The 56577-nt window shown below is 70.0% G+C and carries 53 protein-coding genes, 3 rRNA genes and 1 pseudogene (2 of these 57 cut by a window edge); 15 read left to right on the forward strand and 42 right to left on the reverse strand.

Annotated features, from left to right (window positions below; translation table 11 throughout):
• Positions 1 to 735: the 5' portion of a DUF4232 domain-containing protein gene (locus DBP14_RS14265; protein ID WP_129307593.1), read on the reverse strand. It extends 51 nt beyond the left edge of the window; the window shows 735 of its 786 coding nt (coding positions 1–735); it begins with the start codon at positions 733 to 735; the stop codon falls past the left edge of the window.
• 177 nt (positions 736 to 912) lie between these two features.
• Here DBP14_RS14265 and DBP14_RS14270 point away from each other — a divergent pair, with 177 nt between their 5' ends.
• Positions 913 to 2319, forward strand: a complete 1407-nt coding sequence (locus tag DBP14_RS14270; protein WP_129311855.1) for a helix-turn-helix transcriptional regulator — start codon at positions 913 to 915, stop codon at positions 2317 to 2319.
• On the opposite strand, the gene DBP14_RS14275 is transcribed toward DBP14_RS14270, so the two are convergent.
• From DBP14_RS14275 to DBP14_RS14290, 4 genes are all read right to left on the reverse strand, one after another.
• Complete coding sequence (locus tag DBP14_RS14275) at positions 2303 to 3523, reverse strand: PLP-dependent aminotransferase family protein (RefSeq protein WP_129307594.1); 1221 nt, start codon at positions 3521 to 3523, stop codon at positions 2303 to 2305. The two genes, DBP14_RS14270 and DBP14_RS14275, sit on opposite strands and share 17 nt — an antisense overlap.
• Positions 3524 to 3632: 109 nt before the next feature.
• A complete protein-coding gene (locus tag DBP14_RS14280; protein ID WP_129307595.1) occupies positions 3633 to 3989 on the reverse strand; it encodes a DUF805 domain-containing protein in 357 nt (118 codons plus the stop codon).
• 290 nt (positions 3990 to 4279) lie between these two features.
• Positions 4280 to 4582, reverse strand: coding sequence for a hypothetical protein (locus DBP14_RS14285; RefSeq protein WP_129307596.1), 303 nt, complete (start codon positions 4580 to 4582; stop codon positions 4280 to 4282).
• 80 nt (positions 4583 to 4662) lie between these two features.
• Positions 4663 to 5139, reverse strand: a complete 477-nt coding sequence (locus tag DBP14_RS14290) for a hypothetical protein (RefSeq protein WP_129307597.1) — start codon at positions 5137 to 5139, stop codon at positions 4663 to 4665.
• A gap of 345 nt (positions 5140 to 5484) precedes the next feature.
• Here DBP14_RS14290 and DBP14_RS14295 point away from each other — a divergent pair, with 345 nt between their 5' ends.
• Together DBP14_RS14295 and DBP14_RS14300 are read left to right on the forward strand one after the other, a co-directional pair.
• On the forward strand, positions 5485 to 6399 hold the full coding sequence (locus DBP14_RS14295; RefSeq protein WP_129307598.1) for an ATP-binding cassette domain-containing protein: 915 nt from the start codon (positions 5485 to 5487) through the stop codon (positions 6397 to 6399).
• On the forward strand, positions 6396 to 7220 hold the full coding sequence (locus DBP14_RS14300) for a hypothetical protein (protein ID WP_129307599.1): 825 nt from the start codon (positions 6396 to 6398) through the stop codon (positions 7218 to 7220). The genes DBP14_RS14295 and DBP14_RS14300 overlap by 4 nt, the downstream gene beginning before the upstream one ends.
• A gap of 64 nt (positions 7221 to 7284) precedes the next feature.
• On the opposite strand, the gene DBP14_RS14305 is transcribed toward DBP14_RS14300, so the two are convergent.
• The 3 genes from DBP14_RS14305 to DBP14_RS14315 form a co-directional block, all read right to left on the reverse strand.
• Entirely contained in the window at positions 7285 to 7608 is a 324-nt protein-coding gene (locus DBP14_RS14305) for a LuxR C-terminal-related transcriptional regulator (protein ID WP_241740910.1), read from the reverse strand.
• 285 nt (positions 7609 to 7893) lie between these two features.
• Positions 7894 to 8889 (reverse strand): porphobilinogen synthase, encoded by a 996-nt coding sequence (gene hemB / locus DBP14_RS14310; protein WP_129307600.1) that lies wholly within the window; start codon positions 8887 to 8889, stop codon positions 7894 to 7896.
• A 62-nt stretch (positions 8890 to 8951) separates the two neighbouring features.
• Positions 8952 to 10142: a hypothetical protein gene (locus tag DBP14_RS14315; RefSeq protein ID WP_129307601.1), complete on the reverse strand. Its 1191-nt coding sequence runs from the start codon at positions 10140 to 10142 to the stop codon at positions 8952 to 8954.
• 123 nt (positions 10143 to 10265) lie between these two features.
• Between DBP14_RS14315 and DBP14_RS14320 the strand changes: the two genes are divergently transcribed.
• The 4 genes from DBP14_RS14320 (at position 10266) to DBP14_RS14335 (ending at position 13021) form a co-directional block, all read left to right on the forward strand.
• Positions 10266 to 10655, forward strand: coding sequence for a VOC family protein (locus DBP14_RS14320; protein ID WP_129307602.1), 390 nt, complete (start codon positions 10266 to 10268; stop codon positions 10653 to 10655).
• Positions 10656 to 10727: 72 nt separating this feature from the next.
• The gene (locus DBP14_RS14325) at positions 10728 to 11216 is read left to right on the forward strand and encodes an N-acetyltransferase (protein ID WP_129311857.1); all 489 of its coding nucleotides are present in this window, start codon (positions 10728 to 10730) and stop codon (positions 11214 to 11216) included.
• A gap of 248 nt (positions 11217 to 11464) precedes the next feature.
• Complete coding sequence (locus DBP14_RS14330; protein ID WP_129307603.1) at positions 11465 to 11848, forward strand: hypothetical protein; 384 nt, start codon at positions 11465 to 11467, stop codon at positions 11846 to 11848.
• 171 nt (positions 11849 to 12019) lie between these two features.
• Entirely contained in the window at positions 12020 to 13021 is a 1002-nt protein-coding gene (locus DBP14_RS14335; protein WP_129307604.1) for a winged helix-turn-helix domain-containing protein, read from the forward strand.
• Positions 13022 to 13046: 25 nt separating this feature from the next.
• On the opposite strand, the gene DBP14_RS14340 is transcribed toward DBP14_RS14335, so the two are convergent.
• Positions 13047 to 13739, reverse strand: coding sequence for a class I SAM-dependent methyltransferase (locus DBP14_RS14340; RefSeq protein WP_129307605.1), 693 nt, complete (start codon positions 13737 to 13739; stop codon positions 13047 to 13049).
• Positions 13740 to 13790: 51 nt separating this feature from the next.
• On the reverse strand, positions 13791 to 14267 hold the full coding sequence (locus tag DBP14_RS14345) for an ATP-binding protein (RefSeq protein WP_129307606.1): 477 nt from the start codon (positions 14265 to 14267) through the stop codon (positions 13791 to 13793).
• A gap of 129 nt (positions 14268 to 14396) precedes the next feature.
• On the opposite strand from DBP14_RS14345, the gene DBP14_RS14350 reads away from it, so the two are divergent.
• On the forward strand, positions 14397 to 15230 hold the full coding sequence (locus DBP14_RS14350; RefSeq protein ID WP_129307607.1) for a helix-turn-helix transcriptional regulator: 834 nt from the start codon (positions 14397 to 14399) through the stop codon (positions 15228 to 15230).
• Complete coding sequence (locus DBP14_RS14355) at positions 15227 to 15406, forward strand: DUF397 domain-containing protein (RefSeq protein ID WP_129307608.1); 180 nt, start codon at positions 15227 to 15229, stop codon at positions 15404 to 15406. The genes DBP14_RS14350 and DBP14_RS14355 overlap by 4 nt, the downstream gene beginning before the upstream one ends.
• Positions 15407 to 15473: 67 nt before the next feature.
• Here DBP14_RS14355 and DBP14_RS14360 read toward each other — a convergent pair whose 3' ends face one another.
• The 5 genes from DBP14_RS14360 to DBP14_RS14380 all read right to left on the reverse strand — a co-directional run bounded on the left by DBP14_RS14360 (position 15474) and on the right by DBP14_RS14380 (position 21208).
• Positions 15474 to 17183, reverse strand: coding sequence for a bifunctional uroporphyrinogen-III C-methyltransferase/uroporphyrinogen-III synthase (locus DBP14_RS14360; RefSeq protein WP_129307609.1), 1710 nt, complete (start codon positions 17181 to 17183; stop codon positions 15474 to 15476).
• Positions 17180 to 18139, reverse strand: coding sequence for a hydroxymethylbilane synthase (gene hemC / locus DBP14_RS14365; protein WP_129307610.1), 960 nt, complete (start codon positions 18137 to 18139; stop codon positions 17180 to 17182). The genes DBP14_RS14360 and hemC overlap by 4 nt, the downstream gene beginning before the upstream one ends.
• Positions 18136 to 19887, reverse strand: a complete 1752-nt coding sequence (locus DBP14_RS14370) for a glutamyl-tRNA reductase (RefSeq protein WP_129307611.1) — start codon at positions 19885 to 19887, stop codon at positions 18136 to 18138. Before DBP14_RS14370 ends, hemC begins: the two co-directional genes overlap by 4 nt.
• Entirely contained in the window at positions 19884 to 20648 is a 765-nt protein-coding gene (locus DBP14_RS14375; protein ID WP_129307612.1) for a redox-sensing transcriptional repressor Rex, read from the reverse strand. The genes DBP14_RS14370 and DBP14_RS14375 overlap by 4 nt, the downstream gene beginning before the upstream one ends.
• 245 nt (positions 20649 to 20893) lie before the next feature.
• Positions 20894 to 21208 (reverse strand): glutaredoxin family protein, encoded by a 315-nt coding sequence (locus DBP14_RS14380; protein WP_206739267.1) that lies wholly within the window; start codon positions 21206 to 21208, stop codon positions 20894 to 20896.
• Positions 21209 to 21316: 108 nt separating this feature from the next.
• Here DBP14_RS14380 and DBP14_RS14385 point away from each other — a divergent pair, with 108 nt between their 5' ends.
• The 3 genes from DBP14_RS14385 (at position 21317) to DBP14_RS14395 (ending at position 25013) form a co-directional block, all read left to right on the forward strand.
• Positions 21317 to 22264, forward strand: coding sequence for an HAD-IB family hydrolase (locus DBP14_RS14385; RefSeq protein ID WP_129307614.1), 948 nt, complete (start codon positions 21317 to 21319; stop codon positions 22262 to 22264).
• 464 nt (positions 22265 to 22728) lie between these two features.
• On the forward strand, positions 22729 to 23511 hold the full coding sequence (locus DBP14_RS14390) for an ECF subfamily RNA polymerase sigma factor, BldN family (RefSeq protein WP_129307615.1): 783 nt from the start codon (positions 22729 to 22731) through the stop codon (positions 23509 to 23511).
• 275 nt (positions 23512 to 23786) lie between these two features.
• On the forward strand, positions 23787 to 25013 hold the full coding sequence (locus tag DBP14_RS14395) for a DUF5667 domain-containing protein (protein WP_129307616.1): 1227 nt from the start codon (positions 23787 to 23789) through the stop codon (positions 25011 to 25013).
• A 71-nt stretch (positions 25014 to 25084) separates the two neighbouring features.
• Here the strand turns inward: DBP14_RS14395 and DBP14_RS14400 are convergent, their stop codons facing one another.
• From DBP14_RS14400 to DBP14_RS14455, 12 genes are all read right to left on the reverse strand, one after another.
• Positions 25085 to 26191, reverse strand: a complete 1107-nt coding sequence (locus DBP14_RS14400) for a lysophospholipid acyltransferase family protein (RefSeq protein ID WP_129307617.1) — start codon at positions 26189 to 26191, stop codon at positions 25085 to 25087.
• Between the two features lie 28 nt (positions 26192 to 26219).
• Positions 26220 to 27317: an NAD-dependent epimerase/dehydratase family protein gene (locus tag DBP14_RS14405; protein ID WP_129307618.1), complete on the reverse strand. Its 1098-nt coding sequence runs from the start codon at positions 27315 to 27317 to the stop codon at positions 26220 to 26222.
• A gap of 257 nt (positions 27318 to 27574) precedes the next feature.
• Positions 27575 to 27673: an AURKAIP1/COX24 domain-containing protein gene (locus DBP14_RS14410; RefSeq protein ID WP_003948845.1), complete on the reverse strand. Its 99-nt coding sequence runs from the start codon at positions 27671 to 27673 to the stop codon at positions 27575 to 27577.
• Between the two features lie 114 nt (positions 27674 to 27787).
• The gene (locus DBP14_RS14415) at positions 27788 to 28000 is read right to left on the reverse strand and encodes a helix-turn-helix domain-containing protein (protein WP_004984898.1); all 213 of its coding nucleotides are present in this window, start codon (positions 27998 to 28000) and stop codon (positions 27788 to 27790) included.
• Positions 28001 to 28129: 129 nt separating this feature from the next.
• Positions 28130 to 28945 carry a phosphatase gene (locus DBP14_RS14420; RefSeq protein ID WP_129311858.1) on the reverse strand — a complete coding sequence of 272 codons (816 nt, stop codon included), beginning with the start codon at positions 28943 to 28945 and terminating at the stop codon, positions 28130 to 28132.
• 431 nt (positions 28946 to 29376) lie between these two features.
• Positions 29377 to 30549 carry an acetoin utilization protein AcuC gene (locus tag DBP14_RS14425; protein WP_129307619.1) on the reverse strand — a complete coding sequence of 391 codons (1173 nt, stop codon included), beginning with the start codon at positions 30547 to 30549 and terminating at the stop codon, positions 29377 to 29379.
• Positions 30500 to 31717 carry an MFS transporter gene (locus tag DBP14_RS14430; protein WP_129307620.1) on the reverse strand — a complete coding sequence of 406 codons (1218 nt, stop codon included), beginning with the start codon at positions 31715 to 31717 and terminating at the stop codon, positions 30500 to 30502. Before DBP14_RS14430 ends, DBP14_RS14425 begins: the two co-directional genes overlap by 50 nt.
• 90 nt (positions 31718 to 31807) lie before the next feature.
• Positions 31808 to 32578, reverse strand: coding sequence for a VC0807 family protein (locus DBP14_RS14435; protein ID WP_241740911.1), 771 nt, complete (start codon positions 32576 to 32578; stop codon positions 31808 to 31810).
• A 105-nt stretch (positions 32579 to 32683) separates the two neighbouring features.
• Positions 32684 to 33364 carry an HAD family hydrolase gene (locus tag DBP14_RS14440; RefSeq protein ID WP_129307621.1) on the reverse strand — a complete coding sequence of 227 codons (681 nt, stop codon included), beginning with the start codon at positions 33362 to 33364 and terminating at the stop codon, positions 32684 to 32686.
• Between the two features lie 59 nt (positions 33365 to 33423).
• Positions 33424 to 33540 (reverse strand): 5S ribosomal RNA (gene rrf, locus DBP14_RS14445).
• Between the two features lie 91 nt (positions 33541 to 33631).
• Positions 33632 to 36755 (reverse strand): 23S ribosomal RNA (locus tag DBP14_RS14450).
• Between the two features lie 282 nt (positions 36756 to 37037).
• A 16S ribosomal RNA gene (locus DBP14_RS14455) occupies positions 37038 to 38565 on the reverse strand.
• The 16S, 23S and 5S rRNA genes sit together here, the layout of an rRNA operon.
• Positions 38566 to 39333: 768 nt before the next feature.
• Here DBP14_RS14455 and trpS point away from each other — a divergent pair.
• Positions 39334 to 40377, forward strand: a complete 1044-nt coding sequence (gene trpS / locus DBP14_RS14465; protein WP_129307622.1) for a tryptophan--tRNA ligase — start codon at positions 39334 to 39336, stop codon at positions 40375 to 40377.
• On the opposite strand, the pseudogene DBP14_RS36855 reads toward trpS, so the two are convergent.
• The 8 genes and pseudogenes from DBP14_RS36855 to DBP14_RS14505 form a co-directional block, all read right to left on the reverse strand.
• Positions 40338 to 40424, reverse strand: a pseudogene (locus DBP14_RS36855) (AraC family transcriptional regulator); the annotation flags it as partial. The gene trpS and the pseudogene DBP14_RS36855 sit on opposite strands and share 40 nt — an antisense overlap.
• A 28-nt stretch (positions 40425 to 40452) precedes the next feature.
• Positions 40453 to 41658: an RNA-guided endonuclease TnpB family protein gene (locus DBP14_RS14475; RefSeq protein WP_129307623.1), complete on the reverse strand. Its 1206-nt coding sequence runs from the start codon at positions 41656 to 41658 to the stop codon at positions 40453 to 40455.
• Between the two features lie 144 nt (positions 41659 to 41802).
• Entirely contained in the window at positions 41803 to 42615 is an 813-nt protein-coding gene (proC, locus tag DBP14_RS14480; RefSeq protein WP_129307624.1) for a pyrroline-5-carboxylate reductase, read from the reverse strand.
• Positions 42616 to 42694: 79 nt separating this feature from the next.
• Positions 42695 to 43489 (reverse strand): ABC transporter permease, encoded by a 795-nt coding sequence (locus tag DBP14_RS14485; protein ID WP_129307625.1) that lies wholly within the window; start codon positions 43487 to 43489, stop codon positions 42695 to 42697.
• Positions 43486 to 44340: an ABC transporter ATP-binding protein gene (locus DBP14_RS14490; protein ID WP_129307626.1), complete on the reverse strand. Its 855-nt coding sequence runs from the start codon at positions 44338 to 44340 to the stop codon at positions 43486 to 43488. The genes DBP14_RS14485 and DBP14_RS14490 overlap by 4 nt, the downstream gene beginning before the upstream one ends.
• A 102-nt stretch (positions 44341 to 44442) precedes the next feature.
• Positions 44443 to 45210, reverse strand: a complete 768-nt coding sequence (locus tag DBP14_RS14495; protein WP_129307627.1) for a class I SAM-dependent methyltransferase — start codon at positions 45208 to 45210, stop codon at positions 44443 to 44445.
• Positions 45211 to 45296: 86 nt separating this feature from the next.
• Positions 45297 to 45812 carry an EamA/RhaT family transporter gene (locus tag DBP14_RS14500; RefSeq protein ID WP_129307628.1) on the reverse strand — a complete coding sequence of 172 codons (516 nt, stop codon included), beginning with the start codon at positions 45810 to 45812 and terminating at the stop codon, positions 45297 to 45299.
• A gap of 378 nt (positions 45813 to 46190) precedes the next feature.
• Positions 46191 to 46511: an SH3 domain-containing protein gene (locus DBP14_RS14505; RefSeq protein ID WP_129307629.1), complete on the reverse strand. Its 321-nt coding sequence runs from the start codon at positions 46509 to 46511 to the stop codon at positions 46191 to 46193.
• Between the two features lie 237 nt (positions 46512 to 46748).
• Here DBP14_RS14505 and DBP14_RS14510 point away from each other — a divergent pair, with 237 nt between their 5' ends.
• Positions 46749 to 48908: a serine/threonine-protein kinase gene (locus DBP14_RS14510; protein ID WP_129307630.1), complete on the forward strand. Its 2160-nt coding sequence runs from the start codon at positions 46749 to 46751 to the stop codon at positions 48906 to 48908.
• 262 nt (positions 48909 to 49170) lie between these two features.
• Here DBP14_RS14510 and ilvD read toward each other — a convergent pair whose 3' ends face one another.
• The 4 genes from ilvD to DBP14_RS14530 form a co-directional block, all read right to left on the reverse strand.
• Complete coding sequence (gene ilvD, locus DBP14_RS14515; protein WP_129307631.1) at positions 49171 to 51024, reverse strand: dihydroxy-acid dehydratase; 1854 nt, start codon at positions 51022 to 51024, stop codon at positions 49171 to 49173.
• 134 nt (positions 51025 to 51158) lie between these two features.
• Positions 51159 to 51791 carry a TetR family transcriptional regulator gene (locus tag DBP14_RS14520; protein WP_129307632.1) on the reverse strand — a complete coding sequence of 211 codons (633 nt, stop codon included), beginning with the start codon at positions 51789 to 51791 and terminating at the stop codon, positions 51159 to 51161.
• The gene (locus DBP14_RS14525; RefSeq protein ID WP_129307633.1) at positions 51788 to 52600 is read right to left on the reverse strand and encodes a sugar phosphate isomerase/epimerase; all 813 of its coding nucleotides are present in this window, start codon (positions 52598 to 52600) and stop codon (positions 51788 to 51790) included. The genes DBP14_RS14520 and DBP14_RS14525 overlap by 4 nt, the downstream gene beginning before the upstream one ends.
• A 156-nt stretch (positions 52601 to 52756) precedes the next feature.
• Positions 52757 to 53692 carry a Ppx/GppA phosphatase family protein gene (locus DBP14_RS14530; protein ID WP_129307634.1) on the reverse strand — a complete coding sequence of 312 codons (936 nt, stop codon included), beginning with the start codon at positions 53690 to 53692 and terminating at the stop codon, positions 52757 to 52759.
• Positions 53693 to 53763: 71 nt separating this feature from the next.
• Between DBP14_RS14530 and DBP14_RS14535 the strand changes: the two genes are divergently transcribed.
• Positions 53764 to 54600: a hypothetical protein gene (locus DBP14_RS14535; RefSeq protein WP_129307635.1), complete on the forward strand. Its 837-nt coding sequence runs from the start codon at positions 53764 to 53766 to the stop codon at positions 54598 to 54600.
• Between the two features lie 123 nt (positions 54601 to 54723).
• On the opposite strand, the gene DBP14_RS14540 is transcribed toward DBP14_RS14535, so the two are convergent.
• From DBP14_RS14540 to DBP14_RS14550, 3 genes are all read right to left on the reverse strand, one after another.
• Positions 54724 to 55317, reverse strand: coding sequence for a cupin domain-containing protein (locus DBP14_RS14540; protein ID WP_241740912.1), 594 nt, complete (start codon positions 55315 to 55317; stop codon positions 54724 to 54726).
• The gene (locus DBP14_RS14545) at positions 55314 to 55511 is read right to left on the reverse strand and encodes a hypothetical protein (protein ID WP_129307636.1); all 198 of its coding nucleotides are present in this window, start codon (positions 55509 to 55511) and stop codon (positions 55314 to 55316) included. Before DBP14_RS14545 ends, DBP14_RS14540 begins: the two co-directional genes overlap by 4 nt.
• Before the next feature lie 120 nt (positions 55512 to 55631).
• On the reverse strand, positions 55632 to 56577 hold the 3' portion of the coding sequence (locus tag DBP14_RS14550; RefSeq protein WP_129307637.1) for a helix-turn-helix transcriptional regulator. 305 nt of this gene lie beyond the right edge of the window; 946 of the gene's 1251 nt are visible here — the last part of the coding sequence; the start codon falls outside the window, past its right edge; its stop codon occupies positions 55632 to 55634.

Below are 56577 nucleotides of genomic sequence, written 5' to 3' on the forward strand. Positions count from 1 at the left end.
CGTGTCGTCGATGTAGACACCCTTCGCGGGCAGCGCGGGGTGCGCGGCCTTGCCGGCGTTCCAGTCACCGGAGCGGCCCTGGAAGTACACGGTGAGGGACTTCACGGTGTGGCCGTAGGAGCCGCTGCCGTCGGCGGAGGACAGGTTCACGGAGGCGTACCCGGACTCCCCGGGGTCGAGCGTGACGACGGCCTGGGGGTGCGAGTCGTCGATGACCGGCGGCACGGCCTGCGCCCCGGTGAAGCGGAGGGCCGGGTAGCCGTACAGGTAGCAGGTCCTGCTGCCGGTGTTGGTGACGGTCAGCAGCATGTGGTTGACGGGCCGGTTGAGCGGGGCGGCGACCATCTTGGTGGTCGAGCCCTCACAGGTCACCGGCTTGTTCGATCCCGTGCTGCCGCCCGTTCCGCCGCCTGTGCCGCCCGTGTGCCGCGCGGGGGCCGGGGTCGGCTTGGCACCGGCGCCCGAGGAGCCCTTGGCGCCGGAGGACGTGGAGGAGCCGGACGTGCCCGCGGCGGCCGTGCCCTTCGATGCAGAGGCCGGCGTCGAGGCTGACGTCGACGTCGGCGGAGTGGCCTGGGAGTCGCCCCCGGTGGACGCGGACGCGGAGGCCGCCGTGGACGAGCCCTCGTCGACCGTGCCCGTTCCGTCGTTGCAGGCGGTCAGGGAGAGCGCGGCGAGTGCGACGGTCGCCGCGGCGGTCAGGACACGGGTGCGGGAGTTCCGGATACCGGCCATGGTGGTGGTGCCCCTTCGGTGTTCGGGTCGGGTTGGTGCTTGGATGATCCGAAGCCTGTGGGGTGATCCGTCCCAGCCGGTACCCGTGGCCGGCACTTGGGGACACTGGAACACTCGAACGGCGTTTGACCAGGGGGAATACAGCGCGCCTGGAACGCGCGAATGGGACACCGGGGGATGGAGGAACGGGTGCCGGAGACCACAGGACCCGAGGAGACGGAGGCGTTCGCCCGGCTGCTGCGGGAGCTGAAGGACCGCTCGGGACTCAGTTACGGAACGCTGGCCAAGCGGCTCCACATGAGTACGTCGACGCTGCACCGCTACTGCAACGGCGCTGCCGTACCGGCCGATTACGCCCCTGTGGAGCGCCTCGCGCGGGTCTGCCGGGCCACGCCGCAGGAGCTGGTGGAGCTGCACCGCAACTGGATCCTCGCGGACGCGGCACGGGGCCGCACCCCGGAGCGGCCGGCGGCGCCGAGGAGCGGCGAGACGACCACCACCGCCGCCGGAACCGACGTGGAAGTGGACGCCGAAGCCGGGGCCGGCCCACAGCCAGAGGCCCCGAACGCGTCCCCGCACCCGACCGAGGGCCCGCACCCGAGCGTGGCCCCGCTCCCCGACGTAGGCCCCCTTTCCGGTGACGTACCGCCCCCGCCCCCGCCCTCATCCCCGGCCCGCCGTCGGCGCCGTACCGCGCTGATCGCCTCCGCCGCGCTGGCCACGGTGGCGGCGGTCGTCGGTGCCGTCGTCCTGGCCGTGAATCCGCCGGGCGGTGGGCACCGGAGTACCGCGGACGGCCGGGTGGCCGTCGGAGCCACCGCGGCAGGGGTGGGCCACCCGAAGGCGTCCCCCTCCGCCTCGCGGTCCGCGAGCCCCTCTCCGAGCGGGGCGGACCGGAGCCGCGAGCCGTCCGCGCCGGCGTCGGCGTCCGCTCCCGGCTCACGCGGATCGGCTCCCCACACCCGCGGGCACGGCACCGGCACGGGTGCCGTACCGCTGACGGTGGGCGTCCGCCCCTACGTCTACGACAGTCCGTGCAGCCAGCACTTCCTGGTGGACAGCGAGCCCGCGCAGGTCGGCCCGCCGGCGGGCGAGCAGGACGCCCGGCGCTGGGCCGGCGCGTACGGCGCCGTCTCGTCCGGGGAGCAGCGGATCGCCCTGACCGTGCAGGGCACGGGCGCGGACACGGTCGTCCTGGAGGCGCTGCACGTGCGCTTCCTCTCCAAGGGCGCGCCGCTGGCCTGGAACGACTACTCGATGGGCGTGGGCTGCGGGGGCGGTGTCGACAGCGAGTCGTTCGACGTCGACCTGGACGACGGCAGTCCCGCGGTCACCGTGAAGAACGGCCAGCGGGACTTCCCGTACAAGGTCAGCGAGTCGGATCCGGAGGTCTTCTACGTCACCGCGCACAGCAAGGCGCACGACGTCCGCTGGGACCTCTCGTTGGAGTGGTCCAGCGGGAGCAGGCACGGCACGGTGCACATCGACAACGACGGCGTCCCGTTCCGTACGAGCGCCGATGTGGACCGGCCGGGCTACGACTACCCGCTGGGCGGCGGCGAGTGGATCAAGCGGGAGGAGTGACGGCGGCGAGTCCCCGGCGCAGCCGGCGCAGTCCCTCGGTGATCTCGTCGGGGGTCTGGGTGACGAAGCAGAGGCGGAGGGTGGAGCGGTCGGGGTCGCCGGCGTAGAAGGGCGCGCCGGGGACGTAGGCGACGTCCTCCTTCACGACCCGGGGCAGCAGGTCCGTCGTGTCGTACGACCGCGGCAGGCGGGCCCAGAGGAACATGCCGCCCTCGGGGCGGGTCCAGGTCGCCCCCTCGGGGAGGGCGCCGGGCAGCCCGGCGAGCATGGCGTCGCGGCGTTCGCCGTAGACGGCGCGCACGCGGGCGACGTGGGCGTCCAGGCCGCTCAAGTAGCGGGCGGCGGCGAGTTGGTTGAGTGTGGGGGTGTGCAGGTCGACGGCCTGCTTGGCGACGGCGCAGGCCCGCCGTAGTGCGGCGGGTGCCCGCATCCAGCCGAGGCGCAGGCCGGGGGCCATGATCTTGGAGAAGGAGCCGAGGAGGACCACCCGGTCCTCGGCGCCGGGGAGGGTGGCGATCCAGGGGACGCGGTCGCCGTCGTAGCGTAGGTCGCCGTAGGGGTCGTCCTCGACGATCCACAGTCCCTCGCGGGCGGCGACGGCGGCGACGGCCTCGCGGCGCGCCGCGGGCATCGTGCGTCCGGTGGGGTTCTGGAAGGTGGGGACGAGGTAGAGCAGCTTGGGCCGCTCGCGCCGGACCAGTTCGGCGAGGGCGGCCGGATCGACGCCGTCCTCGTCCCCCGGCACGGCGACGACGCGGGCCCCCGCCAGGCCGAACACCTGAAGTGCCGCCAGATAGCAGGGGCTTTCGACGAGCACGGTGTCGCCGGGTTCGAGGAGGGCGGTGGCGAGCAGGGACAGCGCCTGCTGTGAGCCGGTGGTGACGAGGAGGTCGTCGGCGGAGGTGGACAGTCCCTGCGCGGTGACGCGTGCGGCGAGTCCGGCCCGCAGTACGGGTTCGCCCTCGGTGGTGGAGTACTGCAGCGCCCGCTCCGGCGTCTCCTCCAGCACGCCCCGGAAGGCGGCGGCTATCCCCTCGCGGTCGAACAACTCGGGCGCGGGCAGCCCGCCGGCGAAGTTGATCACCTCGGGCCGCGCGGTCACCGCGAGGATGTCCCGCACGGGCGAGCCCCCCACCGCCCGGGCACGGGCGGCGAGGGGCGGAAGCGGCACGCGGGTCGTCGGCGCGTTCTCGGCAACGGTCATGGCGCGGCTCTCCTCGTGCTGTCACGGGACGTCATCTGCCCCGCCAGCCTAGGGAGTCGTGTGCCGCCTACACGGACCGTTCCGGGATCCGGACCGCCGGAGTGGGCCCTCAGACGAGCGCCGGGGCTTCCTTCGGGTTCGGGCCGTACTTGTTCGGGCCGGCCTCGCCCTCGGTGGCGGAGAACACCAGGAGGACGATGGGACCGACGAGCGGGACGATCCCGAGGAGGATCCACCATCCGGAACGGCCGGTGTCGTGCAGCCGGCGCACGGTGACGCCCCAGCCGGGGAGCAGCAGCGCGAGCACCGGAAGGGCGATGAGGGCGGGCATCTTGGCGGCGACGCCGATGCCCAGCACCACGGCGTAGATGATCGAGTAGAAGAGCACGAACATCCAGTACTCCTTGCGGCGCGCGCGGCCGCTGAACACGGCGTACTTCTTCAGCGCTTCGAGGAACCAGCTCATGAGACCCCCAGGGCTCGGCGTTCGGCCGGTCCGGTCGGAGCAGGCCAGGCGCAGAGATTAAGGGTTTGGCGAGTACGCGTCACTCATGTTGCAACGCGTCTCAAACGTCGATTTCCAGACGGATCCGCCCAGTTCACGGAGCATCCCGGGACGAACCCGGCGAGCATCCCGGAATCGATCCCGTTCCGTTGCCGAACCGACAGCACACCGCGCCCGTTTCGTCGCCGTTCCGGTACGGGAAGGAGCCCTGACCGTGTCCGACAGCGCGGCTTCCCGACGTTGGCACGACGTCAGTTCCCGAACGGCATGCCGCCCCTGTGAAAGGCGAACAGGTAGGACCCGGCGATGAACAGCGCGATCAGCAGGCCCGGAATCCGCGCGAGTTGCCTGGCCGCACCCTTGACCAGAGACCGCACAGCGGCCGGGACGATCGCCACGCCGCCGGCGACGAGGACGTACCAGGCGACCGCTTCTCCGGCGTCGACCGGGACGAGGAAGGCGATGGTGTCGGCCAGCAGCCCGATCAGGGCCGGCACCGCCCACCAGACGTTGTCGGTCGTCCTGGCCTTTGCTTCTTGGGTCTGAGTACTCATGTCTCCTCGTGTGCTGCCCTGGCGCAATGGCCCCCGCGTCGGGCAGCGGCGGGGGCGGTCAGATCATCGCATCGGCCGGCTTACACGTGGTGGTAGACCCAGGTGATGACCTCCCAGATGGTGGCGGCGGAGGAGTAGAAGCCGCTGCCCTTCAGCACCCACTTGACGGGGCTGTACCACTTCATGTTGTCGATCTCGCGGCGGATGTACGCGACACCCTTGGTCTTGCCGAGCTGGTAGGCCTTCTTGCCGTTCTTGACGAGCCACTGCCAGGCCGGCTTCGACTTCTTGACCAGCGTAATGATCTTGCCGACGCTGACGCCCTTGGCGACCACCGAGGAGCCCTTGACCTCAGCGCTGGTGGCCACCCCGTTGCTGGTGAGGTTGTGGGCAATGGCTCGGGCCTGGGCGTTGTTGTCGGCCTTGATGACCTGGGTGGTGGCGGTGGCCCGGCCGGCCGTGTCGTGCTGAGTGGCGGCCTGGGCGGTGGTGCCGGCCAGACCTATGACGGTCGCGGCGACCGCGGATGCTGCGGTCAGGCGCAGTTTGTTGTTCACTGGGTACTCCCATGTCGCTTGCGGACACGGGGCATTCACCGCTGGAACGGTGAACCCCCCTGTACGCCCGGGCCATCGGGCGTACAGGGATCATCTTCGTCAGGCCGCGCCTCAACGGGTATTGGATCTTTGGGCATAGAACTTTAGGGCCGGCCGGACACCTGGTTCCACCAGGTCAGGTTGCCGGGTGAGCGTGAACACGCCGCGCCCGAGGAACGCCGGACCGGTGGTCGCGGTCTAGAGTCCCGGGCCTCCCGCGAGGGGGGTCGCACTGCGGCGCGTGGCAGCGGGCGTCTTGCCGCCCGGTCGGCCACGCCGATTTTTTGTGTCCTGAACGAGGTGTTGATGAGCGACATAGTTGTTCAGGTGCGCGGACTGACGCGTGCCTTCGGGAAGAAACAGGTGCTGGACGGGGTGTCGATGGATCTGCGCGCGGGATCCGTCACGGGGTTCGTCGGCTCGAACGGCGCCGGTAAGACGACGACCCTCCGTGCCATGCTCGGCCTGCTGCCGAGTGAGGGCCAGACGCTGTTCCTCGGCCGCCCGCTCCTCGCCTGGAAGGCGCCGTCCCGTGTCGTGGGGGCGGCATTCGGCGGCGTGGGAGGCCACCCGAAGCACCGCGTGCGGGATCACCTTCGGATGGTCGCCGCGGGCGCTGGTGTGCCTGACGCGCGCGTCGACGAGGTACTGGAGCGGGTGGGCATGCGTGAAGCCGCAACGGCTCGGCTGGCCTCGCTCTCGCTCGGCATGTCACAGCGGGTCGGGCTGGCTCAGGCTCTGCTGGGTTCACCACGCGTGTTGATCCTGGACGAGCCCGCCAACGGTCTCGACCCGCATGCGATCCGCTGGCTCCGCGACTTCCTGCGCACCCTGGCGGATGCCGGTACGGCCGTGCTGGTGTCCAGTCATCTGCTGGCCGAGATGCAGCAGATGGCCGACCGCGTCGCGGTCCTGTCCCAGGGGCGGATCGTCTCCGAGGCATCCATGAGCGATCTCCTGGCCCGTGCCGACAGCCAGGCGGTGGTACAGGTGCAACTGGCGCCCGACGACGTGCGGAAGCTGGCAGCGCTGACGAGCCGGCATGACATCCGGTTGCGCCAGACCGGGCCCGACACCGCGGACATCACCGGGGTGAACCGGGAAAGGCTGGCCCGGCTGTGCCTCGGCGACGGCATTCCGCTGTTCCTGCTGACCGAGACCAGGCCCACCCTCGAAGACTTCTACCTGACGATCGCACGCGAGGAGTTCAAGATCGCATGAGCAGCGCCGTATTCATCGAGGGGGACGCCGGCCTCACCCCGCCGGGCCGAGAGGTGTGGGGGCGTGCTTGCCGATACGAACTGCGGCACCTGGTCGCGCTGCGTTCCACGTGGATCCTGCTCGGAATCGTCGCTCTGCTCGCGGTGTGGCCGCCCGTCGCGGCACCGTTCATCGTCGAGTCCTCCAAGGACATGACTGATCCCGCGCTGGTGGACTCGCTGCAGTGGTCACCCGGTCTGACGCAGATGCCAGTACTCGGCTTCTATCTGATGGTCCTGGGGACCGGTCCGGTCTCGGCGGAGTTGATGCGCGGCGCGGCTCGCACCACCTGGCTGACTGCACCTTCCCGCAGTCATGCGTTCTGGTCGAAGTGCCTCGTGGGCGCGGCCATAGGCGTGGTCGTGTCCGTGGCCACGGCAGTGCTGGAGGTCGGCGGTCTGTCGGTGGTCGCTGCGGCCAAGGGTGTCCATCAGCCGCTGTGGGGCCAATTGGGCGCCGCGACACTGCGACTGGCGGTGTGGATGGCGTGCTGGATGGTGCTGTGCACGTCGGTGTCGGCACTCGTGCGCAACCGGGTCGGCCCCGTGCTGGTGCTCTTCCTGGTGCCCGCGCTCGGAGAGCGAATCATCATGGCCCTGTCCGGCCAGGTTCCCGGTCTCGACCTGTCGGCGGTCGGTGATTGGCTGCCGTTCGCGGCGGGCCGGGCCATGCTGTCCGACGGGGCCACCCATCACGGGATCCTGGCGGGCCTGGTGTTCGGCGCCTTCACGGCCGTGGTGGCTGCGGCTGGACATGCCGCCTATGTGCGGCGGGCCGGCTGACTCACCGTCACGATGGACGGGAGGGCACTCGGGGAAGTCGTCTCCCCGAGTGCGCTCCCTCGTGTCACGTGGTGCAGCGTTCGCCGAGGAAGGCGATGCGCTGGTGGTGTGCGTAGGCGAACAGGGCAGCCTCGGTGCGCGAGGTGACCTTGATCTTGGTCATGATGTTGGTCACGTGCGCTTTGACGGTGCGCTCCGCGATGTCGAGGCTACGGCCGATGTCGCGGTTGGAGGCCGCTTCGGACAGCAGCAGAAGGACTTCGAGTTCCCGTGGCGTCAGGTCGGTGACGGCATCGATGTCGCCCGGTGCGGTGGGCCATCGGTCGATGCGGGCGCGTGGGAACGCGTCCGATCCGCGTACGTTCTCCGCTTGGTCAGTGCGTAGCAAGGTGATTCTTGACCTTCCCCGTATGCAATGCAGTTGGACTTGTTCGTCCGGATACTTCCGCCGTCCCGCCCATGTGCACGCGCATGGCATCTCGGTGCTGGTCAGTGCACGCGGATGCGTCTTGCCGATGAGCCGGGCCGGACGGATGGCCTCCGTGCGGACGGCCCCAGCGGACCCCTGCACGTGGCCTGACCAGCTTATCTCCCGTCCGGCGCGCCAGGCCGGGCCCCCCGCCCGGGCAGCGGGGGGGTGCCCTGCGCGCAGGAGGCGCGTGTCAGTACCTGCCTACCGACGCAACTTCTGCGCCACTTCCGTCGCCCAGTACGTCAGGATGTTCCGGGCGCCCGCCCGCTTGATGCCGGTGAGGGTTTCCAGGATCGCCTGGTCGCGGTCGATCCAGCCCTTCTCGGCGGCGGCCTCGATCATCGAGTACTCGCCGGAGATCTGGTAGGCGGCGACGGGCACCTCGACGGCGTCGGCGACCCGGGCCAGGATGTCGAGGTACGGTCCGGCCGGCTTGACCATGACCATGTCGGCGCCCTCTTCGAGGTCCAGGGACAGCTCCCGCAGGGACTCGCGCCAGTTGGCGGGGTCCTGCTGGTAGGTCTTGCGGTCGCCCTTGAGGGAGGAGGCGACGGCCTCGCGGAACGGGCCGAAGAACGCGGAGGAGTACTTGACGGTGTAGGCGAGGATCGCCACGTCCTCGCGGCCGATCTGGTCGAGCGCGTCGCGGATGACGCCGATCTGCCCGTCCATCATCCCGCTGGGGCCCACGACATGGGCGCCGGCGTCGGCCTGCACCTGGGCCATCTCGGCGTACCGCTCCAGGGTGGCGTCGTTGTCGACCCGCCCCTCGGCGTCCAGCACCCCGCAGTGCCCGTGGTCGGTGGTCTCGTCCAGGCACAGGTCGGACATGACGAGCAGATCGTCCCCGACCTCGGCGCGCACGTCGCGGAGGGCGACCTGCAGGATCCCGTCCGGGTCGGTGCCCGCCGTCCCGAGGGCGTCCTTCTTCTCCTCCTCGGGCACCCCGAACAGCATGATCCCGGAGATCCCGGCCTCCACAGCCTCCGCTGCGGCCTTCCTCAGACTGTCCCGCGTGTGCTGAACGACCCCGGGCATCGCCGCGATCGGCACCGGCTCGCTCACGCCCTCGCGGACGAAGGCGGGAAGGATGAAGTCGGCGGGGTGCAGCCGCGTCTCGGCCACCATCCGCCGCATGACGGGCGACGTCCGAAGGCGCCGGGGCCGAACACCGGGAAACGATCCGTACTTCGTCATACCTCCTACGCTACGCCCGCCGACGCGATGCCTTTACCGACGCCTAGTCGGCCAAGGCCCCGCTAAAAGAAGCGGTACGGGTGCCCTGTGAGGGTGTCCAGAATCGCCCGCAGCCACGGACGGCGGACCTCCGGCAACCGGACCAGGGTGCGCTGGAACACCCGCCAGTCGGCCCTGAACAGGGAATGAGGGTCCTCCGGAGGAGGGTCGTCGCGTACGACGCCGTCGGGCATGCGGCCGGAGGTGGGGGCGGGCAGGTGCGGCTCGGGGAAGGCGAGCCACAGCCACACCCCGAAGGGAAGCGGCACGGGGTACGCCGCCCGGTCCGGATCCGCCGGGGTCCGGGCCGGATCCGCCGGGGCCCGGGCCGGATCCGCCGGGGCCCGGGCCGGATCCACCGGGGCCCGGGCCGGATCCACCGGGGTCCAGATCTCCCCGGTCTGCGGATGCACCGGCACGAGGAGTATCTCGGCGTTCGTCTCGGGGGCGTCCAGCCCCGGGCCGGCCAGTACGGCGTACCGCGCGGGTGGCCCGGCAGGCAGCAGGACATCGAGGGAGCGCTGGAACACGTTGCCGACCAGGCCGCCCGGGACGGTCACCGGCCGGCCCTCCGAAGCCACCAGCAGGTGCGCGAGCGCCCGCCCGGCGGCCGCCTCCCACCGCGGGCTCCACGACCACCGGTAGTGCGATGCGTACCGCGGTCCGCCCCACCCGGTGACCGGCTCGAACGGCGGCGTGCTGTTCCCCTCGGCCATCAGTTCCGCCCAGGTCAGGGTTACTGGGTCCGCCCCGGCGACGGGGACTCGATGTACCGCGCCCGGGTCGAGCCACACCGCCTGCCAGGCCGAGCAGTCGTCGATCCGGGTGGCCACGGCCAGGCCGCACGCCTCGCAGATCATGTTGGGACCGTCGGCCCCGGCCAGTCCGCAGCACGCGGTGCCGCTCTTCTCCGGGACAAGAAGGGTGCCGCGGACGTCTCCGGGAGCGATGACGACGCTGCCGGGCGGGCCGTAGGACAGGGAGTGCACCGGCGCGTAGACGCCGCGGGCAGCCGCTTCGTCGGGCCCGGCCTCCTCCCATGTCCGCCACGGTGGCCCCGAGGGCTCCGGGTCCACCGCGAAGGTGCCCGGTTCCATCAGCACCGGGAGCTGGAGCCCGTTCCCGTACGTCTGACGGGCGTGCACCGGCAGGGCGACCTGGGCCAGCGGAGCGGTCAGCTCGGCGCCACACCCCGCACACACGAATACGAACAAACGCCCTCCGTCTGCGAAACGAGGGCATCATCGCAGCCCGGCACCGCCGTACCAACGAGTTTTCCCGCAGGCTCCTCTCATCTAGGACGGCGGCTGTCCTAGATCCCTCCTACTCTCCCCCTCATGAGCGCTGAGAACGACTCCTCCGCCCCCGCATTCCGCTACGTCGCCGTCACCTTCGACTGCTCGGATCCCGATGGACTGGCCCGCTTCTACGGCGAGATGCTCGGTCTGCCCGTCGCCTACTCCTCGGACGACTTCGTGTTCCTGGCCAAGGACGGTACGCCCGGTCTCGGCTTCAACCGGCTGACCGACTACCGCCGCCCCACCTGGCCGGACCCGGCCCAGGAGAAGCAGGCGCACATCGAGGTGGGCGTCGACGACCTGGACAGCGCCGAGAGCCATCTCCTCTCCCTCGGCGCCACCAAGCCCGGCCACCAGCCGAACCCCGACCGCTGGCGCGTCCTCCTCGACCCGGCCGGCCACCCGTTCTGCATCACCACGCTGGTCTGAGCAGCGGGCCGGGGAAACGGCTTTGCCCCCCACGTGCGTGGCGGGGAAGCTGGCTCGCCGGAGGTAGTGATGATGACCAGCGTTGCGCTGAAGCTGTCGGTGCGTGACTTGACGCATGAGGACCTGGTGTCGTGCGGGTGGGCAGGGTCCGAGCACCACCTGGCCGGTGTCGCCGGGCAGTTGGAGCGAGCCCGGACCGGTGAGGTCGACTACCTCGCGGTCTGCGCCCCGGCCGGCATCCCCGTGGCGAAGGGAGGCGTCGACTATCAAGTAAAGGACGGTGCCGGCACGTTGTGGCAGTTGGCGGTCCACCCCGCGTTGCAGTCGTGCGGGATCGGCACGTTCCTGATCGCATCCGCAGAACTGCGGATCAGCAACCGCGGCCTGCGCCAGGCCGAGTTGACCGTGGAGGAGGACAACCACCGCGCACGCGCGCTGTACGAACGGCTGGGATACGTCGCGTACGACCGTCAGCCGGACTCGTGGGACGAGCAAGCCGCTGACGGATCGCTGCGCCGCCACGAGACGATCTGCACGTTGATGCGGAAGGAACTCGCGTAGGGCCCGGTCGTCCCCGTCTCGGAGTCTCCCGGGGGCCCAACCGGGACCGGGGACCGCCCGTGTGCCGCCCGCGCGCTGCCCATGCACTACCCATGCACTGCCCCGAACCAGGCTTTTCGGCCCAGCCCGAAAGGCCTGGTTCGGCGCCATTGCTCTCTGCAACGGTTGGGGACCGGACGGGAGTTGAGCCGTCAGCCCCGTCCCAGTGCAGCGTACGTGCAGGGAATGACCCGACCGGAGGAGCCTCCATGGGCACACGCCGTCTCACCGCCGCCGCCGTCTCCGCCACAGCGCTGGCCGCCACGTTGCTCTCGGGCGGCGTCGCGAACGCCGGCCCGGCCGCGTCAGCGCGGCCCGCCGCATCGGCCACCTTCACCTGCCCCTACGGAGATCTCTGCGTTCACCTGAGGCACAGCGACGGCAGCTACACCTGGAAGTCCTTCTACTACTGCGAGAAGTACACGCTGAACGGCACCGCGACCTGGTACGTCAACAACCAGACGCCCGGCACCGTAGCAACGTTCTACTACCCCTGGGAGGTCTCGTCCCAGGCTCCCTACTACTCGGGCCGCCCGCCGTACTACCCGTACGACGGCAAGCACCCGGCCCCGCAGGCCGTGAGGCCCTGCTGACCGTCCCGTACAGCACCGACGGCCCGTCCGCCCCTGTGGCGAACGGGCCGTTCCCGTGTCCCGGCTTCGGACTCCGGCGGGCCGCCTTGCCGCTGTCGTCCCGGCGCGTGACATTGGGCGTCCGCGACCTGCACGCGGGGCTGCCCGCGCGTGCAGAGCAAGGAGCCCACCGTGCTGCGCCTCCATCTCCTGCCCGACGATCTGCTGCGCTTACGGATCTCGCCGCTCGGGCCACTGGGCGAGTCCCAGATGGCGCTGGCGGTGCTGCAACAGCGGCGCCGCCCCGCGCTGGGCGACCACTGGCGGCTACGGAGCCGGGCCTGCCTCTCCCCCGACGCCCGCTCGCTCGCCCGCGCCTTCGCCGTGCCGGGGCGGCAACTGGACCTGTACACGGTGCTCGGTACGGTTCCGGACGCCTCCGAAGGGATCGATCGTCTGCTGAGCGACCCGGCGCAGCTCCGCGAGGAGTTGCCGCACTATCCGGCCGCGCTGACCGGCAGACTGCCCTCCTGGGTGGTCGACGGCGTCGCCGGCCGCCCGGCCGAGGCCCGCCGGCTGGGGGACGCGCTCGCCTCGGCCCACGCGGCGACCGTCGCCCCGTACTGGGGCCACATCCAGGCCGCGTCGAACTCCGAACGGTCCGCCGCCACACACGTGCTGGCCTCGGCAGGCGTACACGGCCTGCTGGACTCCCTGCGTCCCTGGGCCCGTTGGGCCCCGCCCGTCCTGGAGATCGCCTACACGTCCTGGAAAGGCGTACGCGAGACCCGCCTGACCGGAGACGGCATCACCCTGGCTCCCTCCTTCTTCTGCCGCAGACCGGAGGCGTACGTGCCCGCCCAGGGCGGTGAGGTGCTCCTCGTCTACCCGGCCGTACGGGACCCGCTCGCCCTGGCCCGGCTACGGGACCGGCCCCCCGACGGAAGCGGCGGGGCCCTGGCGGCCCTCCTCGGCCGCACCAGGGCCGCCGTACTGGAGCTGACCCGCGACGGGACGACAACCGGCGACCTCGCCCGCCGTCTGGACGTGGCACCGGCGACCGCGAGCGAACACCTCGGCGTCCTCCGCTCGGCCGGCCTCATCACCTCCCGCCGCGAAGGCCAACGCGTCTGGCACACCATCACCCCCCTGGGCACGTCCCTCGCCGAGGGAACGGCCCACGGCACGGAGTGAAACCCCGCCCGCTCAAAGGGCGTGCCTACGGTGCGCGATGAGCGGTCACCAACAGCGTGTCCGCGGTACGCGGTCCCGTTCCCCGAGGCAGCACCTCGACGCTGATCCGCGTGAACCCCGCCTCGTCCAGCAGCTTGGTCCACACCTGCTCCTGGAGCACCCAGCGGCGCATCGTGGCCGGCTCCCCGTCCGGGGTCCGCACCGAGATGTCCGCGTGCCGCACATCGGTCTGCGCGGGCGTGCCGTCCAGATAGTGGCCGAGCGTGGAGAACACCAGTCGCCCGCCCGGCCGCAAGGCGGCGGCGGCCACCGGCAGCAGGTCGCGCGGCTCGGTGAAGTCCACTGCGCCGAAAAGGCTGTAGAGCACGTCGTACGACCCCGGGCGCGCTCGCAGGTGGCTCACCGCGTCCGACCGGACGATGCACAGGCGAGGCGCGAGATGACCGTAGAGGTCGGTGGCCATCGTGTACTGGGCGGCCGAGGCGTCGACCGCCACGACCCGGACGGGCTCATGGTGAACCGCCAGGTGGGCGGCCTGCCGGGCGGCACCCGCACCGAGATCGCCGACGCACAGCCCCGTCAGGTCACCGACGGCTTCGGGCCCCGGGCCGCCGTCCTGATCCCAGTTCCAGCGGAAGTCGTCGGGCACGGCCCGATCGGTGGCATGGCGTGCGCGGCCGTAGTGATACCAGAGGTCTGCGGTGGCGGTGGCGGTCACTCACGGCATCTTGGCGGTCAGGGCCGGGCCTCGGGGCGGTTCGCGGGAATCTCACCCGGTCACCGAGGAGCCGGCCTGTCGTGGCGCCCAGCAGGCGAGATCAAGCTCCGCCCACACCGTCTTGCACGGCGCCGGGCCCCTCCGTACGCCCCACCTGTCCGCCAGCCCCTGGACCAGCAGCAGACCGTAGCCGGACTCGGTGAGTTCCGCCGGGAAGGTTGCGGGTGCGGGCAGGTGATCTCCTCGGGTGTCGGTCACCTCGATGCGCAGCACCCCGTGTTCCGCACGGCTCAGAGTGAGCCGGAAGCTGCGGCCCGGCACCCTGCCGTGCAGGGCCGCGTTCGCCGCGAGTTCCGCCACGATCAGCCGGGCCGGGTCCAACGGCAGGTCCCACTCGGCCAGTTGTTCGGTCGCCAGCCGCCGGGCCAGGCGTGCGCCCCGGCGGGTGGCGGACAGCGGCACCGTGAAGTGGTGGAGCGGGACGCTCTCTGCGGTGATTTCCTGATTCGCGTCACTCAGCGTGTTCACTCCTGCGCACGCTGTGAAGGGCGACGGCCCGTGCGGCTCGTGCTTGTCCGTGAGGCGTCCGGTTCCGTCCGGCCTGACCGGGGTGACGGGGTGCCGGGGTTCGGGGTTGGGCCGAGGAGGGCGGCAGAGATGAGCGACTGGGAAGCGGGGCAGGACGACGACGAGGCCGGTGCCGTCATGCGTACGGTCGTCCGGCAGCTGAAACTGTGGCGCGAGGCCGCCGGCCTCACCCAGAGCGAGTTCGGCGCCGCCATCGGCTACGGCGAGGAACACATCTCCTCGGTGGAACGGGGACGCCGGATTCCCCGCCCGGAGTACCTCGACCAGGCCGACGAGGTGCTGGGGGCCGGGGGTCGGATCGCCGCGATGAAGAAGGACATCGCGGAGGTCCGGTACCCGAAGAAGGTGCGCGATCTGAAGCGGCTGGAGTCGGAGGCCGTTGAGCTGGGGGCCTACAACAACTCCGTCGTTCATGGGTTGTTGCAGACCAGGGAGTACGCCGAGGCCGTCTTCCGGGCTCGTCGGCCGCCGTTCAGCCCGGACGAGCTCGAACAGCGGCTTTCGGCCCGAGTGGCACGCCAGGAGATCGTCAGCGCTACGACCGCCCGGCCGCTGTTCAGTTTCGTCCAGTGCGAGTCGACGCTCCGTCGGCCCATCGGGGGCAGGATGGTCATGCGTGGGCAGCTCGAACGGCTCTTGGAAGTCGGCCAGTTCCCCAATGTCGACCTGCAAGTGCTGCCGCTGAGCCGTGACGAGAACTCCGGTCTCGCCGGCTCGTTCAGGCTGCTCCGGCTCAAGGACGGCACCACGGTCGGACACGTCGAGGTTCAGCACGTCAGCCGTGTGATCGCTGACCCGAAGGAAGTGCAACTGCTCGACATGCGTTATGGGATCATCCGGGCGCAGGCTCTCAGCCCACGGGAGTCCACGGCCCTCGTCGAGAAAGTGCTTGGAGAGACATGAAGCTGGAGTGGATAAAGAGCAGCTACAGCACCGATGAAGGCCCCGACTGCGTCGAAGTAGCCGCCGCCGCCGAACAGATCCTCGTCCGGGACTCCAAGAACCCCACCGGCCCCCGCCTCGCCCTCGCCCCCACCACCTGGGCGACCTTCCTGCCGTACGCCTCCGCCCCCCGCTGACGCGGACAACGCGCATGGCCCGCGCCCCTGAGCGGAATCAGGGGAGCGGGCCACATGCAGAGGTACCTCAGGTCGTCGACCGCCGTCGACGTGCCCCCGGCCGGCGTTCGCTCGGGCGGGTCACCGGGTCGCCCGCCTCCAGGGCGGCGGCGCGGCGGCGGTTGCCGAAGTCGGCGAGGGCCTCGGCCAGCTTGTGGACGGAGGGCTCGGGGGCCATGACGTCCACGCGGAGGCCGTGTTCCTCGGCGGTCTTGGCGGTCGCCGGGCCGATGCAGGCGATGACCGTCACGTTGTGCGGCTTGCCCGCGATGCCGACGAGGTTGCGGACCGTGGAGGACGAGGTGAACAGGACCGCGTCGAAGCCGCCGCCCTTGATGGCCTCGCGGGTCTCCGCCGGGGGCGGCGACGCGCGGACCGTGCGGTAGGCGGTGACGTCGTCGACCTCCCAGCCGAGTTCGATCAGACCGGCTACCAGGGTCTCGGTGGCGATGTCGGCGCGCGGGAGGAAGACGCGGTTGATCGGGTCGAACACCGGGTCGTAGGGGGGCCAGTCCTCCAGGAGACCGGCCGCGGACTGCTCGCCGGAGGGGACGAGGTCGGGCTTCACGCCGAAGGCGATCAGCGCCTTGGCGGTCTGCTCGCCCACCGCCGCGACCTTGATCCCGGCGAAGGCGCGCGCGTCGAGGCCGTACTCCTCGAACTTCTCGCGGACCGCCTTGACCGCGTTGACCGAGGTGAACGCGATCCACTCGTAGCGGCCGGTGACCAGGCCCTTGACCGCGCGCTCCATCTGCTGCGGGGTGCGCGGGGGTTCGACGGCGATCGTCGGGACCTCGTGCGGGACGGCGCCGTAGGAGCGCAGCTGGTCGGAGAGCGAGGCCGCCTGCTCCTTGGTGCGCGGCACGAGGACCTTCCAGCCGAACAGCGGCTTGGACTCGAACCACGACAGCTGGTCGCGCTGGGCGGGGGCGCTGCGGTCTCCGACCACGGCTATCACCGGCCGGCCGCCGTCCGGGGACGGCAGGACCTTCGCCTGCTTCAGGGTCTGCGCGATCGTGCCCAGCGTCGCCGTCCAGGTGCGCTGCCGGGTCGTCGTACCGGCGACGGTGACCGTCAGCGGGGTGTCGGGCTTGCGGCCGGCGGACACCAGTTCGCCGGCCGTCGCGGCCACCGCGTCCAGCGTGGTGGAGACGACCACCGTGCCGTCGGAGGCGCCGACCTCGGTCCAGCAGCGGTCGGAGGCCGTACGGGCGTCCACGAACCGGACGTCCGCGCCCTCCGCGTCCCGCAGCGGCACACCGGCGTACGCGGGCACACCGACGGCCGCCGCCACACCGGGCACGACCTCGAACGGCACCCCGGCCGCCGCGCACGCGAGCATTTCGGCGCCCGCGTCCGTATCAAGTCCCGGGTCCCCGGCGACCGCACGGACGACCCGCCTGCCGGTGCGCGCGGCCTCCATGACAAGATGAGCGGCATCCCGGGCACCACCCGCGGAAGCAGCGGTTGCTGACGACCCGTCGACAACCGTCAGCTGGGGCGTGCCCGTGCCCACAAGCGGGTCCGAGGAGCGGTCCGCGTCCGTCGGCACGACGGCGACGCCCTGCCGGGCATGCGTCCGGATCACGTCGAGCACCTCGTGCTCGGCGATCAGGACGTCCGCGCCCGACAGCGCCTCCACGGCGCGCAGAGTCAGCAGTCCCGGATCCCCGGGTCCGGCACCGAGGAAGGTGACGTGACCGTGTTCCAGGCCGGTGGCAAAGGTGGTGGGGCTCACTGTGCTCGCTCCCCCATCAGACCGGCCGCGCCCTGGGCGAGCATCTCGGTGGCGAGGTCGCGACCGAGTGCTATCGCCTCCGCATGCGTCTGGGGCACGGGACCGGTGGTGGACAGCTGCACCATACGGGTGCCGTCGGTCGTGCCGACAACACCGCGCAGGCGCATTTCCTTGACAATCTGCCCGCCGGCCAGGAGGTCGGCCAGCGCGCCCACGGGGGCGCTGCAGCCGGCTTCCAGGGCGGCGAGCAGGGACCGCTCGGCGGTCACGGCGGCCCGCGTGAACGGGTCGTCGAGTTCTCCGAGCGCGGCGACGAGGTCCGCGTTGTCCGCGGCGCACTCGATCGCCAGTGCCCCCTGGCCGGGGGCGGGCAGAACCGTGTCGACCGACAGGAAGTCGGTCACCTCGTCGGCCCGGCCGATCCGGTTCAGTCCGGCGGCGGCCAGGACGACCGCGTCCAGCTCGCCTTCCCGGACGTACCCGATGCGGGTGTCGACGTTGCCTCGGATCGGGACGGTCTCTATGTCCAGTCCGTGGCTGCGCGCGTACGCGTTGAGCTGCGCCATGCGGCGCGGCGCGCCCGTGCCGATGCGGGCCCCGCGCGGCAGGTCCGTGAACTTCAGCGCGTCCCGCGCGACGATCACGTCCCGGGGGTCCTCGCGCACCGGTACGGCGGCCAGGGCCAGTTCCTCGGGCTGCGCGGTCGGCAGGTCCTTGAGCGAGTGAACCGCGAAGTCGACCTCGCCGCGCACCAGCGCGTCACGCAGCGCCGTGACGAAGACGCCGGTGCCGCCGATCTGCGCCAGGTGCTCGCGCGAGGTGTCGCCGTACGTGGTGATCTCGACCAGCTCGACGGGCCGGCCGGTCACCCGGCTCACTTCCTCGGCCACCTGCCCGGACTGGGACATGGCGAGCTTGCTGCGCCTCGTCCCCAGTCTCAAAGCTCTCTCACTCATGCCGGTCGGTCCTTCGTTTCTGTGCTGTCCCCGGCCCGGGAGACGGCGGCCACCGTCTCGGGGTCGAGGTCGAACAGGGTGCGCAGCGCGTCCGCGTACCCGGCGCCGCCGGGCTCGGCCGCGAGTTCCTTGACCCGTACGGTCGGCGCGTGCAGCAGTTTGTCGACGACCCGGTGCACGGCCTGCCGGATCTCGCCGCGCTGGCGGGCGTCCAGGTCGGGCAGGCGGCCGTCGAGCCGGGCGATCTCGCTCGCGACGACGTCGGCGGCCATGGTGCGCAGTGCCACCACGGTCGGCGTGATGTGTGCCGCCCGCTGGGCCGCGCCGAACGCGGCGACCTCGTCGGAGACGATACGCCGGACCTGGTCGACGTCGGCCGCCATCGGTGCGTCGGCCGAGGCCTCGGCGAGGGACTCGATGTCCACCAGGCGTACCCCGGCCAGCCGGTGCACGGCCGCGTCGATGTCGCGGGGCATCGCCAGGTCGAGGAGGAACAGGGCGGGCGCCGGGCGCGGGATCTCGGCGACCGGTTCGGGCTTGCGGCGCTCGGGGACGCGGCCGACGGTGGCGGCGGTCGCGGCGAGCGCGGTGATCAGCTCGGCGTCGGCCTCGGGGCCGCGGCGCTCGCGCCGGTCCGCGGTGGCGGCGCCGGTGGCCCAGGCCCCGTGCTGCTCCAGCGTGGCGGCGTCCATCCCGGCGACGGCGGCCTCGCCGTGCACGGAGAAGCCGGTGGCGCCCTGGACGGTCTGGACGCCCTGGACGGTTTGTGCGGGGGCCAGGTCGAGGGGGCAGTCATTGCCGGTCCCGGTGGCCCGCTGCGGGGCCTCGGCGGCCGTCAGGGTCGTACGACCGCTGCCCTCGCCTGTCTCCGCCGGACGTCCGGTGCGGTGCTCGACCGCCTCGGCGACCGCGTCCGCGGTGAGCACCAGGCCGGTGGCGCCGGTGCAGGAGACGACGACGTCGGCGCGGGCCAGTTCGCCCGGCACGGCGGCCATGCGCACGGCACGCGCGGCTACGGCGGTGTCGTCGCCCTCGCCGAGGCTGTGTCCGTATTGCTCTTCGAGCAGGAGCGCGAGACGCTCGGCGCGCTCGAAGGTGCGGTTGGCGACGACGACCTCGGCGATCCCGGCGCGGGCCAGGGTCGCGGCGGCCAGCGACGACATCGAGCCGGCGCCGATGACCAGGGCCGTACGGCCGGACGCCCAGTCCCGGACGTCGCCGCCGGCGGCCAGCTGCTCCATGCCGAAGGTGACCAGGGACTGGCCGGCGCGGTCGATGCCGGTCTCGGAGTGGGCGCGCTTGCCGGTGCGCAGGGCCTGCTGGAACAGGTCGTTCAGCAGCCGGCCGACGCTGTGCAGCTCCTGGGCGCGGGCCAGGCAGTCCTTGATCTGGCCGAGGATCTGCCCCTCGCCGACGACCATCGAGTCGAGTCCGCAGGCCACCGAGAACAGGTGGTGGACGGCCCGGTCCTCGTAGTGCACATAGAGATAGGGAGTGAGTTCGTCGAGGCCGACCCCGCTGTGCTGGGCGAGCAGCGTGGACAGCTCGGCGACACCGGCGTGGAACTTGTCGACGTCGGCGTACAGCTCGATGCGGTTGCAGGTGGCGAGCACCGCGGCCTCGGTGGCCGGTTCCGCGGCGACCGTGTCCTGGACCAGCTTGACCTGGGCGTCCACGCTCAGCGCGGCCCGCTCCAGCACGCTGACGGGCGCGCTGCGGTGGCTCAGCCCGACGACGAGGAGACTCATGCCGGCATCACGGCGGGCACGTCCCCGTCGGGTCCCTGGTCGGCGGACGCCTCGCGGGGGGTGGCCGCGGGCAGCGCGCCGTCACCGGCGGCGGTCTCCTCGCCGGCCTTGCGCTGCTCGTGGAACGCGAGGATCTGCAGCTCGATGGAGAGGTCGACCTTGCGCACGTCGACGCCGTCCGGGACGGACAGCACGGTCGGCGCGAAGTTCAGGATGGAGGTGACGCCGGCGGCGACCAGGCGGTCGCAGACCTGCTGGGCGGCGCCCGCGGGAGTCGCGATCACGCCGATCGACACCCGGTCGTCGTGGATGATCTTCTCCAGCTCGTCCGTGTGCTGGACGGGGATCCCGGCGACCGGCTTGCCGGCCATCGCGGGGTCGGCGTCGATCAGCGCGGCGACGCGGAAGCCACGGGAGGCGAACCCGCCGTAGTTGGCGAGGGCGGCGCCGAGGTTACCGATACCGACGATCACAACAGGCCAGTCCTGGGTCAGGCCCAGCTCGCGGGAGATCTGGTAGACGAGGTACTCGACGTCGTAGCCGACACCGCGCGTTCCGTACGACCCCAGGTAGGAGAAGTCCTTGCGCAGCTTGGCGGAGTTGACCCCCGCCGCCGCGGCCAGCTCCTCGGAGGAGACCGTGGGTACCGAGCGCTCCGACAGTGCGGTCAGGGCTCGGAGGTACAGCGGAAGCCTGGCGACGGTGGCCTCGGGAATCCCTCGGCTACGGGTCGCCGGTCGGTGTGTTCGGCCAGTTGCCACGGTGCTCCTGCGGGTAGAGCGGGGCTGTGGGCGGTCATACGTTCCCGGACCACCCCGTCGGAAGCAGGCTATGTCTTTGTGAACGCGTGCACAAAGATGGTGTCCGATTTGCCCGCCCAACGTGACCGGGCTCACGCACGTCACTCTTCGGCCAATCCCTGGGGGCAAAACCGACACTCTCCTTGCGAATCCCGCCCCCGAGACCAAACGTCCCGATCCTAAGCGACGTTCGGTACGGCCTTGTACTACTCGGTCAGTTCTTTGCGCAAACGAGCCTCGTCGACCCGCCAGAACGTGTGCTGCTCCCCGTCCACGAGAACGACGGGGATCTGCTCCCAGTACTGGTCGTGGAGGTCCTTGTCCTCGGTGATGTCCTTGCGCTCCCAGGGGACGCCGAGTTCGCCACAGACCTTGCCGACCACCTCCTGTGCGTCATCGCACAGGTGGCAGCCGGGCTTGCCGATGAGGGTGACCAGCCGCTCGCGCGGTCCGGCGGCGGCATCGGCGGCTACGGCGGCGGGGGCGGCCTTGCGCCGGAAGAGGGGGCTCATGTCAGCCATTGTCCCGCGTGCGCCGACCGTTTCCCGGTGACGCGTCGTACCCCACAGTTCACGGGGTAGGCACCTGTCCGCGCCGGAAGCACCGAACAAACTGGCTATGCTCACGCCATGGCCGCTCTCGGATGGCTCACCCCCCGTAGGCGCTCCGCCACGGCGCGGAGCGTGTTGGCAGGCGAGGCCTCGGCGGAGGCCGCCCGCAAGTCCTCGCAGGACGCGGAATCCGCCGCGCGGGGGCCCGCCGCCCAGGACGCCGCCGGCCGGGAACCCGAGTTCCCCGTGCTCGGCGACGACCGGGCCGCCGCCTTCTTCGACCTCGACAACACCGTCATGCAGGGCGCCGCGCTGTTCCACTTCGGACGCGGCCTGTACAAGCGGAAGTTCTTCGAGACGCGCGAGCTGGCCCGGTTCGCCTGGCAGCAGGCGTGGTTCCGGCTGGCCGGCGTCGAGGACCCCGAACACATGCAGGACGCCCGGGACTCGGCCCTCTCCATCGTCAAGGGCCACCGGGTCGCCGAACTGCGGGCGATCGGCGAGGAGATCTACGACGAGTACATGGCCGAGCGGATCTGGCCGGGCACCCGGGCGCTGGCCCAGGCCCACCTGGACGCGGGCCAGAAGGTGTGGCTGGTCACGGCCGCGCCGGTGGAGATCGCCCAGGTGATCGCGCGGCGACTGGGACTGACCGGGGCGCTCGGCACGGTGGCCGAGTCGGTCGACGGCGTCTACACCGGCCGGCTGGTCGGCGAGCCGCTGCACGGGCCGGCCAAGGCGGAGGCGGTGCGGGCGCTGGCGTCGGCGGAGAAGCTGGAGCTGGGGCGGTGCGCCGCGTACAGCGACTCGCACAACGACATCCCGATGCTGTCGCTCGTGGGGCACCCGTACGCCATCAACCCCGACGCGAAGCTGCGCAGGCACGCGCGCGAGAAGGACTGGCGGCTCCGGGACTACCGCACGGGGCGCAAGGCCGCGAAGGTCGGCATTCCCGCGGCGGCGGGCGTCGGCGCGGTCGCCGGTGGCACCGCTGCGGCGATCGCGTTCAGCCGACGCCGCCGATAGGTCGTCCCTGCGGTTCCAGGGTGCGGTGCGTTTCCGAGTGCGGGTACGTCGTGGCCGATCGCGCAGTTCCCCGCGCCCCTTACGGGGCGCTGCCCTAGCCGCGGGCAGGCGTGCCGCACGGGGCGGCACGGGTGGGCGCGGCGGCACCCTGGCAGCGCCGGCAAGCGGAACCCACCCCCGGCCGACACAAGCTTCGCGGGGCCGAATTATGCCGTGTGCTTGCCAACACGCCCCAGCTTTCGCAGAAACCCGCCCTCTTTCGATCAACGGGCGGTCAAATTACGTAACTTGAGAGGCCGTCAAACGGTTACAGAAGCGACGTAATCGATGATTTGAGCAACTGGGTGTAGCAGCGCCTGCACGAAGCGTTATTCTCCTCAAACGCAAACCGGTACCCCTCCGTCGCTACGACGGGTGAAAGGTTCCGTACTGCACGTGATGGAAGCTCTGCCTCTGGGAGTCCCGTGTACCCACACGTCGGGGTTGACGCCTCGGGCCTGGCTACGCTGCGCGCAACGATCGCAACGGTCAAAGAGACGCTGCGCGGCTTGGTCCCCACCGCGTACGCCGTCCCCGCCCTTGCCGTAGCCGCCGCGCCCGCCGGCCCGTGCTACGCCCTCGCCGACGGCGGTGCCGCAGTCGGCAGACGAGGGCGCGCCACCGGCGCGACCACCGTCCGCCGGCCGGCCGCCGACAGCGACAGCGCCCGCATGATGGACCTCGTCGAGCGCGCCCAGGCCGGCGAGGCCGACGCGTTCGGCCGTCTCTACGACCAGTACAGCGACACCGTGTACCGGTACATCTACTACCGGGTCGGCGGGAAGGCGACCGCCGAGGACCTCACGAGCGAGACCTTTCTGCGGGCGCTGCGCCGGATCGGCACCTTCACCTGGCAGGGCCGCGACTTCGGCGCCTGGCTGGTGACGATCGCCCGCAACCTCGTCGCCGACCACTTCAAGTCCAGCCGCTTCCGACTGGAGGTCACCACCGGCGAGATGCTCGACGCCAACGAGGTCGAGCGCTCCCCGGAGGACTCCGTCCTGGAGTCCCTCTCCAACGCCGCCCTGCTGGACGCCGTACGCCGGCTCAACCCCCAGCAGCAGGAGTGCGTGACGCTCCGCTTCCTCCAGGGCCTCTCGGTCGCCGAGACCGCCCGGGTCATGGGCAAAAACGAGGGCGCCATCAAGACCCTCCAGTACCGGGCCGTGCGCACCCTCGCCCGGCTCCTGCCGGACGACGCCCGCTGACACCCGCCCGCCGACACCCGACCGCTGACACCCGCCGGACGACGCCCACCACAGCAGGCCGGTCAACTCACGCACGGTGAGGGACCGTTGACTTTCCGAACCGTTCATCCGGCGTCCGTAACCCAAGTGCCGCGCCAGTCGTTGTGCGGGATACAGGCTCCCTGTGGTCACGTCCTGGCCGACCCTGATCGCTCGATCGAGTGGAAACGTCGTGGACGTGCAACCCTCAGGACCCCCTGGGGAGTCGACCGTCATGACGAGAGGAGGTGCCGCCAGTGATCGCGAACGTATCGGCACACCGGCGGGCGAACGCCTTCGCCCAGGCCCTGGAGGAGCAGTCCGACCGGGACACGGCGGCCGAGCAGTCCGCAGCACCGGCGCAGGCGCCGCGGGGCGCGGCGGAGCAGACCGAGCAGGGCGAGCTGCTGGCCCTCGCGACAGGTCTCGGCGCGCTGCCCAGGCCGCAGCTCGACCCGGAGGTCAAGGTCGTCCAGCGGGCCCAGCTGGTGGCCGCGATGGAGGCCATGCTCCAAGAGGGCACAGTGGGCGGGGCGGCGGACGCGTCGGTACCCGAGCAGAGGTCCCGGAGCCGGGGCACCCACCGGGCGACCTCGCTGAACAGACTCCGGCCGCGGAGCAGGCTGACCAAGGGGCTCGCCGCGGGCGGCCTCAGCGTCGGTGTGGCCGCGGGCGCCTTCGGCGGAGTAGCCGCCGCCAGCTCCAACGCACTGCCCGGTGACTCGCTGTACGGCCTGAAGCGCGGCATCGAGGACTTCAAGCTCAACTACATGAGCGACGGCGACGACCAGCGCGGCCAGACCTACCTCGACCAGGCCTCCACCCGGCTCAGCGAGGCCCGCCGGCTGATGGAGCGCGGCCGCAGCGGCCACCTCGACCACGAGTCCCTCGGTGAGATCCGCCGCACCCTGTCCGGAATGCAGCACGACGTCTCCGAGGGCCACCGCCTGCTGCACGCGGCCTACGAGGCCGACCCCGGCTCCCTCGGACCCATCCAGGCCCTCTCCAGCTTCTCCCGGTCCCACCGCGAGGCCTGGACCGCGCTCAGCGACAAGCTGCCCGTCCAGCTCGGAGACGTCAAGGACCGGGTGTCCTCGTCCTTCGACGCCATAGACGAAGAGGTCGCCCCGCTGCAGTCCCTGCTCCCGCAGACCCCGGCCCACCCCGGCGCGCGGCACGGCTCCGGCTCGGCGTCCACCGGCACCTCCGGCACCGACCGGCCGGCCACCCCGTCCACCGGGAAGGCCGCGCCCTCCGGCGGCCACACCGCCAGCGGCAGCCCCAGCGGCTCGGCCACCGGCAACAGCGGCGGCCTGCTCGGCGGCAGCACGGGCGGCCTGCTCGACCCGCCGAAGACCGGCGAGGACGGCAACACCCCGGCCACCACCAGTCCTCCGACCGCCGGCCACCCCGACGTCACCCTCCCGCCCCTCCTGCCGGGCCTCCTCCCCGGCCTCGGCATCGACGAACAGGACGCCGACTAACCCCACTCCGGTACGACGATGGGGGCGCCCTCACCCGAGCGGGGGCGCCCCCATCGTCGTACCGACAACTCTCAGAAGAAGACCGACCTGCGCTGCACCAGCAACTTGTAGAGCGTGTGCTGGATCTGTTCGCGGACCTGGTCGGTCAGGTTGAACATCAGCATCGGGTCGTCCGCGGCCTCCGGCGGATAGCCGTCCGTCGGGATCGGCTCGCCGAACTGGATCGTCCACTTGGTGGGCAGCGGGATCGCGCCCAGCGGACCCAGCCAGGGGAACGTCGGCGTCAGCGGGAAGTACGGGAAGCCCAGCAGCCGGGCCAGCGTCTTGGAGTTGCCGATCATCGGGTAGATCTCCTCCGCCCCGACGATCGAGCAGGGAATGATCGGCACCCCCTGCCGCAGCGCCGTCGAGACGAACCCGCCCCGGCCGAACCGCTGCAACTTGTAGCGCTCTCCGAACGGCTTCCCGATCCCCTTGAAGCCCTCCGGCATCACCCCGACCAGTTCGCCCTGCCCCAGCAGCCGCCCGGCGTCCTCCGCGCACGCCAAGGTGTGCCCCAGCTTGCGGGCCAGCTCGTTGACCACCGGCAGCATGAACACCAGGTCGGCCGCGAGCAGCCGCAGATGCCGGCCCGCCGGATGGTTGTCGTGCACCGCGACCTGCATCATCAGGCCGTCCAGCGGCAGCGTCCCCGAGTGGTTGGCGACGATCAGCGCGCCGCCCTCCTTCGGGATGTTCCCGATGCCCTTCACCTCGACCCGGAAGTATTTCTCGTACACGGGCCGCAGCAGCGACATCAGGACCTGGGAGGTCAGCTCCTCGTCGTAGCCGAAGTCGTCGACCTCGTAGTCCCCGGTGAGCCGGCGGCGCAGAAAGGCCAGTCCGGCCGCCACCCGCCGCTCCAGGCCGCCGTCGCCCGCGTCCCCGCCCCCGCTCCCCGGGTTCTCCGCACGGCTCACACCACCATCGTCCCGCGCCCCGCCCCGGCCCGGCAGTGCCTGCACGTCCCCAGCCTCCCCGGTGTCACCGGCCTCGCCGATCCCACGCACCGCCGCACCCTCGGCGCCGCTGCCCCCCTTGCGCCTGCTGCCCGCGCTCCGGCGCCGCGACGGCCGCTGCGCGCCGCCGCCCCCGCGGGACCGGTCGTCGTCGAACGGAATGACCTTGGCGTCCGCCATCGTTGATGCGCTCCTCGATCGGCGCTAGCTAGTTGGCGCTCTGGGAATGACTGCGGGAGGGACCCGGGCCGGAGCCGCGCGGGACGCCGGTGGCGGAACCCCGCTCGGACAGCGCGGCCACCCGGTCGACCGCGCCCGCGAGGATCTCCGGCGGCAGCAGCCCCGGGCCCTGACCGCGCGCGAAGTCCGCGAACGTCTCCGCGGTGGTGTGCTTCGGCCGGAACCCCAGCGTCTCCCGCATCTGCGTCGTGTCGACCACCCGGCCGTGCGTGAGCAGCCGGATCTGCTCCGGGGAGAAGTCCGTCATGCCGAGGGTCCGCACCAGGGAGCCGGCCCAGGTGACCGCGGGCAGCAGCAGCGGCACCGTCGGCCGGCCCAGCCGACGCGAGCACTGCGACAGCAGCAGCACCCCGTCCCCGGCGATGTTGAACGTGCCGCTGTTCAGCGTGCCCCGGCGGGCCTCGTGGCAGGAGATCCGCAGCACCTCGATGACGTCGTCCTCGTGCACGAACTGCAGCCGGGGGTCGTAGCCGAACACGGTCGGCAGGACCGGCAGCGCGAAGTAGGAGGCGAGCGGGGTGTCCGCGGCCGGGCCGAGGATGTTGGCGAACCGCAGCACGCACACGGCGACGTCGGGCCGCCGCCGGGCGAACCCGCGCACATACCCCTCGACCTCCACCGTGTCCTTCGCGAAGCCGCCGCTGGGCAGCGACTTGGCCGGGGTGGTCTCGGTGAACACGGCCGGATCGCGCGGTGCGGAACCGTAGACGTTCGTACTGGACTTCACCACCAGCCGCCGCACCGCCGGCGACTTCTGGCAGGCGCCGAGGAGCTGCATGGTGCCGATGACATTGGTCTCCTTGACCGTGGCCCGGCTGCCGGCGCCCAGGGCCGTGCCCGCCACGTCCAGGTGGACGACCGTGTCGGCGCCCGTCTCGGCGAGCACCCGGGCGATGCCGGGCTGCCGGATGTCGGCCTGGATGAAGTCCGCCCCGCCCAGGTGGTGCGCGGGAGGCACCGCGTCCACGGCGATCACCCGGTCTACCTCCGGGTCACGCTGGATCCGCCGTACGAACCGGCCGCCCACCTGCCGGGCCACTCCGGTGACCAGCACGATCTTTCCCAAGATCAGCGCCTTCCTTCCCGACTCGCCCCGACTCGCGCGAGACCTGGTCCCAGCCCAGGTTCCCCGTGTGCCGCCAACTTAGCGGGTGGATGTTGCCCTGTGATGACCACCGGACAGGCGAGATGGCGGAATTTCACCGGCCACCGCGCCCCCGGACCTGCCAGTGGCCGCGGATCCGCCGATGACCCCGGACATGCCTGTGGCCCCCCGGCCGAGATGGCTGGGGGGCCACAGAGACACGCCTCTCGCGGCGCCGCCTACTTCTTGTTGCGACGCTGAACGCGCGTGCGCTTGAGCAGCTTGCGGTGCTTCTTCTTGGCCATCCGCTTGCGCCGCTTCTTGATTACAGAGCCCACGACTACCCTCGCTCACTTCTCATCACTGGTTGTTTGGGCGCCATGGGCCCACACGACCTACGAGGGGCTAGCCTACCCGCTTGAGCGGGCGCACTTGTAATCGAGGGTTTTCCGCTAGGCCGTCTCCACCCCCACATAGCTCTCGCGAAGGTACTCGTGTACCGCTTGCTCGGGGACGCGGAAGGACCGCCCCACCCGGATCGCGGGCAGATGACCGCTGTGCACCAGCCGGTACACGGTCATCTTCGACACTCGCATCACCGAGGCGACCTCCGCCACGGTAAGGAACTGAACCTCGTTCAGAGGCCTTTCGCCAGCTGCAGCCATGACACACCTGAACCTTCCGCACTCGACGGCCACCGGCTTCCCCTTCCGGTGACTCTTCGTCGTTGCGTGCTCACTCCCCAATGTAGGGGCGGGTGATGCGAGTGGGGAAGAGGTGCACCCATCACAGGCCTACTGTGACAAGCATGCTCGTTTGAGTACGTAGCGGGCCAGCGGCCGGTACGCAGCAGACGGCACCCCGTCATCAAGCGGAACGACGACGGCCACGCGCCCCTCGGCCTGCCCCACGAACGGCGCCGGATCGTCGGCGTCCGCCAGCCCGATCGCCTCGAACCCCAGCTGACCTGCACCGCAGAGCCACCCGTGATCGCCGATCACCAGCTCGGGCAACGGCCCCCCGCACCGGGCCGCCGCATCCAGCGCGACCCGAACCGGGAGCGGCGAGTGGCTGTGCACACCCGGCTCACAACCGGGGCGCTCGGAGACGGGTTCCCGCACCAACGCGACATCCCGTGCGTAGTCCACGGTGAGCGTGCGTAGATCGAACTGGGTCAATATGTCGATACGGCGACCCTGCGCGGGGGTGAGCACCTCACATCCCACCGCCGACAGCGCGTCCGCAAGGGCGGCGTAGAAACCGAGCAGCGGACCCGGGTGCCCGGTGCCGAGCAACACCGGCCCACGACGCCGGGCGACCTCCCCGACCCGCTCGGCGAACGCGTCCAGCGCGGCCAGCGTCAGCTCCGGGTCGATCACCTCCGAGCCGCTCGTCATCCGGGGATCGGCCGAAACCCCGCACCGCTCCGCCATCAGCCCGAGCAACTCCCGCTCGCCCCAGCCGCCTTCGGGATCGACCCCGATCAGCACCCGCGGGTCCCGCGCGGCGAACAGGCGGTACCGCCGAAGGCTCCCCTCCCGGCAGGTCCCGACCTCCCCGGCCAGCCGGGCGGCGAGCAGATGCGCCCGAAGCTCCTCGACGATCCCCACACGGAAGATGCTGACGGACAACACCGAAGGAATCCCGAGGAACACCGAAACACCGCACGGTCGGCCTAAACGGCCGGGCAGCGCGACAGCCAACCGAGCCACCAACCCGTCCGGTGCCTGCCCAGCCGCCCGCCCACCTCGCCGACGCCTCCCAGCGCCCCGAGCCCCAACCCGTCCGGTGCCTGCCCAGCCGCCCGCCCACCTCGCCGACGCCTCCCAGCGCCCCGAGCGTTAATCCGTCCGGTGCCTGCTCAGCCCTGGAGCACCGCCCCCCGCCCCCGACGCCTCCCAGCGCCCCGAGCCCCAACCCGTCCGGTGCCTGCTCAGCCCTGGAGCACCGCCCCCCGCCCCCCGACGCCTCCCAGCGCCCCGAGCGTCAATCCGTCCGGTGCCTGCTCAGCAAGCAGTTTCGGGCGGGTGGGCGGGAAAATTCATGGCAGAAGCCCCCGCAACGGAAACGCCGCCCGGCGAGAAGCCCGTACCGCCTGATCCAAGCGATCAGCGGGGTCGTACCCGGCGTCCCACGGCGCGTACGACACCGGCCACCGCCCGTCCGTCATCCGCTGCGGCCCCAGCTGCCGGGTCCGCGCGAACACCTCCCGCCGCCACTCCTCCGGAATCACCGTCTCCGGCGCGACCTCCCGCCCCGCGGCGATCCCCACCAGATGCGTCCAGGACCGCGGAACGACGTCCACCACCGCGTAGCCACCACCCCCCAGCGCCACCCACTTCCCGCCGGCGTACTCGTGCGCCAGCACGTGGCAGGCGACCTGCACCGCCCGCTGCGCGTCCAGCGACACCGCGAGGTGCGCCAGCGGATCCTCGAAGTGCGTGTCCGCCCCGTGCTGGGTCACCAGCACCTGCGGCCGGAACCCCGCCAGCAGCTCCGGCACCACCGCGTGGAACGCCCGCACCCACCCGGCGTCCCCCGTCCCCGCCGGCAGCGCCACGTTCACGGCGCAGCCCTCCCCCGCCCCGGCCCCGGTCTCCTCGGGCCACCCGGTCTGCGGGAACAACGTACGGGGATGCTCGTGCAGCGAGATCGTCAGCACCCGCGGGTCCTCCCAGAACGCCGCCTGCACCCCGTCCCCGTGGTGCACGTCGACGTCCACGTAGGCGACCCGCTCGGCGCCCAGCTCCAGCAGCCGCGCGATGGCCAGCGCCGCGTCGTTGTAGATGCAGAACCCCGACGCACCGCCCGGCATCGCGTGGTGCAGACCGCCCGCGAAGTTCACCGCGTGGTCGGCGTCCCCGCGCCACACCGCCTCCGCCGCGCCCACCGACTGCCCCGCGATCAGCGCGGACACCTCGTGCATCCCGGCGAACGCGGGATCGTCCGGCGTACCGAGCCCGTACGACCCGTCGGCCGCCGCCGGATCCGCCGAGGCGGCCTTCACCGCGTCGATGTAGTCCTCACGGTGGACCAGGCGCAGCGTCGACTCCCCGGCCGGCTTCGCCGCGACGACCCGCACCTCCCGGTCCAGCCCGAAGGCCGCCACCAGTTTCCGGGTCAGCTCCAGCCGGACCGGGTCCATCGGGTGGTCCGGACCGAAGTCATAGCCCGTTACTGCCTCGTCCCACATCAGCTGTGCGCGGCCGCTCATGCCCGCCACCGTATCGGTCCGGCCGGACCGCGAACGAACGGGCGTACACCAACGTCACCAGCACCAACACCATCGGCACGAGCATCGCCCCGCGGTAGCTCCAGGCGTCCCCGATCGCCCCCACCAACGGCGAACCGACCAGGAAACCGACGTAGTTGAAGATGTTCAGCCGGGCGATCGCCGCGTCCGAGTCCCCCGGGAACAGCCGCCCCGCCGCGGCGAACGTCTGCGGCACCAGCACACACAGCCCGAGCCCCAGCAGGGTGAACCCGAGCATGCCCACCCACGCCCCCGGCGCCGACGCCACCACCGCGAACCCCAGCGCCGCGACCAGCGCCCCGAGCCGTACGACCGCCACCGCACCGAACCGCCGTACCCCGAAGTCCCCGATGGCCCGCCCGACCAGCGTCGTCACCATGTACACGTTGTACGGCACCGTCGCGAGCTGCTCCGAGCTGCCCAGCACGTCCTTCAGGTACTTCGCGCTCCAGTTGGAGACGGTCGAGTCCCCGATGTACGCGAACGTCATCACCAGACACAGCGGCAGCAGCAGCTTGAACACCAGGCCGCCACCCCCGCCGGAGCCGGCCTCCTCCGCCGCGGGCGCCGCGCCCCCGTCGACGTACCACCGGCTCGCCACCAGCGTCGCCGGCACCAGCACCGCCACCACCGGCAGGTACGACACCCACAGCGCGAGGTGCCAGTGAGCCCCCGCCCAGGCCATCGAGGCACCCACGATCCCGCCCAGGCTGTACGCCGCGTGGAAGCTCAGCATGATGCTGCGCCCGTACTGCCGCTGCAGGCTCACTCCGAGCATGTTCATGGAGGCGTCCAGCGCACCCACGGCGAGCCCGAACACGGCCAGGGTGACCGCCACCTCCGCCATCCGCCCGCCGGCCCCCGCGCCGAGCAGCGCCAGCAGCACCACCGGCTGGGACCAGCGCAACAGCCGGCTGGGCCGGACCCGCTTCACCAGCTGCTCGGTGGTCACACTCCCGACCCCGGCGAGGATCGGCACGGCGGCCAGGAAGGCGGGGAGCAACGCGTCGGAGATGCCGTACCGGTCCTGGATGGCCGGGATGCGCGTCACGAGAAGGGCGAAGGTGACGCCCTGGGCGAAGAAGCTGAACGCCAGAGAGGCCCTACCGCGCCGCAGCACATCTGTCATGGCGGCGAGCGTAGGGCCCCAGGCTACCTGTGGGTAGATCCAGCCGAAGATGAGTTTTCCTCAGCTTCTCCCACCCTGCGGGTTCGTGCGTCACGCGGCGACGGTCACCGCGGCCTTCTCGGCCTCCGCCGCGGCCTCCACCTCGGCGGCCAGCATCTTCTCCATCGGCTCGACGGCCAGCCCGCCGCTGACCACGAAGGCCAGCGCCAGGGTGCCCACGGTGAGGACGGTGCCGAGCCAGACCATGGTGTCGATCGGGACGGTGTACGCGCCCACGACCCGCATCACGCACTCGGCGAGCAGCGCCACGCCCCAGACGAGGGAGAACGCCATCTCCTTGCGCCGGAAGGCCACGGAGCGGACGGAGGCCCCGGAGGTCAGCCGGTGCCAGGCGGCGGCCTTGGCCGGGTCGCCCTTCAGCACGAACGGCTTCATGCCCTCGGACATCATCGGGCGGCCGAGGACGACGGAGACCAGGATGCCGATGCCGACGGTGCTGCTGACCGCGCCGTCCTTGGCGAGCATCAGCCGCGGGTCGCCGGCGACGAAGCTCAGCAGGAGGGAGACGACGTTGACGAACAGGATCAGACCGGCCAGCGCGTTGGTCCGCCGCTCCTTGACCAGGCTCCACACGGTGCGGACGGCCGGCACGACGCTGCTCCAGGCGAGCGCCGCGAAGGTGCTCATCCCGAAGGCGTTCTTGAAGAGGTAGTACGAGCCGAGCGGGACGGCCACGTCCACGATCAGCGGCCGGAAGTTGTCCAGCACGCTCGGGGCCTGCTGCTCGTTCTGCTGCTCGCCCTGCTTCTCGGTCCGGCCGGTGGTCGCGGTGCCTGCGGTGTTCCCCGTGTTCTTCGTCATGCCCTCAGCTTCGCGGTCGGAGGGGGTCCGGCAGTAGAAACGATCGTCCGGAGGTCCGCATGACAAATGTCAGGCACGGGGTGGTGGCCGCGGTCATACGGGGGGTCATACGAGCAGGTCGGCCAACTCCCCCATGGTGGAAAAGAGTTGCGTGGCCCCGGCCCCGGCCCCGGCCCCGGTCCCGGTCCCGGTCCCGGACAGCCGGTCCGCCGGTGTCATGGCGGTGAACCCGTACACGTCCATCCCGGCCGCGACGGCCGCCTGGACGCCGAGCGGTGAGTCCTCCACGACGAGACACCGCTCGGGTGCGACGCCCATCCGGGCGGCCGCGTGCAGGAAGAGGTCGGGCGCCGGCTTGCCCCGTCCGACGTCCTGGGAGCTGAAAACCCGGTCCCGCGTGAACCACCGGTCGAGTCCGGTCGTCCGGTGGCCGACCCGGATCCTTTCATGGCTGCCGGAGGAGGCCACGCAGTACGGCACCCCGTCCGCCGCCAGCTTCTCCAGCACCCCGTCGACGCCGGCCATGGGCCGCAAGTCCCGCTCGAACGCGGCGAAGACGCGTGCGTGGAAGACGTCGTCGAAGTCGTCCGGCAGCCGCTGCCCTGTCCGCTCCAGGACCAGGTCGTGGACGCGGTGCATCGCGGCGCCCATGTAGTCCCGGATGGAGTCCTCGTACGACGTCGGGTGCCCCAGCTCGGTCAGATAGCCGGCCAGGAGCCGGTTGGAGATGGGCTCGCTGTCCACGAGGACACCGTCGTTGTCGAAGATGACGAGGTCATAGCGCATGGCACCAGCCTAAACGCAGAAAACCCCGCACCGTGAGGTGCGGGGTTTTCTCAAATTTTGTTCGGCGGTGTCCTACTCTCCCACAGGGTCCCCCCTGCAGTACCATCGGCGCTGTGAGGCTTAGCTTCCGGGTTCGGAATGTAACCGGGCGTTTCCCTCACGCTATGACCACCGAAACACTATGAAACTGTGAACGCCACACCACACCCTCGTGCGGGTATGGGGCTGTTCGTGGTTTCAGAACCAACACAGTGAACGCGAGCGTCTGAGGACAAGCCCTCGGCCTATTAGTACCAGTCAACTCCACACCTCACGGTGCTTCCATATCTGGCCTATCAACCCAGTCGTCTACTGGGAGCCTTACCCCATCAAGTGGGTGGGAGTCCTCATCTCGAAGCAGGCTTCCCGCTTAGATGCTTTCAGCGGTTATCCCTCCCGAACGTAGCCAACCAGCCATGCCCTTGGCAGAACAACTGGCACACCAGAGGTTCGTCCGTCCCGGTCCTCTCGTACTAGGGACAGCCCTTCTCAAGACTCCTACGCGCACAGCGGATAGGGACCGAACTGTCTCACGACGTTCTAAACCCAGCTCGCGTACCGCTTTAATGGGCGAACAGCCCAACCCTTGGGACCGACTCCAGCCCCAGGATGCGACGAGCCGACATCGAGGTGCCAAACCATCCCGTCGATATGGACTCTTGGGGAAGATCAGCCTGTTATCCCCGGGGTACCTTTTATCCGTTGAGCGACGGCGCTTCCACAAGCCACCGCCGGATCACTAGTCCCGACTTTCGTCCCTGCTCGACCCGTCGGTCTCACAGTCAAGCTCCCTTGTGCACTTACACTCAACACCTGATTGCCAACCAGGCTGAGGGAACCTTTGGGCGCCTCCGTTACCCTTTAGGAGGCAACCGCCCCAGTTAAACTACCCATCAGACACTGTCCCTGATCCGGATCACGGACCCAGGTTAGACATCCAGCACGACCAGACTGGTATTTCAACGACGACTCCACCCACACTGGCGTGTGAACTTCAAAGTCTCCCAGCTATCCTACACAAGCCGAACCGAACACCAATATCAAACTGTAGTAAAGGTCCCGGGGTCTTTCCGTCCTGCTGCGCGAAACGAGCATCTTTACTCGTAGTGCAATTTCACCGGGCCTATGGTTGAGACAGTCGAGAAGTCGTTACGCCATTCGTGCAGGTCGGAACTTACCCGACAAGGAATTTCGCTACCTTAGGATGGTTATAGTTACCACCGCCGTTTACTGGCGCTTAAGTTCTCAGCTTCGCCCACCCGAAAGTGAGCTAACCGGTCCCCTTAACGTTCCAGCACCGGGCAGGCGTCAGTCCGTATACATCGCCTTACGGCTTCGCACGGACCTGTGTTTTTAGTAAACAGTCGCTTCTCGCTGGTCTCTGCGGCCACCCCCAGCTCGGAGTGCAAGACTCGTCACCGGATGTGGCCCCCCTTCTCCCGAAGTTACGGGGGCATTTTGCCGAGTTCCTTAACCATAGTTCACCCGAACGCCTCGGTATTCTCTACCTGACCACCTGAGTCGGTTTAGGGTACGGGCCGCCATGAAACTCGCTAGAGGCTTTTCTCGACAGCATAGGATCATCCACTTCACCACAATCGGCTCGGCATCAGGTCTCAGACTTAATGATGTGCGGATTTGCCTACACACCGTCCTACACCCTTACCCCGGGACAACCACCGCCCGGGATGGACTACCTTCCTGCGTCACCCCATCACTCACCTACTAACCGCTTGGTTCAGCGGCTCCACCACTCCCCATCACTCCGAAGAGATCAAGGGCGGCTTCACGGCCTTAGCATCACGATGCTCGATGTTTGACGCTTCACAGCGGGTACCGGAATATCAACCGGTTATCCATCGACTACGCCTGTCGGCCTCGCCTTAGGTCCCGACTTACCCTGGGCAGATCAGCTTGACCCAGGAACCCTTAGTCAATCGGCGCAAACGTTTCTCACGTTTGTATCGCTACTCATGCCTGCATTCTCACTCGTCAACCGTCCACAACTACCTTCCGGTGCTGCTTCACCCGGCAGACGACGCTCCCCTACCCATCACAGCCGCCGTTGGGCGTATATGCTGCAATGACACGACTTCGGCGGTACGCTTGAGCCCCGCTACATTGTCGGCGCGGAATCACTAGACCAGTGAGCTATTACGCACTCTTTCAAGGGTGGCTGCTTCTAAGCCAACCTCCTGGTTGTCTCTGCGACTCCACATCCTTTCCCACTTAGCGTACGCTTAGGGGCCTTAGTCGATGCTCTGGGCTGTTTCCCTCTCGACCATGGAGCTTATCCCCCACAGTCTCACTGCCGCGCTCTCACTTACCGGCATTCGGAGTTTGGCTAAGGTCAGTAACCCGGTAGGGCCCATCGCCTATCCAGTGCTCTACCTCCGGCAAGAAACACACGACGCTGCACCTAAATGCATTTCGGGGAGAACCAGCTATCACGGAGTTTGATTGGCCTTTCACCCCTAACCACAGGTCATCCCCCAGGTTTTCAACCCTGGTGGGTTCGGTCCTCCACGAAGTCTTACCTCCGCTTCAACCTGCCCATGGCTAGATCACTCCGCTTCGGGTCTTGAGCGTGCTACTGAAGCGCCCTGTTCGGACTCGCTTTCGCTACGGCTTCCCCACCCGGGTTAACCTCGCAACACACCGCAAACTCGCAGGCTCATTCTTCAAAAGGCACGCAGTCACGAGAACAAGGCAAGCCTTGCTCCGACGCTCCCACGGCTTGTAGGCACACGGTTTCAGGTACTATTTCACTCCGCTCCCGCGGTACTTTTCACCATTCCCTCACGGTACTATCCGCTATCGGTCACCAGGGAATATTTAGGCTTAGCGGGTGGTCCCGCCAGATTCACACGGGATTTCTCGGGCCCCGTGCTACTTGGGTGTCTCTCAAACGAGCCGCTGACGTTTCGACTACGGGGGTCTTACCCTCTACGCCGGACCTTTCGCATGTCCTTCGCCTACATCAACGGTTTCTGACTCGTCCTGCCGCCGGCAGACGACAGAAGAGAGATCCCACAACCCCGCACGCGCAACCCCTGCCGGGTCTCACACGCATACGGTTTGGCCTCATCCGGTTTCGCTCGCCACTACTCCCGGAATCACGGTTGTTTTCTCTTCCTGAGGGTACTGAGATGTTTCACTTCCCCTCGTTCCCTCCACACTGCCTATGTGTTCAGCAGTGGGTGACAGCCCATGACGACTGCCGGGTTTCCCCATTCGGAAACCCCCGGATCAAAGCCTGGTTGACGACTCCCCGGGGACTATCGCGGCCTCCCACGTCCTTCATCGGTTCCTGGTGCCAAGGCATCCACCGTGCGCCCTTAAAAACTTGGCCACAGATGCTCGCGTCCACTGTGCAGTTCTCAAACAACGACCAGCCACCCGTCACCCCCGGATCACTCCGGAGTTCACTGGGGCCGGCAGCTGAAGGCAGCCGTATCGGCCGTACCTTCAGATACCCAACAGCGTGCCCGACACCCTCGCCCTCTCTCGTCCGCGTTCCACGCCGAAGCAGTACTTGCGAAACCAGAGCAGGCCGAGTGTGCCGAATAATCAACGTTCCACCCATGAGCAACCGTGCAAGACATTTGCTTGCAGTCGGCTATGTGCTCCTTAGAAAGGAGGTGATCCAGCCGCACCTTCCGGTACGGCTACCTTGTTACGACTTCGTCCCAATCGCCAGTCCCACCTTCGACAGCTCCCTCCCACAAGGGGTTGGGCCACCGGCTTCGGGTGTTACCGACTTTCGTGACGTGACGGGCGGTGTGTACAAGGCCCGGGAACGTATTCACCGCAGCAATGCTGATCTGCGATTACTAGCGACTCCGACTTCATGGGGTCGAGTTGCAGACCCCAATCCGAACTGAGACCGGCTTTTTGAGATTCGCTCCACCTCACGGTATCGCAGCTCATTGTACCGGCCATTGTAGCACGTGTGCAGCCCAAGACATAAGGGGCATGATGACTTGACGTCGTCCCCACCTTCCTCCGAGTTGACCCCGGCGGTCTCCTGTGAGTCCCCATCACCCCGAAGGGCATGCTGGCAACACAGAACAAGGGTTGCGCTCGTTGCGGGACTTAACCCAACATCTCACGACACGAGCTGACGACAGCCATGCACCACCTGTATACCGACCACAAGGGGGCACCCATCTCTGGATGTTTCCGGTATATGTCAAGCCTTGGTAAGGTTCTTCGCGTTGCGTCGAATTAAGCCACATGCTCCGCCGCTTGTGCGGGCCCCCGTCAATTCCTTTGAGTTTTAGCCTTGCGGCCGTACTCCCCAGGCGGGGAACTTAATGCGTTAGCTGCGGCACCGACGACGTGGAATGTCGCCAACACCTAGTTCCCACCGTTTACGGCGTGGACTACCAGGGTATCTAATCCTGTTCGCTCCCCACGCTTTCGCTCCTCAGCGTCAGTAATGGCCCAGAGATCCGCCTTCGCCACCGGTGTTCCTCCTGATATCTGCGCATTTCACCGCTACACCAGGAATTCCGATCTCCCCTACCACACTCTAGCTAGCCCGTATCGACTGCAGACCCGAGGTTAAGCCTCGGGCTTTCACAATCGACGTGACAAGCCGCCTACGAGCTCTTTACGCCCAATAATTCCGGACAACGCTTGCGCCCTACGTATTACCGCGGCTGCTGGCACGTAGTTAGCCGGCGCTTCTTCTGCAGGTACCGTCACTTTCGCTTCTTCCCTGCTGAAAGAGGTTTACAACCCGAAGGCCGTCATCCCTCACGCGGCGTCGCTGCATCAGGCTTTCGCCCATTGTGCAATATTCCCCACTGCTGCCTCCCGTAGGAGTCTGGGCCGTGTCTCAGTCCCAGTGTGGCCGGTCGCCCTCTCAGGCCGGCTACCCGTCGTCGCCTTGGTGAGCCACTACCTCACCAACAAGCTGATAGGCCGCGGGCTCATCCTTCACCGCCGGAGCTTTCCAAGTTCGAAGATGCCTCCGAACCTCGTATCCGGTATTAGACCCCGTTTCCAGGGCTTGTCCCAGAGTGAAGGGCAGATTGCCCACGTGTTACTCACCCGTTCGCCACTAATCCCCTCCCGAAGGAGGTTCATCGTTCGACTTGCATGTGTTAAGCACGCCGCCAGCGTTCGTCCTGAGCCAGGATCAAACTCTCCGTGAATGTTTACTCGGCCAGAAAATTAATTCAGCCGGTGAGCACCACGAGAGCGGAACAGTCGGAGGAATGATCCGACCGTTCACAGCGTCCTCGCTGTGTATTTCAAAGGAACCTCGTCCCGGTCGTGATGACCGGAGACGGGGTATCAACATATCTGGCGTTGATTTTTGGCACGCTGTTGAGTTCTCAAGGAACGGTCGCTTCCTTTGTACTCACCCGAGAGACTCTCTCGTGGCTTTCCTCCGGGCGCTTCCCTTCGGTCTTGCGTTTCCGACTCTATCAGATCCTTTCGGCGTCTGATTCCCAGTCAGCGGGAGTTGTCTTCTCGGCCGTTGGGCCGTTCCGACGAGTGAGACTTTAGCGGATTCCTTGCTCCCGAGCTAATCGGGGGCCTGCGCCCTTTCGAACGCGGATTCCTCATTTCGCACATACGCGCGCCAAAGAAACGGCGACGGATCGCCGAGTTGTGGCTGGTACCTGCGGAATGGCTGTTCGGGGACCGACCGGAGTCGGCTCTCACGTCGAACAACTCGAAGAACCTTACGGATCAGCCCGGGGTGTGTCAACTCGTGGCCGGACACGCTCCGGCGGCGTACGGTGGGGGCCATGACTACGCGTACGTGCACCCAACTGTGGTGGGCCGCCTGACGGCGGCCGTACTCACGTATGCACCCAACGGCCGCCGCTTCGGCGGCCGTTCTCGTTTCTCCCTCCAGGACCCCGGGAGCCGGCCGTCGGGACGGCGGTCCCGACCAGGAGAAGGAGACAGAGATGACGCGGGTCTTCAGCGGTGTGAAGCCGACCGGGCATCTGACCCTCGGGAACTACCTCGGGGCCATGCGGCGCTGGGCCGAGGTGGACCAGCACGGCTCGGACGCCCTGTTCTGCATCGTCGATCTGCACGCGCTGACCGTGGACCACGATCCGGCGCGGGTGCGCAGGCTGAGCCGGCAGGGGGCCACGCTGCTGCTGGCGTCGGGGCTCGATCCGCGGTTGTGCACGGTGTTCCTGCAGAGCCATGTCGACGAGCACACGAGACTGTCGTACCTGCTGGAGTGCGTGGCGACCGACGGCGAGATGCGGCGGATGATCCAGTACAAGGAGAAGGCCGGGCGGGAGCGGGAGCGGGGTGGCAGCGTGCGGCTGTCGCTGCTGACGTATCCCGTCCTGATGGCGGCGGACATCCTCGCGTACGGAGCGGACGAGGTGCCGGTGGGCGACGACCAGACGCAGCACGTGGAGCTGGCGCGCGATCTGGCGGTCCGGTTCAACCACCGGTACGGGCACACGTTCGTGGTGCCGAAGGCGACGCCTCCGCAGGTGGCCGCGCGGGTGATGAACCTCCAGGCCCCTGCGTCGAAGATGGGGAAGTCGGAGGACGCGGGCCCGGGGATCGTCTATCTGCTGGACGAGCCGGAGGTGGTGCGGAGGAAGGTCATGCGGGCCGTGACCGACAGCGGCAGCGAGGTGGAGTACGACAGGGAGGGGCGGCCCGGCGTCGCGAATCTACTGGAGATTCTCGCAGCGTGCACAGGCGGGAACCCTGAGTCACTGTCGTCCGTTTACCACTCGTACGGCGCTTTGAAGAAGGACACCGCGGACGCGGTGGTGGAGGTTCTCCGGCCCGTGCAGGCCAGGCACAGGGAGCTGTGCGCGGATCCGGCGTATGTGGAGGGGGTGCTGCGTGAGGGTGCGGAGAAGGCTCGGGCGATGGCCCGGCCGATCGTCGATACGGCGTACCGGGCGATCGGGTTGCTCCCCGCTCATACGGACGCTCACCCGGAGAAGCCGGCCGTGCTGAACGCGGCCCGGTAGGCGCGCGGGCTGGTGGCGAGGCGCGCGAAGTGCTGACGCATCTTGACTGCTCCCCTGTGCAAGAAGATTTCTGGCTCAGGCTGCCTCCTGGAGCGGCGCTCCAGGAGGTCTTGCGCCCTCGACACCAGCCGGGGCCAGACCAGCCCGGACGAGCATCACGCGGGCAGAGTTCTTGTCCCTTGGGGACACGGCTCCGCATGCGGTGCAGGTGTATGTGCGTTCTGACAGCGGCAGTGCGTGCTTGGCTCTCGCTCCGCACCGGGCGCAGTCCATTGTGGTGTGCGCGGGATGCACAAGGCGCACATCCCGTCCATGCTTACGACCCATCTCGATCAGGGCTGCCTTGGTGGCACCGATCGCAGCGTCCGCAGCCTTGCGGCCCATGCCGGTCCGGGCGAGGAACTTCGGGTGAAAGTCCTCCACTGCGATCGCATCATGGTCGCGCACGACTTTCTTGGCCCATTTACGGGCAGTGTCCTGCCGCTTCCTCGCGGCCTTCGCGTAAGTCTTGGCCCGCAGCCTCTTGGCCTCGCGGTAACCCTTCGACGCCGCCTTTCCCCTGGCGGGTTTACGGCGGGCCATCATCCTGTCGTACCGAGACACCTTCGTATGCGCCGTCTCCCCATGCCCGGCATAGGGAAGGTCGTGAGCATCACTGGTAGTGGTCGCGGTCTCGCGAACGCCCCAGTCCACGCCGATCACGGCACCCGTTTTCGGGAGCGGCTGAGCTTGGCCGCGAACGACGAAGGACGCGTACCAGTGGCCGAGACTGTCTCGGTACACGCGCACGCTGGACGGCGTGGCGGGCAGATCCCGAGACCACACCACACACAGCACGATTCCACCCGCCAGGTGCAGCCGACCATGCTTGAAACGGAAGCCACGTCGCGTGTAGTTCAGCGTCGGGTCGGACTCGCGCTTCTTCTTGTGGCGCGGCATTCCAGCCCGGCGCTGCGCTGGCACTTGCTCCCTGGTGTCCTTCAGTGCCCTCGCGCGAGACGTGCCGAAGTCCCGGACAGTCTGCTGCTGCGGCACCGAGGAACCTGCAGCGAGCCATGGCGTCGCGGCCCGGGCCGCGGTCAGCATCCTGTCCAGCGTCGCCGGACCGCACTTGTGTCCCTCGCGGAAAGCCTTCTTCGACCGAGCAACGCATTCGTTCCAAACCCACCGGCAGCGATCCCACTCCGCTAGTAGCAGGCCGCGAGCGGTCGACGACACACGAAGCCGGAAGGTGTACCTGGCGCAACAGGCTCCACCCGCTTCCGCCACTGTGGTCGTCATGCCATCAATCTAGGCACCGGTCTCGCTTCGCTCTTCGAATAGTGCGCCTGTCACCCGAACGAGCGAACGAGACGATCGCCTCCGCGGTCGGGACGGGGGCAGACCAGGGGGATGAGGGCCATCGCCATCACCTCAACGTGCGGTTCAGTCCTTCTTGCCGGTGGCGAGTTCGCGGCTGCGGTCGCGGGCCGCTTCCAGGGCGGCGATGAGGGCGGCGCGGACGCCGTGGTTCTCGAGTTCGCGGATCGCGTTGATGGTCGTACCGGCCGGGGAGGTGACGTTCTCGCGGAGTTTGACGGGGTGTTCGCCACTGTCGCGGAGCATGACGGCTGCGCCGATGGCGGACTGGACGATGAGGTCGTGGGCCTTGTCGCGGGGCAGGCCGAGCAGGATGCCGGCGTCGGTCATGGCCTCGACCAAGTAGAAGAAGTAGGCGGGGCCGGAGCCGGAGAGGGCGGTGCAGGCGTCCTGCTGGGATTCGGGGACGCGGAGGGTCTTGCCGACGGCGCCGAAGATGTCCTCGGCGGTGGTGAGATGGTCGGCGGTGGCGTGGGTGCCGGCGGAGATGACGGACATGGCCTCGTCGACGAGGGCGGGCGTGTTCGTCATGACGCGGACGACCGGGGTGCCCTCGACCAGGCGCTCCTCGAAGAAGGAGGTGGGGATGCCGGCCGCGCCGCTGATGATCAGGCGGTCGGCGGGGATGTGCGGGGCGAGTTCGTCCAGGAGGGTGCCCATGTCCTGGGGCTTGACCGTGAGGATCAGGGTGTCGGCGGTCTTGGCGGCCTCGGCGTTGGTGACCGGGGCGACTCCGTAGCGGGTGCGGAGTTCTTCGGCGCGTTCGGGGCGGCGGGCGGTGACCAGGAGGTCCGCGGGGGCCCAGCCGGCCCGGATCATTCCGCTGAGCAGGGCTTCGCCGATCTTGCCGGTGCCGAGGACTGCGACTTTCTGGCTCATGGGGTTCAGTCTGGCACCGCGGCGAAGGGCTGTGAGCGGATTGTCCGGTGGGCGGACGCCGGGGGCGCCTGCGGTGGGCTCAGGCGGTTCGGCGTCGCAGGGTCGCGGCGCCCAGGCCGAGGACGAGCAGTGCGCAGCCGGCGACGATCAGGACGTCGCGCACGAAGGTGGCGGTCATGTCGGTGTGGCGCATGACCTCGTTCATCCCGTCGACGGCGTACGACATCGGCAGGACGTCGGAGAGGGCCTCCAGGACGGGGTGCATCTGGTCGCGGGGTGTGAAGAGGCCGCAGAGGAGGAGCTGGGGGAAGATCACGGCCGGCATGAACTGGACCGCCTGGAACTCGGAGGCGGCGAAGGCGGAGACGAAGAGGCCGAGGGCGGTGCCGAGCAGGGCGTCGAGGAGGGCGACGAGCAGCAGGAGCCAGGGTGAGCCGGTGACGTCCAGGCCGAGGAACCAGACGGCGAGGCCGGTGGCGAGGGCGGACTGGATGATCGCGAGGGTGCCGAAGGCGAGGGCGTAGCCGGCGATGAGGTCGGCTTTGCCGAGCGGCATGGCGAGGAGGCGTTCGAGGGTGCCCGAGGTGCGTTCGCGCAGGGTGGCGATGGAGGTGACGAGGAACATCGTGATCAGCGGGAAGATGCCGAGCAGGGAGGCGCCGATGTTGTCGAAGGTGTGCGGGCTGGCGTCGAAGACGTAGCGGAGCAGGACGAGCATCACGCAGGGGACGAGGACCATCAGCGCGACGGTGCGCGGGTCGTGGCGGAGCTGGCGCAGGACGCGGGCGGCCGTGGCGGTGGTCCGGGAGGCGTTGAAGGCGCTGGGGGGTGCGGTGGGGCCGGTGGTCGCGGCGTGGGGCGCGCTGGTGGTCATCGGGTGCTCTCCTTGCTGCGGGCGCGGCTGTCGGCGGTGGCCTCGTCGACGAGGTGGAGGAAGGCGGCCTCGACCGTGTCGGTGCCGGTGCGGGTGCGCAGGGCGTCGGGGGTGCCGTCGGCGAGGATCTCGCCCTCGCGCATGAGGAGGAGGCGGTGGCAGCGCTCGGCCTCGTCCATGACGTGGGAGGAGACGAGGAGGGTGGCGCCCCGGTCGGCGGCGAGGTGGTGGAAGAGGCTCCACAGGTCGCGGCGGAGGACGGGGTCCAGGCCGACGGTGGGTTCGTCGAGGACGAGGAGTTCGGGGGCGCCGAGGAGGGCGACGGCGAGGGAGACGCGGCCGCGCTGGCCGCCGGAGAGGTGGCCGGCGAGGACGTCGGCGTGGCTGGTGAGGTCGACGTCGGCGATGGCGCGGGTGACGTGTTCGTGGCGGCGTTCGGCGGCCGCGCGGCCGGGGTCGAGGATCGCCGCGAAGTACTCCAGGTTCTGCCGGACGGTGAGGTCGCCGTAGACGGAGGGTGCCTGGGTGACGTAGCCGAGGCGGCTGCGCAGGGCGGGGTGGCCGGCCGGGTGGCCGAGGACGTCGAGGGTGCCGGTGACCTTGGCCTGGGTGCCGACGATGGAGCGCATGAGGGTCGACTTGCCGCAGCCGGAGGGGCCGAGCAGTCCGGTGATCTGTCCGCGGGGGACGGTGAAGCCGAGGTGGTGCAGGACGGTGCGGGGGCCTCGGGCGACGGTGAGGTCGTGGGCGCGGACGGCGTGGGGGGCGGACGACTCGGACGCGCGTGACTCGGGCGCGGGTGGCTCCGGGGCGGGTGGCTCGGTGGCCGGGCCCGTCGAGTAATTCATCATGTGATGAATAATGTGTCTCGGGCCGCGGTCACGTCAAGGGGCGCGGCGGCCGGCTGGGTGAGCCGGCCGCCGCGCGGACCCTTGATCTGGTGGGCGGTGGCGTCAGGGGGTGAGGGTGACGGCGACCAGGAGGAGGACGTCGTACGTCTCCTCGACGATGCCGTCGGGGAAGACGTTCAGCAGGTGGGCGCGCTCCTCGTCGAGAAAGGCGGTCCGGCGGTGCTCGGGCAGGACGAGGAACGCCGAGTGGCTGCCGATGTTGGCGAGGTGGGTGTCGATGGGCACGCGACGGCTCCAGCGGACCTCGCGCCGGGTGAAGCGGAGGCGTCCGCTGGGGTCGGCGAGGTCGGTGTGCCGGGCCGCCTTCTGTTTCTCGGCGACGAGGTCGATGCCGAGGAAGCGGCCGGTGCGGCCGGCGGCCTCGGCGATCCACTCGACGTCGAGGGCCTCCGTGTTCCACCACAGCGCGAGCGCACCCCCGGGACGCAGCACGCGCAGCGCCTCCGGCACCGAGCGCGCCGGGTCGGTCCAGTGCCAGGCCTGGGCGTAGGTGAGGAAGTCGGCCCGTGCGTCGGCGACGGGGAGCGCGTTGCCGTTGCCCCGGACGACCGGGATGCCGGGGTGCCTGCGGCGGAACTCGGCGGTCATGCCCGCCCCGGGTTCGACGGCGAGCACGTCGGCGCCCCGGGCGTGCAGCAGGGCGGTCGCGATACCGGTACCGGCGCCGACGTCCACGACGCGGGCGCCGGACAGGGGACGCCCGGCCAGTTCCTCGACTGCGTCGAGCAGGGCGGGCGGGTAGGAGGGGCGGTTCTCGGCGTACTGGGCGGCGGCCGCGTTGAAGGAGTGGGCCCGGGTGCTGGTCGTCATGGGGCCATGGTGTCGAGCGGGGCGGGCGCGGCGACAGGGGGCGACCGGCGAGCCGGTACGGGCGGCGCGCCGACCTGGTGTGTCGGCTATTTGCGGCGTTTCTTCTTCGGGTTGCCGGTGCGGCGGGCGGTGCGGCGTTCGTGTTCGGCGCGGGCCGTGTCGTACTCCTCGCGGTACAGCCGTTCGCCGGGTGCCTCGGTGAGGGAGCGGAAGAAGTAGGCGAGCAGGGAGCCGACGAAGCCGATCGCGAGCAGGCCGCGCAGGGACGCCTGGCGGGCCGGGTCGTGCCGCTTGCCGAAGCCCTCCCAGGTGTTGCGGAAGGCGAGGGCGCTGCAGATCGCGAACATGGCGATGATGAGCACGGTCACGAAGGTGCCGGTGTCGGCGATCTGGATGCCCTGGTAGGCGAAGCGCAGGACCAGGCAGGAGACGGCCGCCGCGACGAGCGAGCCGACGGCGACTCCGGCGCGGCGGGCGCCGTAGCCCTGGTCGTGCTCGACCCAGGACGTGCCGAAGAAACGCAGGGGCTCGGGCCGCGGCCCGCCGGGGGCGGCGCCTGTCGAGCCCGCGGGGGTGTCCGGGGTGCCGGGTTCGTCGCTCACGGGACGATTATGGCGCCGCCGGGGCGCGGGCTCGGGGGCAGGGTCGCCCGCGACGGTCGGCCGCGCCGGTCGGCCCCCGCCAGTCGGCCCCCGCCGTCGGTCCACGCCGGTCGGCCCCCGCCGTCGGCCCCCGCCGTCGGCCCGCGCCGTCGGTTCGCGCCGTCGGCCCCCGCCGGTCGGCCCCCGCCGTCGGTCCACGCCGGTCGGCCCCCGCCGTCGGCCCGCGCCGTCGGTTCGCGCCGTCGGTCCACGCCGGTCGGCCCCCGCCGGTCGGCCCCCGCCGTCGGTCCACGCCGGTCGGCCCCCGCCGGTCGGCCCCCGCCGGTCGGCCCCCGCCGTCGGTCCAGGCCGGTCGGCCCCCGCCGTCGGTTCGCGCCGTCAGCCGCAGCGGTCTGCCACGTAGCCGTCGCTGCCGGTGAGGATGTAGGCGTCCGAGACGTACTCGCCGCTGCCGATGTTGTCCCAGATGTTCGAGGTGCCGTACGGGCCGGTGACCGTCGTGCCCGGGGACTGGCAGTAGATGCGGATCTTGGCGCCCTCGGCGAGGACGCGGACGATGCCGTAGCCGGTGCCGGGGCCGCTGCGGACGTTGAGGCGGACGCCCGGGGCGACGGAGTAGGAGTGCACGGTGGCGGACCGCGCCGTCAGCGTGCGTTCCTCGTCGGTGCCTCCGGCCTCGGTGACCTGTTCGACTGCCATGACGTCCTCCCCCGGTCCGGCCCCGTGTCCCTCACTGGGCCGCGCTGATCCGTTGATCCGTTCCGTTGCTTCGCGCATCCGTTGCTTCGCGGATCCGCTCGTTCGCGCCATAAGACACATGTGCGCGACTCGCACGCGAACGCTAGCAAGCCGCCTCTGTCTCGTACGAGTCATCGACTAGGCTCCGTGCGTCGCGCGCGCGGTCGAACAGCACGGGGGTGGTCGGGGGTGGTCCCAGTGACGCCACAGCACGGGCCCGGGGCGGGCGCGGAAGCGGAACGTCCCGAATACGCCGGTCACTACCGGCTGGAGTCCTGTCTGGGTTCCGGCGGGATGGGTGTGGTGCACCTGGCGCGCAGTACGTCGGGACTGAAGCTCGCGGTGAAGGTCGTGCACGCCGAGTTCGCCAAGGACCCCGAGTTCAGGGGGCGTTTCCGGCAGGAGGTGGCGGCCGCCCGGCGGGTGAGCGGCGCCTTCACCGCGCCGGTGGTGGACGCCGATCCGGAGGGTGAACGGCCCTGGATGGCCACGTTGTTCATCCCCGGCCCGACCCTGTCGGAGCAGGTGAAGCGGAACGGACCCATGGAGCCGGGCCAGTTGCGCCGGCTGATGGCCGGGCTCGCGGAGGCGCTGCGGGACATCCACCGGGTCGGGGTCGTGCACCGGGATCTCAAGCCCAGCAACGTGCTGCTCGCCGAGGACGGACCGAAGGTCATCGACTTCGGCATCTCGCTCCCCAAGGACAGCGAACTGCGCACCGAGACCGGGAAGTTGATCGGCACGCCGCCCTTCATGGCGCCCGAGCAGTTCCGGCGGCCGCGGGAGGTGGGGCCCGCCGCGGACATCTTCGCGCTCGGTTCGGTGATGGTGCACGCGGCGACGGGGCGGGGGCCGTTCGACTCCGACAGCCCGTACATCGTCGCCTACCAGGTGGTGCACGACGAGCCCGATCTGACCGGTGTGCCGGAGAACCTGGCGCCGCTGGTGCTGCGTTGCCTGGCCAAGGAGCCGGAGGAGCGGCCGACCCCGGACGAGCTGATGCGGGACCTGCGGTCGGTGGCGGCGTCGTACGACACGCAGGCGTTCATACCGGCGCAGCGGAGCGGGGAGGTCGCGGACGCCGGGGAGGCCGGAGAGGCCGGGGCAGAGTGTGTGGCCGAGCCGGGGGCCGCGTCGGTGCCCGTACAGGTGCCGGGGTCGGTATCGGTGCCGGCGGTGGGGCGGGTGCGGCGGCGCCGGCGGCGGATGGCTCTGGTCGCGGGCGGCATCGGGCTGGCCGTGGCCGGGGCGGGTGTGTCGGCGTTGCTGCTCGGCGGTGGCGGGGCCGGGCCGAGGGAGGCCGCGCCCCGTACGGCGTCCACGGCGTTCGATGCCTGGCGGGCCAAGCCGGCCGGCGCGGGCGAGGGCACGCCGCAGTGTGCGTACGGGGCGGGGAAGCTGGTGTGCGGCCGCTCCCGCGCGGTGTACGCGCTCGATCCGGCCGACGGCCGTCTGCTGTGGCGGCATGCCGTCACCGGGGCGCGGTGGAGCGGGCCGCCGGTCGTGTCGGGCGGGCTGGTGCAGGTCGTGAGCGGGAACGGACGGCACGTGGCCGGGCTCGATCCCGCGTCGGGCCGTACCCGCTGGGAGCGGGACCTGTCGGCGTACGCCGGTCTCGGCTACACCGCGCACATGCTGCTGCTCACGCACGCCGACGGCACGCTCACCGGGGTGGACAGCGCGTCCGGCGCCGCGAAGTGGCAGCGGCGGCTGCCCGGCTCCGGTGTGGCACGCGTCGACTCGTTCGCCGGGGACGGCCTGGTCTACGCGACGACGACGTCCGACGACGGTGGCAGCAGCCACGTCACGGCGGTGGACCCCGCCTCGGGGGCAGTGCGCTGGGAGGCACGGCTGCGAGGGAGCCTGCGGCCGGTCGGCGCCGACGGGGGTGCCGTGTTCTTCCTGGCCGCCGATCCGGTGTACGGCGACACGGACGCCGTTCTGCGGTACGAGCCGGGAAAGCGGGCGTCCCGGCGCGTGAAGCTTCCGGCGCCGCGTGCGGACGCGCGGGCGGTGGTGCGGGGCGGGGTGGTGTACGTGCTGGGTGCGGAGGGGGCGCTGGACGCGGTCGACGTGGGCGCCGGGCGGCGGGTGTGGCACCTGGAGACCGCGGTGAGCCGGGGTTCGGCGCCGGTGGTCGACGGGCGGTACGTGTATCTGGCGGCGGCGGACGGGCGGGTGATCGCGGTGGGCGTCCGTGAGGGGAGGTTCGCCGGCCAGACGCGGGCGCATGTCGGCGGGGCCTCGGACCGGGTGGCGGCGGCGTTGCCCTCACCGGTGGTCGCCGGTTCCCATGTGTTCGCCGGGGTGGCGGACGGGACGGTGTTCGGGGTGGACGCGGAGCCGTCGGACTGGTGAGGGGGCCTGCCGGCCGGGGGCGCGTTTTCCACTGACGGCGCGTTGTGGCTTGTCGCGCCCGCGCGGCGGAGCCGCATATCGAACAGTGTCCCGCGCCCCTTTGGGGCGCGTTGCCGCACTGTCGGCGTCGAGGCGCCCGTGCGGTAGCTGGTCGCGCCCACGTGGCGGAGCCGTACAGCCGCGTCGGCCTTTGGGGCGCGTGTGTCTGGGCCTAGGTCAAAGGGCCGCCCCGGTGTCGGGGCGGCCCTGGAAGCGGGGGTGGTCAGCCCAGCCTGGTGACGTCTCGGACTGCGCCCTTGTCGGCGCTGGTTGCCATGGCGGCGTAGGCGCGGAGGGCCGCGGAGACCTTGCGGGTGCGGTTCTTGGGGGCGTAGGTGCCGTTGAGGGACTGTTCGCGACGGGCCAGTTCGGCGTCGTCGACGAGGAGTTCGATGGTGCGGTTGGGGATGTCGATGCGGATGCGGTCGCCGTCCTGGACGAGGGCGATCGTGCCGCCGGAGGCCGCCTCGGGGGAGGCGTGGCCGATGGAGAGGCCGGAGGTGCCGCCGGAGAAGCGGCCGTCGGTGATCAGGGCGCAGGTCTTGCCCAGGCCGCGGCCCTTCAGGTACGAGGTCGGGTAGAGCATCTCCTGCATGCCGGGGCCGCCCTTGGGGCCCTCGTAGCGGATGACGACGACGTCGCCGTCCGTGACCTCCTGAGTGAGGATCCGCTGGACGGCCTCCTCCTGCGACTCGCAGACCACGGCCGGGCCCTCGAAGGTCCAGATGGACTCGTCGACACCGGCGGTCTTCACCACGCAGCCGTCGACGGCGAGGTTGCCCTTGAGGACGGCCAGGCCGCCGTCCTTGGAGTAGGCGTGCTCGGCGGAGCGGATGCAGCCGCCCTCGGCGTCGTCGTCCAGGGCCTCCCAGCGCTCGGACTGGGAGAACGCCTCGGCGGAGCGGACGCAGCCGGGGGCCGCGTGCCAGAGTTCGACCGCCTCGGGGGACGGGGAGCCGCCGCGGACGTCCCAGGTCTTCAGCCAGTCGGCGAGGGACGGGCTGTGCACGGCGTGCACGTCCTCGTTGAGCAGGCCCGCACGGTGCAGTTCGCCGAGGAGGGCGGGGATGCCGCCGGCGCGGTGCACGTCCTCCATGTAGTACGTGCGGTTCTTCGCGACGTTGGGCGCGACCTTCGCCAGGCAGGGGACGCGGCGGGAGACCGCGTCGATCTGCTCCAGGCCGAAGGGGACGCCCCCCTCCTGCGCGGCGGCCAGCAGGTGCAGGATCGTGTTGGTGGAGCCGCCCATCGCGATGTCCAGGGCCATGGCGTTCTCGAAGGCCTGGAAGGTGGCGACGTTCAGGGGGAGGACGGACTCGTCGTCCTGCTCGTAGTAGCGGCGGGTGATGTCCATGACCGTGCGGGCGGCGTCGACGTAGAGCTGCTTGCGCGCGGTGTGGGTGGCGAGGACCGAGCCGTTGCCGGGCAGGGAGAGGCCGATGGCCTCGGTGAGGCAGTTCATCGAGTTGGCGGTGAACATGCCGGAACAGCTGCCGCAGGTCGGGCAGGCGTTCTCCTCGATACGGAGGATGTCCTCGTCGGAGATCTTGTCGTTGACGGCGTCGGAGATCGCGTCGACCAGGTCGAGCGTGCGGACCGTGCCGTCGACGAGGGTGGCGCGGCCGGACTCCATCGGGCCGCCGGAGACGAACACCGTGGGGATGTTGAGGCGGAGCGCCGCCAGCAGCATGCCCGGGGTGATCTTGTCGCAGTTGGAGATGCAGACCAGGGCGTCTGCGCAGTGGGCCTCCACCATGTACTCAACCGAGTCCGCGATCAGGTCGCGGGAGGGCAGGCTGTACAGCATGCCGCCGTGGCCCATCGCGATGCCGTCGTCCACGGCGATCGTGTTGAACTCGCGCGGGATGCCGCCGGCCTCGGTGATCGCCTCGCTGACGATCCGGCCGACGGGCTGCAGGTGGGTGTGGCCCGGCACGAACTCGGTGAAGGAGTTGGCGACCGCGATGATCGGCTTCCGGCCGATGTCCGCACCGGGTACACCGGAGGCGCGCATAAGGGCGCGGGCGCCCGCCATGTTGCGGCCGTGGGTGACTGTGCGGGACCTCAGCTCGGGCATCGTCGCTCGCTCCTTCACTGTCCTTCTGGGAGTTCTGACTCCCTACGAGACTACGCCGCCGCTCCAACTGCTGGACACGCTTGTCCGGAATGCGGGACGCGTGTTCCACGGCCCGGCCCCGGGACCCCTCCGGCTCAGGTGGCCGTCAGGTGGTGCTGTACGACGGGTGCCACCCTGGCGATGATCTGCTCCGGGTCGGCCGAGGCCAGCGGCTCCAGCTTGATCACGTACCGCATCATCGCCACGCCCACCAGCTGCGCCGCCGCCAGCTCGGCGCGCAGCTCCGGGTCGGGCAGGTTCACCTGGGCGGCGACGCGGCGCAGCACCTGGCCGGCGATCAGGCGGCGGAAGACGGCGGCGGCGGTGTCGTTGTTGACGGCCGAGCGCACGATCGCGAGGAGCGGGGTGCGGGTCGTGGGGTTCTCCCAGATGCCGAAGATGAAGCGGGTCATCCGCTCCCCCACGCCGTCCAGGGGTCCTTCGGTCAGCGCGTTCGGCTCGGCCAGGGCGGGGGCGAAGGCGACGGCGATGGCCGCCTCGAAGACCTGCTCCTTGGTGCCGAAGTAGTGGTGGACGAGCGCGGAGTCGACGCCGGCGGCCTTGGCGATGCCGCGTACGGACGTCTTCTCGTAGCCGCGTTCGGAGAACTCCTCGCGGGCGGCGCCGAGGATGCGGTCGCGGGTGCCGGCGGACTCGGTGCGCGGCGGCCGGCCCCGGCGGCGCCCGGAGGCCCCGCCGTCCCTGCCGCGCGCGGACGTCTCGCTCATCGTCGGGGTACCTTCGCGCCGGCGGCCAGGTGGGCGCGGGTGAAGGCCAGGGCCTCGGCGAGGTCGGCCTCGCGTTCGGCGCCGGACATCGCGCGCCGCGTGTTGACCTCGATGACGACGTGGCCGTCGAAGCCGCTCGTGGCGAGGCCGTGCAGCAGTTCGGCGCAGGGCTGGGTGCCGCGTCCGGGGACGAGGTGCTCGTCCTTGGCGGAGCCGCGGCCGTCGGCGAGGTGGACGTGGCCGAGGCGGTCGCCCATGCGGGCGGCCATGCCCAGCGCGTCGGTGCGGGCGGTGGCGGCGTGGCTGAGGTCGATCGTGAAGTGCCGGTAGTCGTCCTTGGTGACGTCCCAGTCGGGGGCGTAGGCCAGCATCTCGCGGTCGCGGTAGCGCCAGGGGTACATGTTCTCGACGGCGAACCGCACGTCCGTCTCGTTCGCCATCCGCCAGATCCCGTTCACGAAGTCCCGGGCGTACTGCCGCTGCCAGCGGAACGGGGGGTGTACGACGACGGTGGACGCGCCGAGCTTCTCGGCTGCCGTCCGGGCCCGCTGAAGTTTGGTCCAGGGGTCGGTGGACCAGACCCGCTGGGTGATGAGCAGGCAGGGGGCGTGGACGGCGAGGATGGGGATGCCGTGGTGGTCGGAGAGGCGGCGCAGGGCCTCGATGTCCTGGCTGACCGGGTCGGTCCACACCATGACCTCGACGCCGTCGTAGCCGAGTCGGGCCGCGATCTCGAAGGCGGTCGCGGTGGACTCCGGGTACACGGAGGCTGTCGACAGTGCGATGTTCACGTCCGTTGGGTCAGCCACGGGGACGTCCCTTGGTTCAGCCACGTCCGTCACCTTACGAGGTTGGGTGGCTCGGGTGTCGGGTGCCTCTTCGCCGTTGTGAGCAATGCCATTTGCGCGGGTGCGGGTGCGTTGTGGCTTGTCGCTCAGTTCCCCGCGCCCCTTACGGGGCGCCCCCTACTTGTCGGAGTCCATGTGGTCGAGGCGGCGGAGGATCACGCCCTCTCTCAGGGCCCACGGGCAGATTTCCAGGCTCTCCACGCCGAACAAGTCCATCGCGCCCTCGGCGACCAGGGCGCCGGCGAGGAGCTGGCCGGCTCGGCCTTCTGAGACGCCGGGGAGTTCGGCGCGCTGGTCGGTGGTCATGCCGGCGAGGCGGGGGACCCAGGCTTCCAGGGATTCGCGTTTGAGTTCGCGCTGGACGTAGAGGCCGTCGGCGCTGCGGGCGGCGCCGGCTATGCGGGCCAGCTGCTTGAAGGTCTTGGAGGTGGCGACGACGTGGTCGGGGGCGCCGAAGCGGCTGAATTCGCCGACGTTGCGGGCGATCTCGGCGCGGACGTCGCGGCGCAGGGCGCGGACGTCGTCGGGGTGCGGGGGGTCGTCGGGGAGGCGGGCGGCGGTGAGGCGCCCGGCGCCGAGGGGGAGGGAGACGGCGGCGTCGGGTTCCTCGTCCAGGCCGAAGGCGATCTCCAGGGAGCCGCCGCCGATGTCCAGGACCAGGAGTTTTCCGGCGGACCAGCCGAACCAGCGGCGTACGGCGAGGAAGGTGAGCCGGGCCTCCTCGGCGCCGCTGAGGACCTGGAGTCGTACGCCGGTCTCGTTCTCCACGCGCGTGAGGACGTCGTCGGCGTTGGTGGCCTCGCGGACGGCGGAGGTCGCGAAGGGGAGCAGGTCCTCGACGCCCTTGTCCTCGGCCGCCTGGAGGGCGTCCTTGACGACGGCGATCAGCTGGTCGACGCCGTGGTCGCCGATGGCGCCGTCGTCGTCGAGGAGCTGGGCGAGCCGCAGGTCGGCCTTATGCGAGTGCGCGGGCAGGGGGCGGGCGCCGGGGTGGGCGTCCACCACCAGCAGATGCACCGTGTTCGAACCCACGTCGAGGACACCGAGTCTCATGTACGGCACGCTACTGCCACATCGCTCCTCCACGGTCCTCCGAGTGGTCGCGGGCGACTTACCCTGGACGCGTGCCAAAGACGAAGAAGGCGAAGTCCGGCAAGAGCGACAAGACCGGCAGGGCCGCCGCGTCCTCCCCGGTGAGTGACGAGCAGGGGCTGGACTTCCCGCGCGCGTGGGTGGAGTTTCCTGATCCGGCGGACGACGAGCAGGTCTTCCGCTGCGATCTGACATGGCTGACCTCTCGCTGGAACTGCATCTTCGGGAGCGGCTGCCAGGGCATCGAGGCGGGCCGCGCGGACGACGGGTGCTGCACGCTGGGAGCGCACTTCTCCGACGAGGACGACGAGAAGCGGGTCGCCGGGTTCGTGGCGAGGCTCACGCCGGAGATCTGGCAGCACCACGACGAGGGCACGCGGCACGGCTGGGTCTCGGAGGACGACGAGGGCTCCCGGCAGACGCGCCCCTTCCAGGGCTCGTGCATCTTCCAGAACCGGCCCGGGTTCGCGGGCGGCGCCGGCTGCTCGCTGCACATCCTGGCCCTGAAGGAGGGCCGGGAGCCGCTGGAGACCAAGCCGGACGTGTGCTGGCAGCTGCCGGTCCGGCGGACGTACGACTGGATCGACCGTCCCGACGACACGCGCGTGCTCCAGGTGTCCATCGGCGAGTACGACCGGCGGGGCTGGGGCCCGGGCGGCCACGACCTGCACTGGTGGTGCACGTCGGCGACCTCGGCGCACGGCGCGGGCGAGCCGGTCTACGTCTCCTACCGCGCCGAACTGACCGAGCTGATGGGCAAGGCCGGCTACGACCGCCTGGTCGAACTGTGCGAACAGCGACTGGCGTCCCAGCTGCCCTTGGTGGCCCCGCATCCGGCGGACCCAGGACCGGCTTCCCAGGACGCCTGAGGGACTTTCGTTTGGATCGGCCCGGATCAGGGGGCGGGATCTGGTGCCGTGCATCGCGGTGAGAGGTGCTGGCCCCGCCCGTCCGCCACAGGGGAACAGGGGAGCGGGGCAGTTCGGAAGGGATCAGGTCGTGTACTCCAACTCTGTGACGGCGGCCCTGCGCAGCGCCGGGGTGAGGCTGTCGAGATCGATCTCGTCGAGGTAGGACACGAGAGTCTGGCGGGTTTCCCGTAGGTGGTCGGTCAGGGCAGTGCCGTGGATGTCGCCGGGCAGGATGACGCGGCGGAACGAGGGATCGGTGATGGCTCCTTCGATGAGCTTCTCCGCGAGCCAGATCGGCGTTCGCTCGCGGATCGCGAACGTCAGGTGCACGCTGTGTTCGGTGGTGTCGGTGACATGCGGGTTGTGGACCCAGCCGCGCGGAAGAAGCAGTGACTGGCCGGTGTGAAGGTCGATCTCCAGGTCGGGGCCGGCTGCTTCCCAGTCGGGGATGTAGCTGTCTTGCCAGACACGCCAGGACTCGTTGTACTCGCGCATGGGCGCCTCGACGGGCGGGGCCCACAGCTGCCAGCGTTTGACGCCGGCCGTCTGCACGATGATGGCCATCTGCTGGTCCCAGTGGTGACGCAGGCCCTGACTGCCGGGGTCCGCGGTCTCCCGCATCGTCGCGATGTCCGTCAGCTCAGCGCCGCCGGTGCAGTCCGTGACAGCGCTCACCGGCTCACCGTCTTCCCGGCACGGCAGCGCGGGCACCGGCACGGCGGGAACGCCGTCGACAGCGGCAGCGGCCGGTCGTGGGGCAGGACACCGACCGGGCCGCGGTTCTGGGTGACGACTCCGGCGCGGTTCACCGTGTAGACCCGAATGGTCATCGTGGCCGCGGGCATGAACGGGGTTGTACCGTTCGGCATGTTGGCGCTCCTAGACAGCGTTGGCCATGCCCCCGGACCGTTAGCGCGGTCGCGGGGGTCCTTGGCTATGACCGTAGAAGCGCCTGCGAGGGATCGCCGACCGTAATCCGGTCGCTACGCTCAGGCAGCGAGCAGCCCGATCTTCGCTGCCAGGTCAGCGGCCCGGCGGCGACGGGCCGCCTGGGTCGACTCGATCTCCTCAAGCAGGATCGTCTTGGCGTAGCCGTTGTAGCGGATCGTCTCTGGTGCCGCCTCGAACGCTTTCTCAAGAGAGGCGACAGCGGTGTCGCGCTGGTTGTCCAACTGGTAACCGCGGGCCTCTTCGATCCGGTGCCGCGCCCGTCGCGGGCGGGACTTGATGACGCTCTGATCCGCCATCGCCGCCTGCCGTACCGACTCGCCACCCTGATGCAGCTCGACCGCCACGGTGACGGCGTGCGCGCCCATGATGGCCTGCGAGAACGAGGTGACGGCGTGGTAGTAGCCGCTGGGCAGCCGAGACGCCATGGTGTTCGCTTTGTCCCAGTGCCGCCATGCGGCACCGGTTTCCCGGCGGCGGGCGGCGGTGTAACCCAGCTCGAATTGCAGGGCCCCGGCGATGGCGAGGACGTCTTCGGTGGCGTCGGGCAGCAGGGGTTCGAGGAAGCGGACGGCCTCCGCGTTGACGGCGTCGGCAGCGTCGAAGTGGCGTGCGCCGCTGTCCCGGTGTGCCTGGGCCAACAGCCACGCGGCCACGCCGATCGTGTGGGGGTCCTCGCTTTCCTGGGCGGCGACCATCCCTCGCTCGGCGACCCGCCAGAGCAGGGAAGCGTCGGGCTGATAGGCGACGAAGAACTGGCTCAGGCTGTAGGTCTGCGAGAGCAGGGCCTGTGCGCTGCGGCGGTCGGCAGAACTGTCGGCATGGCGAACGAGCACCTGGGCGTCCCTGATCAAGTCCGGCAGGAGCTTCCCGATTGCCTCCCGGTGGTTCTCCGCTGCGTGCCGCGCCTTCCAGGCCGCATGCAACCGCGCTTCCAGATGTCTCACGGACGGAGGCTCGACGTCGGCCATGAGGGGGAAGCTGTCG

The sequence above is a fragment of the Streptomyces sp. L2 genome, assembly GCF_004124325.1.
Lineage (GTDB): Bacteria > Actinomycetota > Actinomycetes > Streptomycetales > Streptomycetaceae > Streptomyces.

Bases quoted from the DNA above. Each gene is read 5' to 3' on its own strand.
- hemC (WP_129307610.1), bottom strand. From the start codon at position 18,139: ATGAGTGAGAGAGCTTTGAGACTGGGGACGAGGCGCAGCAAGCTCGCC.
- DBP14_RS14350 (WP_129307607.1), top strand. From the start codon at position 14,397: ATGAGCGACTGGGAAGCGGGGCAGGACGACGACGAGGCCGGTGCCGTC.
- DBP14_RS14355 (WP_129307608.1), top strand. From the start codon at position 15,227: ATGAAGCTGGAGTGGATAAAGAGCAGCTACAGCACCGATGAAGGCCCC.
- DBP14_RS14440 (WP_129307621.1), bottom strand. From the start codon at position 33,364: ATGCGCTATGACCTCGTCATCTTCGACAACGACGGTGTCCTCGTGGAC.
- DBP14_RS14300 (WP_129307599.1), top strand. From the start codon at position 6,396: ATGAGCAGCGCCGTATTCATCGAGGGGGACGCCGGCCTCACCCCGCCG.
- DBP14_RS14415 (WP_004984898.1), bottom strand. From the start codon at position 28,000: ATGGCTGCAGCTGGCGAAAGGCCTCTGAACGAGGTTCAGTTCCTTACC.
- DBP14_RS14425 (WP_129307619.1), bottom strand. From the start codon at position 30,549: ATGAGCGGCCGCGCACAGCTGATGTGGGACGAGGCAGTAACGGGCTAT.
- DBP14_RS14325 (WP_129311857.1), top strand. From the start codon at position 10,728: ATGACCAGCGTTGCGCTGAAGCTGTCGGTGCGTGACTTGACGCATGAG.
- DBP14_RS14320 (WP_129307602.1), top strand. From the start codon at position 10,266: ATGAGCGCTGAGAACGACTCCTCCGCCCCCGCATTCCGCTACGTCGCC.
- DBP14_RS14270 (WP_129311855.1), top strand. From the start codon at position 913: ATGGAGGAACGGGTGCCGGAGACCACAGGACCCGAGGAGACGGAGGCG.
- ilvD (WP_129307631.1), bottom strand. From the start codon at position 51,024: ATGCCCGAGCTGAGGTCCCGCACAGTCACCCACGGCCGCAACATGGCG.
- DBP14_RS14280 (WP_129307595.1), bottom strand. From the start codon at position 3,989: ATGAGCTGGTTCCTCGAAGCGCTGAAGAAGTACGCCGTGTTCAGCGGC.
- DBP14_RS14435 (WP_241740911.1), bottom strand. From the start codon at position 32,578: ATGACGAAGAACACGGGGAACACCGCAGGCACCGCGACCACCGGCCGG.
- DBP14_RS14285 (WP_129307596.1), bottom strand. From the start codon at position 4,582: ATGAGTACTCAGACCCAAGAAGCAAAGGCCAGGACGACCGACAACGTC.
- DBP14_RS14520 (WP_129307632.1), bottom strand. From the start codon at position 51,791: ATGAGCGAGACGTCCGCGCGCGGCAGGGACGGCGGGGCCTCCGGGCGC.
- DBP14_RS14485 (WP_129307625.1), bottom strand. From the start codon at position 43,489: ATGACCACCAGCGCGCCCCACGCCGCGACCACCGGCCCCACCGCACCC.
- DBP14_RS14475 (WP_129307623.1), bottom strand. From the start codon at position 41,658: ATGACGACCACAGTGGCGGAAGCGGGTGGAGCCTGTTGCGCCAGGTAC.
- DBP14_RS14505 (WP_129307629.1), bottom strand. From the start codon at position 46,511: ATGGCAGTCGAACAGGTCACCGAGGCCGGAGGCACCGACGAGGAACGC.
- DBP14_RS14530 (WP_129307634.1), bottom strand. From the start codon at position 53,692: ATGAGACTCGGTGTCCTCGACGTGGGTTCGAACACGGTGCATCTGCTG.
- DBP14_RS14545 (WP_129307636.1), bottom strand. From the start codon at position 55,511: ATGCCGAACGGTACAACCCCGTTCATGCCCGCGGCCACGATGACCATT.
- DBP14_RS14430 (WP_129307620.1), bottom strand. From the start codon at position 31,717: ATGACAGATGTGCTGCGGCGCGGTAGGGCCTCTCTGGCGTTCAGCTTC.
- DBP14_RS14295 (WP_129307598.1), top strand. From the start codon at position 5,485: ATGAGCGACATAGTTGTTCAGGTGCGCGGACTGACGCGTGCCTTCGGG.
- proC (WP_129307624.1), bottom strand. From the start codon at position 42,615: ATGAGCCAGAAAGTCGCAGTCCTCGGCACCGGCAAGATCGGCGAAGCC.
- hemB (WP_129307600.1), bottom strand. From the start codon at position 8,889: ATGACGAAGTACGGATCGTTTCCCGGTGTTCGGCCCCGGCGCCTTCGG.
- DBP14_RS14380 (WP_206739267.1), bottom strand. From the start codon at position 21,208: ATGGCTGACATGAGCCCCCTCTTCCGGCGCAAGGCCGCCCCCGCCGCC.
- DBP14_RS14330 (WP_129307603.1), top strand. From the start codon at position 11,465: ATGGGCACACGCCGTCTCACCGCCGCCGCCGTCTCCGCCACAGCGCTG.
- DBP14_RS14495 (WP_129307627.1), bottom strand. From the start codon at position 45,210: ATGACGACCAGCACCCGGGCCCACTCCTTCAACGCGGCCGCCGCCCAG.
- DBP14_RS14400 (WP_129307617.1), bottom strand. From the start codon at position 26,191: ATGGCGGACGCCAAGGTCATTCCGTTCGACGACGACCGGTCCCGCGGG.
- DBP14_RS14490 (WP_129307626.1), bottom strand. From the start codon at position 44,340: ATGATGAATTACTCGACGGGCCCGGCCACCGAGCCACCCGCCCCGGAG.
- DBP14_RS14275 (WP_129307594.1), bottom strand. From the start codon at position 3,523: ATGACCGTTGCCGAGAACGCGCCGACGACCCGCGTGCCGCTTCCGCCC.
- DBP14_RS14370 (WP_129307611.1), bottom strand. From the start codon at position 19,887: ATGAGTCTCCTCGTCGTCGGGCTGAGCCACCGCAGCGCGCCCGTCAGC.
- DBP14_RS14385 (WP_129307614.1), top strand. From the start codon at position 21,317: ATGGCCGCTCTCGGATGGCTCACCCCCCGTAGGCGCTCCGCCACGGCG.
- trpS (WP_129307622.1), top strand. From the start codon at position 39,334: ATGACGCGGGTCTTCAGCGGTGTGAAGCCGACCGGGCATCTGACCCTC.